Here is a 55,877-nt window from a genome sequence, read left to right on the forward strand (position 1 = left end):
CCAATCTCACCACGCAACTCTTCAATGCGGTCATGGCCATCATCGGCAACGTCAACATGCTTGCCATCATACTTGCGGGTGCGGCAATCATCCGCGAGCGGGAGCACGGCACGATGGATCATCTGCTGATCATGCCGCTCACGCCTTTCGAGATCGCGGCTGCAAAGGTGTGGGCGAATGGCCTGGTGATCACCGTCGCGGTCGGCCTGTCACTCTGGTTGGTGATAGAGACGCTGCTCGGAATTCGGATCGTCGGTTCCGTCCCGCTCTTCATGGCGGGCGTCACGATCTATTTGTTCTTCGCAACCGCCATCGGCATCTTCCTGGGCACGGTGGCTCGCTCGATGCCGCAGCTTGGGCTCCTGTTCGTCCTGGTCGCTTTGCCAATGAACATCCTGTCCGGTGGCAACACGCCACTCGACAGCATGCCGGCGTTCTTACGTACGGTAATGCAGTTGTCGCCCTCGACCCATTTCGTAAGCTTCGCGCAGGCTATCCTCTATCGAGGCGCCGGCATTGACGTGGTCTGGCCGCAGTTTGCTGTCGTCGGAATCGCCGGCGGCGTATTCTTCGCCCTCTCCATCATGCGTTTCCGCAAGATCAGCGCCGCCATGATGTGACGTCGCGATGCTGACCGCGGCGCTGTGGCTCGTGACCCTCATCGTGTTCGCTCCGATCGCCGGAGGGAAGTCGTTGGCTGTACAGCGTCTCAACGAGCCGCATGGCCAACTTGCGTGGGTTGGGCGCGGTGTATGACAAGTGCGTCAGATCCGATCAGCGCCAGCAGCGCCACGACGGCCGTTACCAGCTGCGGAACCTGAAGGGCGCCGAAGTTGCCAGAAGCGAAAGCCGGCACAGTGACTTCGGTTTCGGAGGAAGGCGGTGGTCGCAATCCGCCTGATCGCCGACCCTGCACTCGCCAATCCCGACACGCCCAACATTTTTGAAGGCCCGCCCAGACGTGCTTACGCCGTTCGTTCAATGCCTGTCCTGACGCTCCAAGGCGCCCCGAATGCTGTCACTCAGGGTGTGATTGAAGAACGGCTTTTCGACAATCGGGATCCCGGCGGCGGCTGCGCTCTCCCGCAGCATCTTACTCGGAGACGAGGTGATCAAGATCGCCGGCAGCCGAACCTGCCCGTTCCGTAGTCGCTGCAGCAGTTCGAGCCCGTTCACTGCCGGCAAGTCGTAGTCGATGACCAGGCAGCCAAAGGGCGGCAGCGTCACCTCGTTCAACACCTCTGTCGCATCGGCGTAGGTGCGGACCGAAAACCCCTCGAGCTCGAGCGAGAATTTGAGTGATCTCAGTACCGCCGGGTCGTCATCAACCACGATTACTGTCGGTTTGTCGCGCGATACGGAATCCGCAGCTTCCATCGCATTGACCTCCAAGCATCCGTTCACGATCCAGTAAGCCGTTACCAGAGACACTTCGCTTTGACCTGAGGCAAAAACAGCGAAACGGCCTGCAGATGTCGCCGATCTTGGGAAGATGGCACTGCTATGAGCGCTCGTTCAGCACGCTCGGGATCAGTGCCATACCCACGAGTTCGGACAGATTCGAAGCCTGCATCTTGGTCATCACATGTGCCCGGTAAATCTCGAGGGTCCGCGAGCTGACTTTCAAATCGTGCGCGATCGTTTTGTTCGAATATCCGGCTATAAGGCCTTCGAGCACCTGCCGTTCAATATTGGACAGATGGGCAAGCCTACCCTGAACGTCCAGACATTTGGCTTCCTGCGTCGCGTCTCGCTCATGCTGGCTGAACGCAGACCGAACCGCAGCCAATACTGCCTCGTCGTCGAAGGGCTTCTCCAGGAAATCGACCGCACCTGCCTCCAGAGCTGTCCTCGCCAGCGCGATATCGCCGTGGCCCGTAATGATGATGACCGGCAAGTCGATGCGGAAGCTTTTTACTCGCCGGAGCAGCTCAAGCCCGTCGATTTCCGGCATTCGCAGGTCGGTGACGATGCATCCCCGTTCGGCGCATTCGATGTTCGCCAAAAAGGCAACGGCCGTTTCGTAGCTGCGCACCGAGAGTTGGGCCGTGCCAAGCAGAAAAGCGAGCGACTTGCGCACTGCCTCGTCGTCGTCGACGATATGGACGACGCTGTCAGTGGGCATCGGTGGCCTCCTCCTTCGTCACCGCAGGCAATGTAAAGCGAAACGTCGTTCCGCCGCCTGGACGCGGCTTGGCTTCGATCTGCCCGCCATGCGCCTCGACAATTGTGCGAGAGATCGAAAGGCCCACTCCCATCCCGCGCGGCTTGGTGGTGGCGAATGGTTGAAACAGTCTCGCCGCCATTTCCTCCGAAATGCCCGAACCAGTATCATCGACCTGCACGACAATCATCATGTCATCTGCAGGCTTCGAGCGAACGGTCAGAGTCCGCTCACTTGATTCCTCCATGGCCTCGATGGCGTTTCGGATCAGGTTGACCAGGACCTGTTGAACTTGAACCTTGTCGGCCAGGACAAGATCGGCACGGGGGTCAAAGTCGAACGTCACGCGCAAGCCCTTGTCCTTGGTGCCGACAAGCGCAAGCGCGGATGCTTCCTCGACGAGCTTGGCAATGTGTTCGACTTGTCTTTCGCTCTCCCTGCGACCGACGAAATCGCGCATGCGCCGAATGATCTGACCGGCCCGCAGCGCCTGATCGGCCGCGCTGTCCATCGCGTCTCGAAGCATCGCCAGCCGCTCGCCGGTGCTGTCGTCGAGCAGGCGGCGTGAGCCTTTCAGATAGTTGGCTATGGCCGCCAACGGCTGGTTGAGTTCATGAGCGATCGCCGATGCCATCCCGCCCATCTCAGTTAGGCGTGACACGTGGGCGAGTTCAGACTGCAGCTCCTGAAGTCGTGCTTCGGTCTCCTGCCGCTCCGTCAGGTCACGGATGAACCCGGTGAAAAATCGCTGGCTCGCCGACCATATCTCTCCGACGGCCAGTTCGATTGGGAACGTCGAGCCATCTTTGCGTCGCGCTGCAGCCACACGGCCAATTCCGATAATGCGCTGCTCTCCGGTGTCGCGGTAGCGCTTGACGTAACCATCATGTTCCTCTCGATAAGGCGAGGGCATCAGCAGCGTCACATTGTTCCCGATCATCTCGGCCGCGGTGTAGCCGAACATCCGCTCGGCGGTCGCGCTGAAGGACTGGATGATGCCGTGCCCGTTGATCACGATCGTGGCTTCGGGAACTATGTCAATGATCGATTGGAGATGGGCCTCCCGCGTCAAGGCCAGAATGCGCGCCTGCCGCAGCCGTTCACCGATCCAGGCCGTCCCGACCCCGATCAATACAAAGACAGCGCCATTGGCGACCTCCGTCCAACCGACTGCCCTGTAATTGGCAATGAAAAAGAAAACGAGGGGAACGCTCAAGCCGGTGGCCAGAACGCCAGGACCGAAGCCGCCCGCCCCAGCCGCGAGCAGCACGGCGGGCAGGAAGAAGAGGTAAGGAGCTTGATCCTTGAGAACCGATGCCAAGACAAATCTTGCGGCGAAGGCGACCGCGACCGCCGCCAGGGCGATGGCATAGCGCAAAGCCGCTTCTCGTCCTGAGTTCGACCGATTCCGAACCGGCACGCCATTCGATCCCACGGGTGAGTTGACCGGAGAGCCTTCCTACCGCAAGCAGTCGCGACTGAACGTTGATCTGAAGCAAATTTCTCAAGCGAAGCCGATTGGTACGATAATTATCTTGTTGCGGAGAAGAAGGACTGAGATGCCCGCATGTCGTTTTCGCCGACATGCACCAACGCAAGTGCCTGCTGCTGCCCGGCCGGAACCCGTAGGAGACATACCTCGAAATTGGCTCTATGAGCGTTTTGACCGCGTACTGCGCTGTTGCGAGTCGACAGCAGAGCATTCACAGATCGGCACTATCGGGCGGGCCGATCGCTGCAGAGCTTTCCAGCCTGCGCAGGCGGCCACGCTGGTGATCGGTTCCGGTCTCATCCATTAGCCTTATCATCCAGAGTTTCCGAGACAGCCGTCGGTTAGACAGAATTCGAATAATCAAGCGTCTTGCGCAGGGCCTCGACCCTGCAAGGGACCATCCTGAAGTAGCGACCAATCCTTTCGGTCGAAAGGCCGAGGTCGACCAGTATGGCGATCGTGAGCTCGGGCCGAGGTCCCAAATCAGGGGACCTCCAATTGGAGCTCGCACACACTTTCTGACGATGTTCCCGCAACTGTCCGACCTCCGAATGCGCACTCACTGTGCATCTCCGCACTTCAATGCTTTCGCCGAACCAAGCGTCAACTCTCATATGGGTTACGAAATAGCCGCTGATCAGCCGCCATCATTGATGCGCGTCAAGGACCGGGCGATCTTCGCATCGCCTGGTCAAAAGCCGGTGACGATTGGTGGCGGCGAAAAGTTCTTGAAGCCAAGTCGCGGCTCGTCACAGCTTGGATCGAATTCGCCGAGTGGAACCGAGCGGTGGCATTGAGGCACGCTCGTATGTGAGTTGCTGGTGGTGCCAATAGAGCCAGTGGTCTGCGAGCACCCGGCAACCGTCACAAGTAAAATGATCGAGGCAACTAACTTTTTGCCCTTGAGAACCTGTTTTTCACTTGACATGGACACGCCCCTTTCCGACTTACAAAGCAATAGATTAGTCAATCATTTACCATAACCTGCTCACAAGATTCTTTGTCCCAGATCAAAACCACGGCCCGGCTTTGAAACACCGAGAGACGGCAGCGTCGCAGACGCACCGATGATCAGCGGCGGCTTGCACTTGCGGGTCATCAAGCTGATGGGTCATGACGGCGGTTGTCCCGGCCCGAGGACGAAACTTGCGTCCGAGGCAAAGCGGCACGACGCGGCCAAGCAACGGTTACCAGATCTCGGAGGAACGGCGGGCTTGGCGGCCACCGAGACGGGCACCGAAGGCTGCGGCGAAGGCACGGTGACGACAAAACATCTCGTCGAACACGCGCCGTTTGCGGACGTTTCGGGACGAGACGGCTTTCGCAGTCCTCGTTCCATGGCGACAACTATAGGGTCATCACCATGCGGCCATCGACCTTCCCGGCTCCGAGATCGTCGAAGATCGTGTTGATGTCCTCGAGCTTCGCTTTGTGAATGTGTGTCTTGACCTTGCCTTCGGATGCGAACTCAATGGCTTCGGCCAGATCCTTGCGCGTGCCGACGATGGACCCTCGGATCGTGATACGCTTCAGCACGACGTCGAAGATCGGTGTGCCAAACTCGCCGGACGGAAGACCGTTCAGGCTGATCGTGCCCTTGCGTCTGACCATCTGCAGCGCCTGTGAGAAGGCCGGCACCGAAACGGCGGTCACCAGCACGCCGTGAGCGCCGCCGCCGGTCGCCTTGACCACCTGCGCCGCCGCGTCGGGCGATTTCGCGTTGATGACAGCGTCAGCTCCAAGCTGGCGCGCCAGGGACAGTTTCTCGTCAGTCACATCGAGCGCGGCCACATGCAGACCCATTGCCTTGGCATATTGCACAGCGACGTGCCCGAGACCGCCGATCCCCGAGATGGCGATCCATTCGCCCGGCTTGGCTTCGGTCTCCTTGATGCCCTTGTAGGTGGTCACGCCAGCGCAGAGGATCGGCGCCATCTCGGCGAAATCGACATTCTTGGGAAATCGCGCCACGTACGGAGCGCTGCCGATGGCGTATTCGGCGAAGCTGCCATTCACCGTATAGCCGCTCATATGCTGGTGCTCGCACAGTGTTTCCCACCCGGTGCCGCAATATTCGCAGCAGCCGCACGCGTCGTGCAGTCAGGCGATGCCGACGGGATCACCTTCTTTAAGTCCGGTGACGCCTGGCCCCAAGGCGGCGACGATGCCGGCCCCTTCATGGCCCGGGATGAATGGAGGCGTTGGCTTGACCGGCCAATCTCCGCTCGCCGCATGAAGATCTGTGTGACAGACGCCGCTGGCAATGATCTTGACCAGGACTTCTCCCGGCCCCGGCTCGGGGATCGGCACTTCCTCGATCGTCAGCGGCTTGCCGAATGCGTGGACCACCGCGGCCTTCATTGTCTTTGCCATAATCGATCTCCTTTGAATTCGTCGATCGCACAATAGAAGCGCCGGACCGCACGGCTTTGATGCAGGTCAACGCCGTCGCCGGCGTCGCCAGATCAAGGCCGGAAGGGTTTCTGGGCTGGTCAGTCGGCGACCGAACTTTCGTGCCGCTTGTCCCACGACAACAGTCTCGGACAAGGCCCGGTGGACATCAGGCAAAGGCGGAAGAGATCGGCAGCCGGCAGATCCTTTTGCCGCAAGCGGCGAAAACCGCATTGGCGATGGCCGCTGCCGTAGGCACCGATCCCGGTTCCCCGACGCCGGTCGAGGCTACCTCCGGATCGCCCACGAAGGCGACGTCGATGGTCTCAGGGGCATCATCGAATGTGGCGATCGGATAGTCCCGCCAGGACGATGACGTGACGACGCCGTCCCTTACCTTAAGCTCCTCCAGCAGGGTCGGCGTGAACTTGCATTACAAGGAGCGCGCAGCGTGCCTTTCGTTGTCGGGTCGGGTTGCGGCGCCGATCCGCCGGAAGATGAAACGTTCCGCGCCGTTTCTCTCCGGCGCTGCCCCTGCCAGCGCGGCGTCGGTCATGTGCTTGTGGATCGGCGACTTGATGCACGCCGGATCCGTAGCCGCGGCATCACCGGCAATCGCCATCGCCTGACACCTGCAGCCGCCCCAGTCGACCTCGCGACGCTCGCAGCTTCGGCACGGCTCCTGCATCCACTCGGTGCCGCGGAAAGCATTGAATGCTGGTGAATCGGTCCAGATTTCGGCAAGCGTGCGCTCTCCGAAGCGCTCGAAGCGAAGCGAAGGAATCGTCTGCGCGGCATGACACGGCAGCACCGTGCCGTCTGGGGCCACCATGAACGCATCGCGCGCCCAGCCGCCCATGCATGGCTTGGGGTAGATGGCAAAATAGTCAGGCGGGACGAAATCGATGTTGATGACGCCGGCCAGCTGTTCCTGCGCCGCCGCGACGGTGTCGGCCTGCCGGTCGACCGCGGCGCGTTCGGGCATCAGCGCATTGCGATTGGCCAGCGCCCAGCCGGCATACTGCACGTTGGCGATCTCAAGCCGCTCCGCGCCCAGCGAAAGGGCCAGATCGATGAATTCCGGCACTTCCTCGATGTTGTGGCGATGGATCGGCGCATTGATGGTCAGCGGCAGCCCGGCCGCGCGGGCGCGGCGTGCCGTCTCCAGCTTCTCTTCATGGCTGCCGACATGATTGCCGATACGGTCGGTGGTCGCTGGGCGGGCACCCTGAAAGCTAAGTTGCAGGTGGTCGAGACCGGCTTCGGCAAAGGCCTCGATGCGGCCATCGGCAATGTTGATGCCGGCGGTGATGAGGTTGGTGTAGACACCGCGCGCCGAAAGTCCGGCGATCAATTGCTCGAGGTCGCGGCGCAGCGTCGGCTCGCCGCCGGACAGATGCACCTGCAGAACGCCGAGATCGGCGGCCTGCGAGAAGAGATCGAGCCAGGTCGGTGTGTCGAGTTCGCGATTGGCCTTCAGCAATTCAAGCGGGTTGGAGCAATAAGGGCACTGCAGCGGGCAGCGATGCGTCAGTTCCGCCAGCATGCCGATCGGAGGGAGAACGGCCTCGCTCATAGCCTCACCAGCAGCTTGTCCGACCATTCCTGCAGGAAGGCGATGACGTCGGCTGCCACGGCCTCCAGATCGGCGTCATAGTCGGAGGCAAGGTGGGCGATGATGTGGCCGACGGTGGATCGCCCATCGCAGCGGCGCAGTATGTCGAGGCTGATCTCGTTCGGCCAGAATACCTTCTCTGGCGAAAGCACGGCGAAGGCCTGCCGCACGGGGTCGTACTGTATGCGCACATGCTTCGGCAGCGACGGCGTCGACTGCAACGACACCAGGGCTCTTTCGCGCAGAACCATCATCAGACCGACTCCGGGCGAAAGGCGCCGGGGGGTATGTTTCCCGGCGCGCCATAGGCATGTTGAAGCGCGTCGAGCATGGCCCAGAGTACATCGCATTTGAACACCAGCGCATCGATCGCCCGCTGCTGGCGTTCCGCCGTATCGGCGTGGCCGAGCACATACGCGAGGGCGAAGTCGGCATCGCGCGACGCCTGCTCGGGCCGGCGGCTGAAATAGGCCAGCGTATCCTCGGTGACGTAGTCGTATTTGGCCAACATCGCCGGCACCCGTTCGCCGATGATGCGCGGCGAGAACATCTCGGTCAGCGAAGACGCGACCGCCTCGAGCAGCGTCCGGTTCGTGCAGAAGGAAAGGTAGGCGCCGACGGCGAAACGGGTCGCCGGCAGTGCCAGCCTTTCGCTCTTGACGGCTTCGGCATCGAGCCCGAGCGAGGTTGCCAGATGCAGCCAGCGCGCGATGCCGCCGCTCCAGCCGTCCTCGCCGTCGTGGTCCTCGATGCGTTTGCGCCAGGCAGCGCGAAACGCGGGATCCTCGGCACGTGCCAGGATCATGGCGTCCTTGCGCGGAATGACGGCCTGGTAGCAATAGCGGTTCAGCGCCCAGGCCTGCATTTCGCCCTTCGACAGGTCGCCACCGGTCATTCTGTGATGGAAAGGATGACGATTGTGATAGCGCTCGTCACCGACCCGCCGCAGCACGGCCTCGAGCTCGCTCTTGGACAGGCCACCTGCGGCCGCATCGCGGAAATCGCTCAAAATTCCATCTCCATCCCATCGCCGGCGACTTCCCAGCCAGCGGCCTTGACCGCCGCGTGTTCGGCGGAATTCTCGTCGAGAACCGGATTGGTGTTGTTGATATGGACGAAGATGCGGCGGCCGATCCTCAAATCGGCCAAGCCGGCAATCGAACCCGCTTGTCCGGACATCGCGATGTGCCCCATGCGCGCACCGGTTTTCTGGCCGACGCGGGCAACGATCATCTCGTCGTCCGTGTAGACGGTGCCGTCGAACAGCAGGCATTCGGCATCGCATACACGAGCGCGCAGGGAGGCATCTATGCGCGCGCAGCCGGGGATGTAGAAGACAGCGCCGCGGCTGCCGGCCCCGGTGATGCGGACTCCGATCGTGTCGCCCGTGTCGGAGCTGAAATCGGCGCTGGGATCGCCTCCTTGCTCGAGATAGAGCGCGATCTTTCCGGTCACGGGAAAGGCGTCGACGACCACACCGGTCTCGCGGCCGTCCGCATCGCGGATCGCCAGTTCCTCCGTTCGCGCCAGGAGGCGCCGCGGCACGATCGCCGGATCGAGAACATTGAAAATCGAATTCGCCGCCAGCGTCGCCAGCACCTGCGCCGTTGCATAGATTGCGAAAGGCTGTCGTTCGCGCAGGCTGAGCAGGCCGGCGATATGGTCCACGTCGGCGTTAGTCAGCACCACCGCGCGGATAGGCGTCGAACGCAGCGGCGCGTCGGTTGCGGGCTGCAATTCAGGCGTCTGCGCAATCTGCTGGCGAATGTCGGGCGACGCGTTGAAGAGAACCCAGCCTGCCCCGTCCGCCGATGCGGCAATGCATGATTGGGTTCGTGAATGCACGCCGGGCATCCCGGCGCGAGCCGCACGGCTCAGGCGATAGTTGCAGTTCCATTGCGGAAAGCCGCCTCCCGCCGCCGATCCGATGATCTTCACGCGCATGACGATGCCTGCTCCGCGGCCCATTTGACCGGCAGCAAATTCACGATGGTAAACGGCTTCGCGCCCGCGTTTCCCACGGCAAAGCCCGTCGCGAGGACCTCACGCGGCAAGGGGGTGCATGCCCCTGTTGGCAGGGACATGCACCTTTGCGGCCTACTTCCTGGGAGGAATTTCAGCAGGCAGATACCGCGAAATTTCGAAGCCCGCAGCAACCTGGCACATGGTCGGTTTCTTCCAGCTCTTCTTCTTCATGGCATTCTCCTCTTCTGCCAGCCCGAAGGGGCCGGTCATGTCGTTTGCGCCATTGCGGGCAATGCAATGGCTCGTCCATCACCTCACAAATGGACAAATGAAACAATGGGTTCTCAAACAATCAAAAGCAAATGAGCAAAGCACGATTGTCTATCTCAAAGATCGTTCCTTCTCTCCATCACCTGTCCAGCTTCACACCTATATGTCACCCTGGCGCCGCGGTGATCGCGTTGTCATGCTCGTCGATCAGCGGCACGTTGTAGTCGAGCAGGAGCTTGTTGATCTCCGCCTGGTTTTCTCGGATCACCTTGTTGAGCGTACGCTTCCATTCCTGATCGGATGGACGTACCCCCATGGTGATGCGGTAGGACATGCGCGAGCCGGTCTTTTCCTTGACCAATGGAACGATCGCAACATTCGCATTGAGTTGCTTGGCATAGTAGCCCGCCATCGGCCCCCACAAGATCGCCGCGTCGATCTTGCCGGCAAGCATGTCCTTGATTACGACCTCTCCCATCGACGGGGTGACGCGCGTGTCGACGGACAACGGGTAGATTTTAGCCGTTCGCAGGAGTTTGTTGGCGGCCATGTTGGCAGTCGGCGGCGTGCGTTCGACGACGCCAATCCTCTTGCCGGTGAGTTTCGGATCCTCGATCGTCTCGACACCTTCGAGGTCGTCGCCCTTCGGATGCACGAGAACATAGGAGGAGCGATAGTATGCATTGGTGTTCTGCACCAGCTCATCGCCCTGAGCATAGCCCATGATGACGTCGCATCGGTTGGCGGCAAGCGTGTTGCGCACGAAGCCTATGACGGTCGGAAACCATGTGTAGGCGACCGACTTCCTTCCCGTCTTGCGGGCAACCAGCTCGGCCAGCTTGTTTTCGAAACCTTGGCCGTTCTGGTCGGTGAACGGCATGTTCGAAGGATCGGCGCAGACGCGCAGCGTATCGGGATCGACCAGTTCGCCCGCTGCCCCGAGGCCCGCGCCTTGCGCCTGGGCGTTCGACGGGGACATGGCGAGCGCGCCGAGGATCAGCAAGACAACGCGTTTCGATGCGTCACCGCCGGTCATGTCATCCACCCATGCAGGATTTTTCGGCATCCTTCGCCGCTTGAGCCTTGTCTTCGTGCTTGGGCGGCCTTCCGCGGGGTGCCGCGCCATCGGCGCGGGCACGCAGATAGACGTAGAGATCGTCCAGGTAGCAATAGACGTTCTTGTTGTCGCCGAAGGCCGGCATGACGTTTTCCTTGCCGTTGGCGGTATTCTTGCGGCCCTGGGCGACGATCGAGAGAAAAGTGGGGTAGTCGATGTTTTTCAGGCTGTTCGCCAGGGCCGGCGCGTAGCTCGAACCTGTTCCGTCCTGTCCGTGGCAGACATGGCAGTCCGAGTGATAGCGGCGATAACCGCTGAACGTGTACCAATCCACGGTTCCGTTTCCGATCTTGTAGGTTGGATTTCCATCCGCGTCCAAATACTTGCCGCCTTCTTCCTTCACCGCCTTGGCTTTGTCTGCGCTGTCCTCAGCCTGCGCCGGACCTGAGCCGGCCGGAGGCAGAAGAGCCAGGGCGAGAACGGAAATTGCAATGCGAACAAACATTCAGACGCTTCCTTCTTTTGCCAAGGACAAAGGGTTGCCGCCGCGCCGCGGCGTTGATCGATGTTTCGGGTGCGCGGCAAATCGAGAGCCCGGAAATACCTCCGGGCAACCGGGCTCTCGTATTTTCAGGTCTTCGGTCCCTAAGGCCGTTTCCGGATATCAGTCCGGAAGACCGAAGACGGTCAGCTGGCCGCCCAGCGTCGTGTAGTCGGCAAGTGCTGCGTAACCACCGACTGCTCCCAGACCGGCGGTTCCAACGACCGCGGCCTGATCGCCTTGCGCGCGGCCCTGATCGACGGCGCCATGCCAGGCAGCGGCGTTGTCGGGTGACAGCAACCCGCCGGCGAGGCCGATGCCGGCCCATCCACCGACGCCGGAGAGAACGGCGATGTACTGCTTGCCGTCATGCTCGAAGGGCGTGACGTTGCCGATGATGCCGGACGGAGTCTTGAACTTGTAAAGTTCCTTGCCCTTCTCATCGACCGCCTTGATGTAGCCTTCGAGCGTTCCGTAGAAGATGACGTCACCGGCGGTCGCCAGTGCGCCCGACCACACCGAGAACTGCTCGGGCTTCGACCAGACGATCTCGCCCTTGGCAGCATCCCAGGCGATGAAGTTGCCCATATTGCCGTCACCGCCAGGCGCGGGATACATCGACACCGTGGCGCCCACATAAGGCTGGCCGGCCGTGTAGCTCACCTTATATGGCTCGTAGTCCATGCACACATGGTTGGTCGGCACATAGAACAGGCCGGTCTTCGGCGAGTAGGCGGCCGGCTGCTGGTCCTTGGTTCCAAGTGCTGCTGGGCAGATGCCCGTCGAGTTGGTGTCCTCGCCGTTCTGCTGGGTCGAATATTTCGCCACGACCTGCGGGCGGCCATATTCCTTGCTCTTGGGGTCCATGTTGACTTCCGTCGCCCAGTTCACCGCCGGATCGTACTTCTTGGCGACGAGAAGTTCGCCGGTAGCGCGATCCATGGTGTAGGCGAAGCCGTTGCGATCGAAATGCACCAGCACGTCATGCTTCTTGCCTTTGACCTCCATGCCGTCGACGAGGATCATCTCGTTGATGCCGTCAAAGTCCCATTCGTCATGCGGGGTCATCTGGTAGACCCATTTGGCCATGCCGGTGTCGGCATCGCGGGCAAAGATGGTCATCGACCAGCGATTGTCTCCGGGGCGCTGGACCGGGTTCCATGTCGAGGGATTGCCGGTGCCATAGTAGACGAGGTTCAGCTTCGGATCATAGGAATACCATCCCCAGGTCGTGCCGCCTCCGGTCTTCCACTGCTCGCCTTCCCAGGTGTTCGTGCCGGAGTCCTTCCCCACCGGCTTGCCAAGCTGGGTGGTCTTCTCGGGATCGATCAGGGTGTCTGCATCCGGACCTTCCGAATAGGCCTTCCAGGCGAGCTTGCCATCTTTCAGATTGTAGGCGGCCAACCAGCCGCGGACGCCGAATTCCGCGCCGGAGACGCCGACGAGAACCTTGTCCTTGACGACCACGGGCGCCGACGTCCCGGATTCACCCTTTCCGCCGTTCGTGTTTTCGCCGTTCTTGACCGACCACACGACCTTGCCGGTCTTGGCATCGAGCGCAACGACGGTGGTGTCGGCCTGGTTGAGAATGATCTTGCCGTCTCCGTAGGCGACGCCGCGATTGACCGTGTCGCAGCACATGATCGGAATGACGTTCGTGTCTTGCTTGGGCTCGTACTTCCAGAGGATCTTTCCGTCCTTGTTGAGATCGAGAGCGTAGACGGTGTTCGGGAAGGGCGCGTGAACATACATCACATCGCCGATGATCAGCGGTCCACCCTCATGGCCGCGCAGCACGCCGGTCGAGAAGGTCCACTTGACCTGCAGGTTCTTCACGTTCTCCTTCGTGATCTGCTTGAGCTTGGAATAGCGGGTGTTGGCGTAGTCACCCGTCTGCATCACCCAGTCTTTCGGGTTTTCGGCCATCTTCGCGAGCTCTTCGTTGGCTGACGCCGCATAGAGCGCGCCGAACGACAGTAGCGCCGAGGCCGTTACAATGTAGGTAGCTTGCGTAAGTGCGCGCATCAATATCCTCCCAGGTTAACGACGAGAATCGATTGTTAAACCCACAAGGGGCAATCCAAGCGATTCATTTGGGAAGTATTTCCGGCAGCGTGTCACGACCTAAACCAACCAGTAGAGGCACATTTCTGCCCTCCACCCATTCAGCCTAGCCTGTACCCGCCCAATTGGCCTACGAAAGACTGCCGCCGCTCCCTTGTTACGGCGACGTCCTTGAAGCCGGAAACAAGGTAAGGCTATGTCATCGCAAAATGCCAGGCAAGGAAAAACCCCTGTGGACATGTTGCATTGCGTCATCAGTTTGCTGCAATGCAATATAAAGAAGAATGGTAAAAAATAAACCCGGCAACAGGCCGCCGAACGGCTTTAGCCATGTCATGCTATATATAAAATTTTCACCTTTCCATATTCACGATATGATATGATTGAACTTTATTTCAGCATATTTTACTGAATTTGTTGGCATGGCCATCATTGGTTGCCCGGTAGTGAGCGAGGGCCGAAAAGAAGCCAAGAAGATGGGTGCGGGGGCGGATCACGAGGCTGCCCTGAACCACTGTTGTCGGTGGGCAGGGCATTCCTCCTTTGGTCCTATACGGGGGCAATGAGAGGTTGACCGGGCTCGCGGCATGTCGCCAACTTGGCGCGACGATGATGGCTCGCTGCACGGCGCTCGGGCAACAGGAGGAATTTCTCATGGTCAGATATGTTGGATTTTCGATCCTGCCGCTCCTCTTTTCATCGACAATGGTCCTTGCAAACCCAGCAGGCGCCGCGGGGGACTACCCGACGGCGACGATCGTCGACTATGTGCTCGGCTGCATGCAGACGAATGGCCAGACACGTCAGGCGCTGGAGAGTTGTTCCTGCTCGATCGATGTCATCGCCTCGATCCTGCCTTACGACCATTATGAGAGGGCCGAGACCTTCAAGAGCATGTCTCTGACGACCGGCGAGAATGCAGGCCTGTTTCGCGAAAGCGCGCCGGCGAAAGCCGCGCGTACGGAGTTGAAGCGTGCGCAGGCGGAAGCCGACGTGCGTTGCTTCTAGAGCGGTTCACCGTTTCACGGAAACGGCAACCCGCTCTGTCTCTTTGTCCTGACGCAATTCCGGACGGAAAACCGTTTCCACTTTTCCTGGAATTGCTCTAACGCTTTGCCCTTCAAGGGAATTTCGCCCCCGCTGGGCGATCAGGTCACGCCCGGAAATTGCTGGTGGAACGACCGCAGAAGGTCGCTCGTCGCCTCTGGGCCGCGGTGCTGCCGGGGCAGCGCTACGTCGAAAATGCCGAGCACATGCGCGGGCCGCGGCGCGAGCACGATGATGCGATCCGACAGCTTCAGGGCCTCGGTCAGGTTGTGCGTCACCATCAGGGCGGTTGTAGGCCGGGCCGACCATACCGCAAGAAGCAGCTGCCGGAGCTGCTCGGCGGTCCGCCCGTCGAGCGAGACGAAGGGCTCGTCAAGGAAAAGCACCGCCGGCTCGGTGGCGAAGGCCCTCGCGATTGCTGCCCTTCGCGCAAGGCCGAGCGAAAGCTCCGCCGGATAGAGCGAGCGCATACCGGCGAGACCGAGAGTGTCAAACAGCCCGTCGAGATTTTTCATTCGTAGGTCTTTCGGCAGCGCCAGCCTGACATTCTGCTCCACCGTCCGCCAGGGCAGCAGGGTGGGCTCCTGGAACACGGCGGCTATGCGGTTCGAGCTGCCTTCAGGCAGCTGGAAGGACCCGGAAAACTGCTTGTCGAGCCCAAGCAGAATACGCAGCGTCGTGGTCTTGCCGCAGCCCGATGGTCCGAGCAGGCAAGCGAATTCGCCTTGCCGGACCTCGAAGGAAAGATCTTTAAGCGCCGTGACCGAGACGCCCTGCGCGGATCTGAAGGTCTTTTCGGCGATGTCGACCCTAAGCGGGGCGACGGCGCCAACGGGTTGCATGTCGTTCAACGGGCTGCACCAGAAGAAGTTCGACGACGAGCATCACCGCCACGAAAGCCAGCGTGTAGGCCAGAATGGCAGCGACGTCGAAAAGCTGGAAATAGAGATAGATCTGGAAGCCCACACCGTTGGAGCGGCCGAGCAGTTCGACCACTAGAACGATCTTCCAGATGAGCGCGATGCCGGAACGCGAGGCGGCGGCCAGATAGGGCTGCAGTTGCGGCAGCAGGATATGGCGAACGCGGTCGAGGGGACCGAAGCGGTAGACGGTCGCCATTTCGGCGTAACTCGGGTCCAGCGCCCTGGCGCCCTCGCGCATGGTCACCACGACATTCGGGATCTTGTTCACGGCAACCGCGCCTATCGCGGCCACCTCGTTGAGGCCGAACCAGATGTAGGCGAGCACGATGATCACCAGCGCGGGAATATTGAGGAACAGGATCACCCAGGGATTGAAGAACCGGTCCGCGCCGCGGTAGCTGCCGAGGAGAATACCGATCACCGATCCGACAATCATCGCAACGACATATGCCGCGGCAACCCGGCCGAGGGTTGCGCCGAGATGGTAGAAAAGCTCGCCGCTCGCCGCCTCTCTCAGCAATACCTGCCAGACCTGTCCAGGCCCTGGAAGGGCTCGGCTCGGCCAGGCGTTCGCCGCCAGGCCCCACAGCAGGCAAAGCCCGAGCAGAGAGAATATCACTGTCAGCGCGGGCATCAGCGCCTCTGCGGGGCCGGAACGGCTGGAAATGCCAGCCGTATCGCCAGGCTTGCGATCGCCGTCGTCTCTTGCGGTCATTTCGTGGGCTCCTGCCAGAACGTGCCCGGCGCCATGTCCGGCGCGCTGCCGACCAGCTTTTCGCCGCCGATCCCGGCCAGCACACGATAGAGCCTGCCGGCGTCGGCCGCTTCCTCGGCGACCGGCCGCCTGGGGATGCCCTCGCGATAGCGGTCGCGCAGCTTTGCCAGTTCCTTGCCATCCGCGCGGACAATCGGCGCGAGGCGCAGCCATTCCTCGTCGGACCTTGCCAGCAGATCCTTGGCCTGCGCGGAAGCCTTGAGGAAGCCGCGGACGGCCTGCGGATTGTCGTTCGCCCATTTGTCGTGGAACACATAGCCGAGCGCGGACACCGGGCCCGCGGCGCCGAGCGCCTTTTCCGCATCATCGGCGCCGATCAGCCGGCGAAAGCCGTTGGCCTCGAGCCGGGCGCAAAAATGCCAGAAATTGAGCAGCGCATCGAGTTCGCCCTGAATTGCTTTTTCCGAAATCAGCGGCGGCGCGCCAAAGACGACATCGCTGATCGCTTGCAGGTCGAGGCCGTGATCGCGCCTGGCCAGCGCCTGTATCAGCAGCCAGCTCTTGTCGAGGGCCCCGCCGGCGACGCCGATCTTCTTTCCCTTGAGGTCGGCGATCGTGCGCATCGGCGATGCGTCCTTCACCATGATCGCCCCGACGGCCGTCGAATAGGGGGCCAACGTGACGTCGCCGCCGGCCGAGCGCTGGCGCGAGACCCACAGCCAATCGGTCACGATCATGTCGATCGCGCCGGCCAGTATGGCGACATTGGTCGCATCCTCGCCGGCGAAATAGATCACTTCCAGATCGATCCCGTTGGCCGCGTCGAACTTGTGCTCTTTCAGCGTACCAAGCTCCCAGCTCACCGTGCCGAATTTCAGCACGCCGATGCGAATCTTGGACACGGCGGAGGCGGCAATGGCGTGCGAGCCAAGAAACGCTGCAGTCCCGAGAGCCGTCAAACGGAGCGTTTCCCGCCGCGAAATCATGGTGTTTCCTCCCGGGATTGGCCGGTCAGATCGCCCGGTCCTTCGTCGGGAAAGCGCATTTCCAGCGCCTGATCTTGAAGGTCGGGTGATCCTGCGACCATTTCGCGATCTCGCTGGGTGCCAGGATCATGCATTGGAACAGGGAGCCACGGCTCTCGAAATAGAGATGCTCATCCCTGCAATTGCCGGGATTGGCGCTCAGGCAAACCGTCAATATGAGGTCGACCATATTCATGCTGCACCTCTTGCGCGCATAGACGCCCGCTCTGGCGAAATCCTGCCCGCCCCATTGCCTGGGAAAATATCAGCCTGGACAAACGCAGCCTGACCGGGTTCCCGAGGTGCCCATGAGAATCCGGAATGACCTGAAGCTACGCGTTCACCCTGAGGCCGTCAACAAAGGCGAAAGGACAGTCGGTGTGGACCTTCGTATGGTTGACTTCGTCAGGGCAATGGCATGCAAATCATCCGGGGCGTCTTGACGATCAATGAGGAAATGCCATGCGCGCTATCGCATTTTTCGCCGTCGTATTCTTAGCGACTTTCATCACGAACCAATCCCAAGCGCAGGATGCCGCGGCGGGTGAGAAGGTCTTCATGAAATGCAAGGTCTGCCACGTTGCGGACAAGGACCAGAACAAGGTCGGTCCGTCATTGAACGGCGTCATCGGCCGTACGGCCGGCACGCATCCGGGGTTCAGCTATTCGCAGGCCATGATTGCGGCTGGAAAGTCCGGCGTGAAATGGGACGAGCCAACGCTGACGACCTATCTCCATGATCCAAAGGCCATGGTGAAAGGCACGAAGATGGCGTTTGCCGGCCTCAAGGACGACAAGGACGTAGCCAACGTCATCGCCTATCTCAAGCAGTTCTCGAAGTAACGGCCTTGCCGGCCGCTCGATTGCGATCGGCCGGCGACTGCCTCCACAATCGGCGCAGCCGGTATTGCATGTCGCCCAAATCGCGTTTTTGGGAGAATGACATGCGACGCGCTTCAGGCAGCGGCATGCAGCCTTCGCATCGCGGAGGGCAGATCGAGCAGGCTGTCGCAGACAAGGTCTGCGCCAAGCTCTTCGACTGGGGCCTGAGTGTAGCCGCCGCGCAGCAGAACGACGGGCATGCCGGCGGCGCGCGCGGCGCCGACGTCGCTGCCGCTGTCTCCCACCATCAGCGTGTCGGCGGGTTCGACCCCAAGCTGATCGAGCGCCAGCAACAGGGCATCGGGTGCCGGTTTCAGGCATGTCACCGCGTCTCCGCCGACGATCGCGCCGAGATATTCCGTCAAGTGGAAATGCAGCAGGATTTCGCGGGCCGCCAGTTGCGGCTTGTTGGTGACGACGCCCATGGCCATTCCGTTCAGGTGGAAGTGCGTGAGCACTTCCCTGACGCCGGGCATCAGCCTTGTCAGGCCGGTCAGATGTCTGCGGTAGATCGGCGCCATGGCGCGATTGACCTCGTCGAGCGCGCCGGCGAGAAGCGTGGCTCCGGAAGCCGCGAAAGCCCGCTCGACCAACTTCCTCACGCCGCCACCGATCATTGCCCTGACCTGATCCACGCGTAGCGGCGACAGGTCGCGGCCGGCCAGCAGCTCGTTGACGGCCGCCGCTATGTCGGGCGCCGAATCGATCAACGTGCCGTCAAGATCGAACAGGATCGCCCTCGGAGACCGAAACGGCCTGCTTGCGCCGACGTTCATGCGGCCTCCTTCCATTTGATCGAGCAGCCGATCGAAGCGATCTGGTCCAGCGGTCCGTCACCTGTTCGAGCGACCTGCTTCATCGCCTCGAACAGATCGCGCCTCAGGCCGGGCGGTCCGGCGTCCCGTCGCGATGCGTCCAGCCGGCCGCGATATTGCAGGGTCAACTCGCTGTTGAGGCCGAAGAAATCCGGGGTGCACACGGCGCCATAGGCGCGCGCCACCGCCTGCTGTTCGTCGTGCAGGTAGGGGAAGGTGAAAGCATTCGCCCTGGCGAATAGCTTCATGTTGTCGAAGGAATCGTCTGGATAGGTGCCGGCATCATTGGAGTTGATCGCGACAAAGCCCACCCCTTCGGCCTTGAGGTCGTTGGCGTCACGCACGATGCGCGAAATCACCGCCTTCACATAGGGGCAGTGGTTGCAGATGAAGGCGACGACCAGCCCGTTGGGGCCGGCTTGGCCGAAGATCGAATGCGATTTGCCGTCGGTGCCGGGCAAAACGGCATCGACGGCTTGCCAGCCGAAATCGCAAACAGGTGGGATCGCCGCCATGTCATCCTCCGACCAAGCAGTTCAAGCGGCTCGCCGGATCGCTCCGTCGGCCGCCTGTCTGATTGCGCCGATATTGGCGCGATAGGCCGCCTCGGTGCCGCCCTTGAAGACTGCGGAGCCGGCGACGAGCACATTGGCGCCGGCCGCGGTGACCAGGGGAGCCGTCTCGGGCGTGACGCCGCCGTCGATCTCGATGTCGATCGGACGTTGGCCGACGAGCGCCTTGACGCGCCTGACCTTGTCGATGACCGCCGGAATGAAGGCCTGGCCGCCGAAACCCGGATTGACCGTCATCAGAAGCACCAGATCGAGCCGGTCGAGAACATATTCGATGACGCTTTCCGGTGTCGACGGATTGAGCGACACGCCGGCCTTCTTGCCGAGGTTCCTGATCGCCTGCAGCGAACGGTCGAGATGCGGCCCGGCCTCGGCATGCACCGTAATGATGTCGCACCCGGCATCGGCGAAAGCCGCAAGATAGGGATCGGCCGGTGCGATCATCAGATGACAGTCGAAGACCTTGTCCGTTCGATCGCGGATCGTCCTGATCACCGGCGGGCCGAAGGTGATGTTGGGCACGAAATGCCCGTCCATCACGTCGAGGTGGATCCAGTCGGCGCCTGCCGCCGAGACGGCCTCGACCTCGTCGCCGAGGCGCGAAAAGTCGGATGACAGAACGGAAGGGGCGATGATGGTCTTTCCGGTCATTTGCTGTCTCCTTGCCCAGGATTTAGCGCGAACACCCGGCTGGCGGTGATGTCCTCAGCCGAGATCGTCGACAGTGCCTTCGCGTCGAGCGGTCCCTTGGCGCTCTCGAACAGGCGATTGGCCTGCCTCAGCCGTGCCCGGTCGAGCGCGTTGCGGATCGAGCGGGCATTGGCGAAATGCGGCTGCGAGCGGCGGCGTGCGATGTAGTCAGCCATTGCGGCGGTTGCCTTCGTGTCGAACAGGTAATTTTGCTGGTCGAGCATTTGTTCCGCGATCCTTAGAAGCTCGTCGTCGGAATAGTCGGGAAAGTCGATGTGGTGGGCGATGCGCGAGCGGAATCCCGGATTGCTTTCGAAGAAGCGATCCATGCGCTGCGCGTAGCCGGCAAGGATCACCACGAGATCGTCACGCTGGTTCTCCATCACCTGCAGCAGGATCTCGATCGCTTCCTGACCGTAATCGCGCTCGTTCTCGGGGCGATAGAGATAGTAGGCCTCGTCGATGAACAGCACTCCGCCCATCGCCTTCTTCAGGATCTCCTTGGTCTTGGGCGCGGTGTGGCCGATATACTGGCCGACCAGGTCATCGCGCGTCACCGAGACCAGATGGCCCTTGCGGATATAGCCCAGCCGATGCAGCAGGTCGGCCATGCGCAGCGCGACGGTCGTCTTGCCGGTGCCGGGGTTGCCGGTGAAGCTCATATGCAGCGTCGGCGTCTCGTGCGCGAGGCCCATGCGGCGGCGGGCCCGCTCGACCAGCAGGAGCGCCGCCGTTTCGCGGATGCGTCTCTTGACCGGGGCGAGACCGATCAGCTCGCGGTCGAGCTCGGCAAGAACGTCCTTGACGCCGGAAGTTTCGAATTCCTCACGCAGGTCGATCGCCGCCGGGACGGCTTTTTGAGGCACTTCCGTTTCGGCCAGGGCTGGCGCCGACATGGCATTCTCCTCTCGTCGCGATGATCAGCCGTACCTCGTTCCAGCCGGCTTGTCGGCGGCGTAGGGCTTGGTGGTGTAGCGGATCATGCGGCCTGCGGCTTCCTGCCGCTCGAGCCGATAGCCGGGTTCCTCGGCCGGACGGTTGACGATGAAGGAGAGCTTCACCGATTCCCAGCCATGCGAGGAATCGAAGGCGACGATGCGGATATAGCGATCGCCATAGAGCTTGCGGCATGCGTTCAGCTCCATCATCAGCGCCGCAGCGTCGGGATTGTCGAACATCGGGTGACCCCACATCTCCCAATAGACGTTGCGCGGGTGCGGGTCGTCGGTGAACTCGAGGCTGACGGTCCATTTGTTGTCGATGCAATACTGCACCTGCGCGCGTATCTGGTCGTCGGTCAGGTCGGGCAGGAAGGAAAAGGCCCCTTGGGTGATACGCATGACGGTTCTCCTTATTCGGCTGCCGTTGCCACGGGGACGAAGTCCGGCGTGTCGGTCGAGGCATAGTTGAAGGTCACATCCTTCCAGGTCTCGAGCGCCTGTTTCAGCGGCAGACAGTTCCTGGCCGCGTTCTCGAGGATCTGCGGTCCTTCCCGCACATAGTCGCGGCCCTCGTTGCGGGCGAGGATCATGCATTCGAGGGCGACGCGATTGGCGGTGGCACCGGCGGCGATGCCCATCGGATGGCCGATTGTGCCGCCGCCGAACTGGAGCACGACGTCTTCGCCGAGCAGGTCGATGAGCTGATGCATCTGGCCGGCATGGATGCCGCCCGACGCCACCGGCATCAGCTTGTTGAGCGAGGCCCAGTGCTGGTCGAAGAAGATGCCGTTCTCCAGCTTCATCGGGTTATGGTCCTCGCGGCAGATGTCGTAGTAGCCCCTTGTCGTCGCCGGATCGCCTTCCAGCTTGCCGACGACGGTGCCGGCATGGATGTGGTCGACGCCGGCCAGCCGCATCCATTTGGCGATGACGCGGAACGACACGCCGTGGCTCTTCTGGCGCGTGTAGGTCGAATGGCCGGCGCGATGCAGGTGCAGGATCATGTCGTTCCTGCGCGCCCACTTCGCCATCGATTGGATCGCCGTGTAGCCGATCACGAGGTCGATCATGACGATGTTGGAGCCGAGTTCCTTGGCGAAGTCGGCGCGCTCGTACATGTCCTCCATGGTGGCCGCGGTGACGTTGAGATAGGTTCCCTTGATCTCGCCCGTCTCGGCCTGCGCCTTGTTGACCGCCTCCATGCAGTAGAGAAAACGCTCGCGCCAATGCATGAAGGGCTGCGAGTTGATGTTCTCGTCGTCCTTGGTGAAATCGAGCCCACCCTTCAGCGCTTCATAGACGACACGGCCGTAATTGCGGCCGGAAAGGCCGAGCTTCGGCTTGACGGTGGCGCCGAGCAGCGGGCGGCCGAACTTGTCGAGGCGCTCGCGCTCGACGACGATGCCGGTCGCCGGGCCCTGGAAGGTCTTCACATAGGCGACGGGAAAACGCATGTCTTCCAGCCGCAATGCCTTCAACGGCTTGAAACCGAAGACGTTGCCGATGATCGATGCCGAGAGATTGGCGATGGAACCCGGCTCGAACAGGTCGAGATCGTAGGCGATGTAGGCGAAATACTGTCCGGGCGCATTCGGTACGGGGTCGACCCGATAGGCCTTGGCGCGGTATTTCTCGCTCGCCGTCAGCCGGTCGGTCCAGACCACCGTCCAGGTCGCGGTCGAGGATTCTCCAGCAACCGCCGCCGCCGCCTCGATCGGATCGACGCCGTCCTGCGGTGTAATGCGGAACACCGAGATTATGTCGGTATCCTTGGGCTCGTAGTCGGGCTCCCAATAGCCCATCTTCTTGTATTCCATGACACCGGATCTGTAGCGGTCCTTGCCGGTCACGGTTTCGGATTTATTGGGCATGACGCTGGTCCTTTCCCTTGTTGGCGGACCGCCGCTCAGGCGGCTTTGGCGGTTGCGATTTGCGGGTCGAGTTTTCCCGCGGCGTAACGTTTCGCCATCTCGTCCATGGCGATGACCTTGATCTTCGAGGCGTTGCCGGCGGCGCCGAAGCGTTCGAAACGATCACGGCAAAGGTCGCGCAAGGCGTCCATGGCGGGCTTCAGGAATTTGCGCGGATCGAATTCGCGCGGATCCTGCGTAGCAATGCGGCGGAACTGTCCGGCCATGGCCATGCGGCAATCGGTGTCGATGTTGACCTTGCGCACGCCGTGGCGGATGCCGCGCTCGATCTCCTCGACCGGAACGCCGAAGGTCTGGGGCATCTCGCCGCCATACCTGTTGATGATGTCCTGCAGTTCCTGCGGCACGGAGGACGAACCGTGCATGACCAGATGCGTGTTCGGCAGCTTCTCGTGGATCGCCTCGATCACCTGCATGGCCAGGATGTCGCCGTCCGGCTTGCGCGTGAACTTGTAGGCACCGTGGGAGGTGCCGCAGGCGATCGCCAGCGCATCGACGCGGGTGGCGAGCACGAAGTCGACCGCCTGATCGGGATCGGTCAGGAGCTGGTCGTGCGACAGCGCGCCCTCCGCGCCGTGACCGTCCTCGGCCTCGCCCTGGCCGGTTTCCAACGAGCCGAGCACGCCGAGCTCGCCTTCGACGGAAGCGCCGACCCAATGCGCCATGCGTGCGACGCGTTCGGTGACGGCGACGTTATAGTCGTACGGGGCCGTGGTCTTGGCGTCCGCCATCAAAGACCCGTCCATCATCACCGAGGTGAAGCCGTGGCGGATCGCCGAAAGGCAGGTGGCTTCGTTGTTGCCGTGATCCTGATGGATGCACAGCGGAATGGCCGGATGCATCTCGGTCAGCGCCTCCATCATCTTGGCCAGCATGATGTCGTTGGCGTAGGAGCGGGCGCCGCGCGAGGCCTGGATGATCACCGGCGCGTCGCAAGCGCTCGCCGCCTCCATGATGGCGAGGCCCTGCTCCATGTTGTTGATGTTGAATGCCGGCACGCCGTAACCGTGCTCGGCGGCATGGTCGAGAAGCTGGCGAAGGGTGATGCGGGCCATTGTCGGTCCTCCTAGATGATGAGCCTCAGCGCCGCTGCGGCGACAGCTTCGGGCGTGATGTCGAAATGCCGGTAGAGGTCCGGCGCGGGAGCGCTGGCGCCGAAGCCGGTCATGCCGACAAAAGCGCCCGTGTCGCCGATCCAGCGGTCCCAGCCGAGGCGGGCGGCCGCCTCCACGGCGACGCGCGGCGCGGAGCCGAGGACGGACTTGCGGTAGTCCCCATCCTGTTCCTCGAACACTTCCCAGCACGGCATCGAGACGACCGCGGCGGCGATGCCGTGTTCGGTCTCCAGCCGCTCGGCGGCGGCAACGGCGATCTCGACCTCCGAACCGGTGGCGACCAGCGTCACGGCTCGGTGCGCGGACGGCTCGCGCAAGACGTAGGCGCCCCGGCCGGATCGGTTTTCGTCGCCGTGTGCCTGGCGCAGCATCGGCAGGTTCTGGCGCGAGAGCACCAGCACACTCGGCCGGGTCTCGCTCTTCAGCGCCAGTTCCCAGCACTCCGCCGTTTCGACGATGTCGGCCGGACGGAAGACGTTGAGGTTCGGTGTCGCCCGCAGCATCGCCAGGTGCTCGATCGGCTGATGGGTCGGGCCGTCCTCGCCGAGGCCGATGGAATCATGCGTCATCACATAGACGACACGCTGGCCCATCAGCGCCGAGAGCCGCATCGCGCCGCGCGCATAGTCGGCGAAGCACAGAAAGGTGCCGCCGTAGGGCACGAACCCGCCATGCAGCGCGATGCCGTTCATGGCCGCGGCCATGCCGTGCTCACGGATGCCGTAGTGAATGTAGCGGCCCGCGTAACCACCCGGCACGATGCGATCCATGCCTTTGGTGATCGTCAGATTCGAATGCGTGAGATCGGCGGAGCCGCCGACCGTCAGGTCGGTTGAGCCGTTGATCGCGGCAAGCGCCATTTCGGAGGCCTTGCGCGTTGCAACCTTGGTCGCCTTCTCGACATGCTCCTTACGGAAGGCGCCAAGTGCCTCGAACACGGCATCGGGCAATTTGCCGCCGATCGCGCGCTCGAAGGCTTCGCGCCGCGGCGAGGCGGCAAGCCGCTGCTCCCAGGCGCGCCGCGCCGCTTGCCCGCGCTCGGCAATCTCGCGCCATGCGGAAAGGATATCGTCCGGCATCTCGAACGGTGCGTAGGCCCAGCCGATGTTTTGCCGCGTTGCGGCAATCTCCGCATCGCCCAGCGGCGCGCCATGCGTCTTTTCGGAACCGCCCAGATTGGGCGCGCCCTTGCCGATCACCGTGCGGCAGGCGATCAGAGATGGCCGATCCGACTGCCGCGCGGTCTCGATTGCCGCGGCGACGGCCTCCATGTCGTGGCCGTCCACCGACTGGACAAGCCATCCCGCTGCTTTGAACCGGGCTGGCTGATCCATCGATGTCGACAGCGAGGTCGGTCCGTCGATGGAGATCGCGTTGTCGTCCCAGAGCACGATCAGGCGGGAGAGCTTCAGGTGACCTGCGAGGTCGATCGCCTCGTGGCTGATGCCTTCCTGCAGGCAGCCGTCGCCGGCGATCACGTAGGTGTAGTGGTCGACGAGATCGGCGCCGTGGCGGGCAGCAAGCATGCGCTCCGCCAGCGCCATGCCGACAGCGGTCGAAATGCCTTGTCCGAGCGGACCGGTCGTCGTCTCGATGCCAAGCGCGTGGCCATGCTCGGGATGTCCGGCGGTACGGCTGCCCAGTTGACGAAACTGCTGCAATTCCTCGATCGGCATGTCTTCGTAGCCGAGCAGGTAATGCAGCGCATATTGCAGCATCGAGCCGTGCCCGGCCGAAAGCACGAAGCGGTCGCGATCTGGCCAGTCCGGCGCTGTCGGGTCGATATTGATGAAGCGGCCGAACAGTACCGTCGCGACGTCGGCCATGCCCATCGGCATGCCCGGATGTCCGGAGTTGGCCTTCTGCACGCTGTCCATGGCCAACGCGCGGATGGCGTTCGCCATGTCGCGCTCGGAGACGGCGGCGGCGACGGACTTCAATGCTGCCAGGCTGGTCATGGCGTCCTCCTCACGACACACGTTTCTTGCGTTCGATCAATTGCAGGATGAGCGGCGTCAGGATCAGCTGCATGGCAAGGTCGAGCTTGTTGCCCGGCACCACTATGGAATTCGGCCGCGACATGAAGGAGTCGTGGATCATGGAAAGCAGGTAAGGGAAATCGATGCCGCGAGGATTGGCGAAGCGGATGACCAGCATCGATTCGTCTGGGGTCGGAATCCAGCGGGCGATGAACGGGTTGGAGGTGTCGACGATCGGCACGCGCTGGAAGTTGATCGCGGTCTGCGAAAATTGCGGGACGATGAAGCGGACATAGTCCGGCATGCGGCGCAGGATCACGTCCATCACCGCCTCGGTGGAATAGCCGCGTGTTGCGCGGTCGCGATGGATCTTCTGGATCCATTCGAGATTTATGACCGGCACCACGCCGATCTTGAGGTCCGCATGCCTGGCTAGGTTGATCTTGTCGGTGACGACGCAGCCGTGCAGGCCTTCATAGAAGAGCAGGTCGCTGGGAGCGAATTCGCGCCACTCGGTGAAATTTCCCGGCGGTGTGCCGGTGAGCTTCTCCTCGTCCTCGTCATGGACGTAGGTGCGGGTCCTTCCGGTCCCCCGGCGGCCATATTCCTCGAAAACCTCCTCGAGGATACCGAGCTCGTTGGCCTCGGCATGGAAGTGGGTGAAGTTCGGGTTGCCGGCCTTTTCCTGTTCGGCGACCGCCACCTTCATCGCCGCGCGGTCGTAGCGATGAAAGGCGTCGCCTTCGATGAAGGCTGCTTCGATGTTCTCGCGCCGGAAGATCAGCTCGAAGATGCGCTTGACCGAGGTCGTGCCCGCGCCCGACGACCCGGTGATGGTGATGATGGGGTGCTTCGCCGACATGATGCTGCTCAGGCCCTGAAAAGTCCGCGACGGCTGAACAGCGGCGCACGCTCGCCGATAGCGCTGGGTTCGGTGTGATAGCGGGCGATCCGCGCGACTTCCCGCGCGGATCCGAAGACCACGGGTATGCGCTGATGCAGGCTGTCGGGCTCGATTTCGAGGATGCGGGTAATCGTATCGGTCGCGGCACCGGCCGCCTGCTCGATCAAATAGGCAATCGGATTGGCCTCATAGACGAGCCGAAGCCGGCCTTGGCGGTAACCCCTGCGTTGGTCGCCGGGATACAGAAACACGCCGCCGCGCATCAATATGCGATAGCAGTCGGCGACAAGCGAGGCGATCCAGCGCATGTTGAAGTCCTTCTCCCGTGGGCCTTCGGTGCCTTCGAGGCAGTCGTCGACGTAGAGGCGCACGGCCTCGTCCCAGTGGCGGTAATTGGCGGCGTTGATGGCGAACTCCTGGGTCCGCTCCGGGATTATCCGGCTTTCGTAGGCCTGGACGAAGGTGCCCAGCCTGGTCGAATGCACGAAGACATGCGTGCCGCTGCCGAGCGACAGAACGAGTGCCAGCTGCGGGCCGTAAATAAAGAACCCGGCGCCCAGCATGCTCACGCCTGCCTGCAAAAAGGAGGCGGCCGGATTGGCGTCCGGCGCGCCAGTTGCAGGGAGGAGGGAGAAAATCGTTCCGACCGACACGTTGGTGTTGATGTTGGAGGAGCCATCCAACGGGTCGATGGCGATGGCCAGGGGGGCTTGCCTGTCGAGCAGGACCGGCTGCTCCAGCTCCTCGGAGGCATAGAGCGCGACCGGAGCGTGACGCATGGCGTCGAGGAAGATGTCGTCGGCGAAGACGTCGAGATCCGTCTGGACATCGCCGTTGGGATTGGCGCCACGGGTCCCGGCAAAAGCGGTGCCGAGCGCCCCTTGGTTGATGGCGTTGCGGACCCTGGTGGCGGCCTGCGTGAGCTGACGGATGGTGGCAACGACCGTGGAGCGGCGTTCGTCCGGCGGGTCGCCGAGATAGGAGTTCAGAAAAGCGTCGAGTGTTGGCGCCGGCATCGTAACCTCCCGGTCCGGCGGTATCTCCTCGAGGCCGGATTGAGAGATGAAACCAAACGATCCGAACTAAGTAAAATTCAATAACTTTACTTAGGCAGTAAAAAAAATTTATTATGCTGCATGAGAAACCTCACGCTCAAGCAATTCAAGACCGTTCAGGCAATCGTCAGCCACGGGAAAATCGTCAGCGCTGCCAAGGTGTTAGGCCTTTCTCCCCCAGCCGTGACGATCCAGTTGCGACAGGTGGAGGAGGAGTTCCAACTGGCCTTGTTCGACCGGACGTCGGACGGCATGCGTCCCACCGCCGCAGGGCTGGCCTTCGTCGAGGCGGCGCACGCTATCGAGGAGCGGCTTCGTCTGCTCGACGACGAGATGGACGCCATCAAGGGCGTGCGCACCGGCAGCCTGAGGCTCGGCGTCGTTTCGACCGCCAAATATTTCGCGCCGCGACTCATGGCCGGCTTCATGAAGCAGCATCCCGACATCGACATGCGGCTTGCTATCGGCAATCGCGCCGAAACGATCGATAGCCTGAAGAACCACGACATCGACATCGCGCTGATGGGCCGTCCGCCCAAGGAAGTTTCGGTGCGCGCTTCGGTCTTCGGCGATCACCCGCTGGTCATCATCGCGCCGCCGGAACACCCGCTGGCGTCGGCACGCGACATTTCCAAGGAAAGGATCGCCGAGGAGCATTTCATCATTCGCGAGCCGGGCTCGGGCACGCGCATCTCGCTGGAGATATTCCTGAGCGACGTGCCCGGCCGGATCGACGATCTCGGCGTCGAGATGGGCTCGAACGAGACGATCAAGCAGGCGGTGATGGCAGGTCTCGGCATCGCCTTCATCTCCGCCCACACCATTGCCGCGGAAACGGAAGCGGGCCGGCTCGTCATTCTCGACGTGGTCGGCATGCCGATCCGCCGGCAATGGTTTTCGGTGATGCGCACCGACCACGTGATCTCGCCGGCGATGGCGACCTTCAACGATTTCCTGATGCGCAAGGGCGCAACGTATCTGCCCCTGTTCGGCAAACTGTATCCGCACGCCGAAGCGAAGGAAGCAGCACCGAGGCAAAAATGAGAGCGCCTGGAAAGCGGCCAGAGAGTGAAGCGCCAGACATACCGGCCGAAGAAATCATGCGACAAAAAGCCGACAAGGGCGTGGAAAACGCACCGCCATCGATGGCGGTTGGTTGGCTCGCATGGTATGTTGCAGTGCGAAAGGGCAGGGGCACGCGCTTCATACTCGCAAACAAGACGGATGGGCAGCCAACCCTGCATGCAAATCGCTATGCGTCCCGGGCGTGGGGTTCGGGAATTCGAAGGGGAAGGGGCAATGCTTTATACAATCGTGATGATGGTCTGCATGACGGCGGTGCCGCAGACTTGCGAGCAACGCGAGGAAATGGCGGACGGCCTGGCCATGAATCCCGGAGTGGCCTTCATGCAGGCGCAGCCGCTGGTCGCCCATTGGCTGGAGACACATCCTGGCTATTTCGTGCAGCGCTGGCGTGTGCTGCCCGGCCGGGGAACCTGACGGACTATTTCTTCGGGGCAAGCGTTTCCGAGACAGTCTTGGACAGCTGATACAGCCGCTGCTCGATTATCGTCGGCACATCGCAGACGTAAGTCAGCGATTGCGCACGCTCGTTGAAGATTCGTGTCGCGAAATTCAGCTGGTCCGTCCGTCGCTCGACCTCGTCCTGATCGGCGTCGGGTTTTGCACGCAACGCATCGACATCGGACGCTTCCTTGCGCAATTCGGCGGCCATTTCGAGTTGCCTGTGGGCGTAGCGGGATATGCCGGAAATCACATGCGAACGCTCGGCGTCCATGTGGTCGAACATGCCCTGCTCGAGCATCGCCATTTTCGGCGCAAGTTGCCCGGCGGGCAGCGAGGCCGCGAAATCCTTGATCTTCTTCTGGGCGTCCGCAATCGGCAGCCTGCGAGCCGCCACCTCCTCGACCAAGGCGGAGACCGAAGGGTCCTCCGACCAGTCCTTCGCGGCTGCCGGGATATCCGGCCCGTTCCAGACCTGGCCGAGCGAAAGTTGCGGTACCTTGCGCTGCACGCAGGGCCAGTCCGGATCAGTATTCGCGGCGGTGGCGCCGGCGCTCGGTACGAGCGTGGCAGCCGCAACCAGGCTGCAAACAAGCCTCATCCTTTCCATCAACCGTTTCCTCCCGTGCCTTGTTTGCGGGTTATCAGGCCGCGCGAAGGGTCGTAAGCGATGATGGCACCTCCCAGGAACAGCAGCGTGCAGCCGGCCACGACGCCCAGCGACACCCAGTCGACCTGCCCGTAGAAGGCGAAGCGGATCAGTTCGACGGCGTAGGTGAAGGGGTTGGCGAGGCAGAGCTTGTAGAGAAGCGGGCTCGCTTCCTGGATGCGCCACAAAGGATAGAGCGCAGGAGAAGCGAAATAGCCGGGAAAGATGACGAAGTTCATGATGCCGGCGAAGTTTTCGAGCTGCTTGATCATCGAGGACAAAAGCATGCCGAGCGCACAAAGCATCATGCCCGACAGGAACAGGGCCGGCAGCACGAACAAATAGCCGAGCGGCGGCGCCTTCACGCCCCAGAACCAGGCAACGATCAGAAACGCGTAGACCTGTGCGATCGATACCGAAACGCCGGCGAGCATCTTCGACAGCAGCAGGTACCAGCGGGGAAATGGACTGACCAGCAGGATGCGCATATTGCCCATCTCGCGGTCGTAGACCATCGACAGTGAAGACTGCATGCCCGAGAACAGCAGGATCATGCCGCACAAGCCTGGCGTGATGTAAACCTCGTAGAGCACGTAGGTCTTGTAGGGCGGGATGATCGAAACGCCGAGCACCTGTCGGAATCCGGCGGCGAAGATGAACAGCCAGACGAGCGGTCGAACCAGCGATGAGATGAAACGCTCGCGCTGGTGCAGGAAGCGCAGGCATTCCCGTACGACGATACCTTTGAGGCAGATGAGATAGTGACGAAGGCCGAACGCGCCGGACGCCCGCGGCGGGGCGGCGGCGACCTTTTCCGGCATTGCGGAAGCGCTCATGGCGAGATCTCCGCGATGCCGGCTGCTTCGCTGCGGCTGAGCCTCGAAAAGGCGTCGCTGATCGAACCGGCGCCACTTGCCTTGACGACGTCGGCGACCTGGCCCTTGGCGACAAGGTCACCCTGACGCAGCACGACGACATGGTCGCCGTCATAGACCTCGTCGATCAGATGGGTGGCCCAAAGCACGCCGATGCCCTCGGTTTCGACCAGCTTGCGGATGGTGGCGAGAATGCCCGCGCGCGATTGGATGTCGAGACCGACTGTCGCCTCGTCAAGCAGCAGCAGGGAAGGGCGGTGGAGCAGCGCCCTGGCGATCTCGATGCGCCGCATTTGGCCGCCCGAAAGGCTGCGAGCCTTGTCATGCTGACGGCCCCGCATGTCGACCGTCTCGATCAGCGCCGCAATGCGCTGCCGGGCTTCGTGCCGTCCGATGCCGTGCAGCGAGGCGTGATAGGAAAGGTTCTGGTACACGCTCAGATCGAGATCGAGCGTGCGTGCCTGGAACACGATGCCGACACGCCTGAGCGCCTCGCCGGAAGCACGGCTGACGTCATGGCCGAAGATGCGGATCGATCCCCGGCGCGTGTCGTAAAGGTGACTGATCAACGAGAACAGAGTTGTCTTGCCGGCACCGTTGAGACCGAGTAGCGCGGTGAAGGTCGCAGGCGCGATCGAGAACGAGACGTCGTTGAGCGCCCGCTTCGGACCATAGGAATGACTGACGCCGGCGACGTCGAGCGCCGCCACCTCATCTTCCGCTTTCCTCGTCCTCGCGTGCTGCATGGATGGCTCTCTTCGGATGCTTATCTAGCGCGCTCGCCGCCTTTGGCCTTGGCGGCAGGCCCAGTCTTCCGGCTGCTTCATTGGGGCGATATGGCCACGCCCCAGGGCTGCTGGCCGACGGTGACCGACTGAACCGGCTCGTCGGTCGCCGTGTCGATGAAAGTGATGTCGTTGGAATTGCCGTTCGTGGTGATCAGTGTTTTCTGATCGGGGGTGAAGTCCAGATGCCAGACGCGCTGGCCGACGAGGATGTACTTTTCCACCTCGTAGCTTTCCGTGTTGATCACCGCGACATGGTTGGCCGGGCCGAGCGCGACATAGGCCTTCCTGCCGTCGGCGCTGATGGCGATGCCTACCGGCTGAATGGTTTCGGCCCTTAATCCCGGAATCGCGAACTTGATCTTCTTTACCACCGCGCGCTTGGCGTTATCGATGACGCTGACGGTGCCGCCGACCTCGGCGCTGACCCAGACCTGCGATCCGTCGGGCTTGAACGCAGCGAAGCGCGGGCGCGTGTCGACCAGCACGTTGTCGGTTACGTCATGACTCTCGGTGTCGATGAAATGCGCCATGCTGGTGGTCTCCGAGGTGTTGACCATGGTCTTGCCGTCTGGGCTGACGGCCATGCCTTCCGGTTCGACGCCAACCGGAATCTCGGTCTTGACTTCCTTGCCGTCGACGTCGATCGCGGTGACCAGATTGTCGTTTTCGTTGGCGACGTAGAGCGTCTTGCCGTCGGGCGAAAGCACGAACAATTCGGGATCGTCGCCGGAGGGCAGCGTGCCGACGACCTCAAGCGTCGCGGTGTCGATGATCTGGATCGTATTGTCGTCGCTGGCGCACAAATAGATGAACTTGCCGTCGTGCGATATGGTGATGCCGCGCGGCCTCTGGCCGACGTCGACGGTCTTGACCACCTGCATGGTCGCCGTGTCGACGACGGTCATCGTATTGTCCTTCTCATTGGAGACATAGGCCGTGTAGGCCGATGCGGGGCCGGCCATGATGCCGGTTGCGACAATGGCGAGTACCCAAGCTCGTCTCTGCACGAATTCCTCCCGATTGGCGCTACTTGAGAACGCATTTCGTTTCCGGTTGATCGATGCCGAGGGTGTCGAGCTCCGAGACCTGGTGGAGATAACCCTCCTGGGGAGATGTCGAAACGACCGATTTGGTATCGCCTAGCAGGATCGGCTGGCGCAGCTGGAGGTTCCATTTGCGGAAGGTCAGCTTCTGTCCCTTGAAGGCGGCGACCGAGAAATCGTCCGAGCGGATGTAATCGCTGATCTTTTTCGGATCGTCGCCATTGGTGCGCGTGGTGGCTTCGCCGACGGCCCGCACGGCCGTCCAGGCCGACATGTCCTTGGACAGCATTCGCCGGCCTGTCGTCTTCAGGAAGCGGCTCTGCATCTGGATGCCGCCCCACTGCTCACTCGCGGGGTGCCATGACGATGCCACGAGACCGGCCGTGCCTGCGACCAGCCGCGACGTCCAGGTGCGGTAGGGCACGTAGGTCCCGAACACCTCGCTTTCATCGGCCACAAGCAGCACGTCATGCTCCGGCAGGTCTTGCGTGAATACCGAAATCTGCTGCTGTATCTGCGTGGCTCCGGTATCGGTGCGGCGCGCCGTGCCGGTGTCCTTGAATTCCTTCTCCGCCACGATCTGGCCGCCGAAGCGGGCCGCCGCGCGGCGCAACGCGTCCGCATAGAGGTGGTCCTCATCATGCGAGCCATAGAGCAGCGCCCAGTTCGGCCATTTCTTGACCATGAGGTACTGCGCCAGCGCGTCGGCGAGCATGCTTCGCGTCGGCGCGATGTGGAAGACATTTATGCGGCAGTCCTCTTCGCGCAGGCTGTCGTCGGTGGCGCCGACGTTGAAGATCAGCACCCCCTTGTCGCGCGCGATGTCGGCGATCGACAGCAACTGCTTGGCCGAGAGGTCCGCGACCACATAGCGGTCGCCTTTGGCGATCAGGTCGTCGAATGCCTGGACCGCATCGGCTTCCGGCTTTATCTCGGCGACGTCGAGGCTGAATTTCTGCTTGATGAACTTGCCCGTCGTATTGTTGTCGCCGATGGCGACATTGGCGCCGGCGACCCCTTCGTCACGCGGCGGTAGGTCGAGCAGGGAAAGCGTCAGCCGCGGCGCGTAGGCCCGTAAATAGCCGATCTTGATTTCGGTTATCTGTCCTTGCGGCCTGATCGCTCCGGCCGGCTGCACGGTCGGTTGCTGGGCGAACGCACCCGGAGCTCCAGCGGTCAGGGACAGAAAGCACAAAAGGGCCGCCAAGGTGCCCGGCACCGCGCTTGTCATCGACAGAATTACCCATTCTTGCGCTTGAGCCCGATCGTTGCCGGCCCGGCGCAAAGTCAAGGTGCCCCGAGTCGAGCTTAGTGAACCCGCGGGATTTATCAACCTGGCGAGCAGAGCGTCACGGCTCTGCTTTAGTCCTATTCCCATAGCGAGGAGGTCGGGCGTGACGGCTCGCCGGAACTGCGCGGAAATTTCCGAATCGAGCCTCGGGATCGGCACCGCGTCCACAACGCAACTGCCTCGAGGCGGGTGAGGGAGGGGGACCTTGGTAGAATAGACTTATAAGGTGGATCGTTCGATTATCGCGACCTCACGGCAACCAGGAAATGGAATTTTTTGTTGCAAGGCAGGCCTCAAGCCCGCCGGGATGGGAAATTCTTCGACTGCCTTGGGAGGAATGCCTCATGAAAACGCGAGCCGCAGTTGCCGTTGGTGCGGGAAAGCCGCTGGAGATCATGGAGGTGGACCTCGAGGGGCCGCGCGAGGGCGAGGTGCTGGTCGAGGTGAAGGCGACCGGCATTTGCCACACCGACGAGTTCACGCTGTCGGGCGCCGATCCGGAAGGCATTTTTCCGGCGATCCTGGGCCATGAGGGCGCCGGCATCGTCGTCGACGTCGGCAAGGGCGTGACCTCGGTCAAGAAGGGTGACCATGTTATCCCGCTCTACACGCCCGAATGCCGGCAGTGCCCGTCGTGTTTGTCGCGCAAGACCAACCTGTGCACCGCCATCCGCGCCACGCAGGGGCAAGGATTGATGCCCGACGGCACCTCGCGCTTCTCGGTCGATGGCGAAAAGCTCTTCCACTATATGGGCTGCTCGACCTTCTCCAACTTCACCGTGCTGCCGGAGATCGCGGTTGCCAAGGTCAATCCCGACGCTCCCTTCGACAAGATCTGCTACATCGGCTGCGGGGTGACCACCGGCATCGGCGCGGTCATCAACACGGCCAAGGTCGAGCAGGGCGCGACCGCGGTGGTCTTCGGCCTCGGCGGCATCGGCTTGAACGTCATCCAGGGTCTTCGCCTTGCCGGCGCCGACATGATCATCGGCGTCGATGTAAACAACGACAAGAAGGCCTGGGGCGAGAAGTTCGGCATGACGCATTTCGTCAATCCGAAGGAGATCGACGGCGACATCGTGCCCTACCTGGTCAACATGACCAAGCGCGGCGCCGACCAGATCGGCGGCGCCGACTACACCTTCGACTGCACCGGCAACACCAAGGTGATGCGCCAGGCGCTGGAAGCCTCGCATCGCGGCTGGGGCAAGTCGGTCATCATCGGCGTCGCCGGCGCCGGCCAGGAGATTGCGACCAGGCCATTCCAGCTGGTCACCGGCCGCACCTGGATGGGCACCGCCTTCGGCGGCGCGCGCGGCCGCACCGACGTGCCGAAGATCGTCGACTGGTACATGGAAAAGAAGATCCAGATCGATCCGATGATCACCCATACGCTGAAGCTGGAAGACATCAACAAGGGCTTCGACCTCATGCATGAGGGCAAGTCGATCCGCAGTGTCGTGGTTTACTGAAGCTGCCGCTAGGCCGCGGCCCGAAACGCCCGCGCCCTTTGTGGTCAACATGGGAGGAAGTGTAAATGGCGGAAAAACTGCATCCGAAGATCGACAACGGCCTGCCGAAGGAAAGTGCGAGCTTCTCTGGCGGCACGCTGGTCTGCGCCTGCACCAGCAACCCGGTGAAGGTGAAGGTCAAGGGCCAGATCGCCCACAACCACGCCTGCGGCTGCACCAAGTGCTGGAAGCCGGAAGGCGCGATCTTCTCGGTGGTGGCGGTTGCCGGCACAAGCGACGTCACCGTCACCGAGAACGGCGACAAGCTGAAGGTGGTCGATCCGGCGGCGCTGATCCAGCGCCATGCCTGCACCGGCTGCGGCGTGCACATGTACGGCCCGGTCGAGCGCGACCATCCCTTCAAGGGCCTGTCGTTCATCCATCCCGAGCGCTTCGAGGAGGACGGCTGGTCGCCGCCTGGCTTCGCCGCCTTCGTCTCCTCGATCATCGAATCCGGCGTCGACCCGAGCCGCATGGCCGGCATCCGCGCCCAGCTGAAGTCGATCGGGCTCGAACCCTATGACTGCCTCAACCCAGGCCTGATGGACTACATCGCCACCTGGACGGCCAAGAAGTCAGGCGCCTTGGCGGCATAGTCCGCACTGCCGCGGCGGGGGGCGTGGCAGCCGCGCCGAAAACGTCTGGGCGGCCGGCGAGGCCATATTCCTCGCCGAGCGCCTCGGAGCATCTGAATCTACCGCCATCTTGGCGCTGTGATCGATCCGTGGAGATAGCCAATTCGCGATGCCGCAGGGTCGGAATTCACGAGCTGTCCACCGCGATGGAAACGCAGCGACGGCAGGCGGCCATTCTTCTCGCCGGCGAAGAACATCGCCATCGATCCGGTTCGAAGCGGACGCTCCAGGGCTTTCTACGGCTGCAGTCTGCCGGGCCGCCCGCGGCCGAGCGAGCCGTCAGCACGGGCCTGCAGGTAGGCATAGATTTCGTCCACATAGGGTGCGAAGTTGGGATCGCCGGCAAAGCCTTTCATCACCGAGCCGCCGTCGGCACGGCCGTTGAGCACGGCGCGCCGGAAGGCTTCGATGTCGGGCAGCCGGCTGACCAGGGACGGCGCGAAGGTCGACCCCACGCCGTCGGGGCCGTGGCAGCGGCCACAGCCCGCATGATAACGCCTGAAACCGTCATAGGTCCGCGCATCGGCCTTGCCGTCCACGACCCTATAGAACTTTCCGGGAGCGGCGGGATCCCGCGCCTCCGCTCCTGCGCCGGCCGTGAGGCTCAGGACAGCGGAAGCCAGGACAACCCTCTGCAGCAAGCTACCCATCTGTCCGTCATCCAACAGCGGCGGAAATCCATTCGCCGGACCGACAGGCCGAAATCACCCTACTTGGTCGCTCCTGGGCGAAACAGGAGCGAAGCTCCGTCGTGGCGCCCCTGGATCCCGTACCCTCCGCCGCAAAACGCGGCAGAACAGAACTCCGCGCCGTCGCAACGTTCTGAAGTCATGGCACAGGATCCCGAAGGTCTGCGCTACGCCGGTTCAGGATGACGATGGAATGGGCGCCCCCCAACGGTGCCGGCCAGCCCGATTCAGGGCGCGGTGGCAGACGTCCTGACCGGCTCCGCGCTGTCCAGCGTCAGGTCGTTCTCCGCGGCGTTGGCCGGAACGAAGTTCGGGTCGCTCACGAGCAGTGCCTTGCCGTCGCGCAATATTTCGAAATCGATCGACGGCTGGCCGACGGCCTGCGGCACGGAGATCATCATGCGCTGGCCCGGCGCGAGCGTGGAGACGACGCGGACCGGCTGCTGCTCGGCCCCGGAAGCCATGGTCGCGACGACCCGGTAGCCGTCCTGCTCGACCGTGTAATAGACGGCGCCGCTGAAGCTGCCGAGCTGGATGCTGTGGCCGCTGCCCGGCACCAGTTCCGATGCCGCCGCGCCACCCGTGGCGGCGAGCAGCGCAAATGCAAATGCGCCAAAACGTCTGGTCATCGCTATCTCTCCTTCGGTTCAGCGAACTCCCGGACAGGCGGCCCGCCCGGAATATCAACTGACTTGAGCCTACGCGCCGCGGCTTTCCCGCACATCGGTACGATCACCCAAATTTCGGCTGTCGCGTTCCTAATTTCGCTACAGCGCTTTCCATTTGAACCGGTCCTGTTTCTCCGACGGCAAGCCGCCTGACAACGTGGAAGTCCGCCCGCGGGAAACCCTCCGGCAAAACGATTCAATCAGGAACGAAAGGCTTCGAATCAGGGCGCGGCGACGGTGGGGAGCAGCCACGGCTCGCCGCGCAGCCGTAGCAGCACTTCCATCCGGTTGGCGGCGTTGAACTTGCCGAGCACCGATGAGACCTGGTGCTCGATGGTGCGCGGCGATCGCGACAGGGTCCGGGCGACCTCCTTGTTGCTCTTGCCCTCCGCGATCAGCGCGAGCACTTGCTGCTCGTGCTGCGTCAGGCCGAGCGGGTGCTGGCGGGCGGCCGTGTACGGACCCCGGCGCACCTTCGGCAGCCGGCCGGCGATGCCCAGGCGCTGCGCCAGCTTGCGCCCCAGCATCGCGGCGGGACGCGCCTCGATCGCCTCCAGCCTTGTCACGGCGCTCGCCAACGCCATCGCGGCATCGGCGCCCCGCACCTGCATCAGCGCAAGCGCCGCCTCGTAGGGGAGGCCGAGGCGCTCCCATTCCCTGGCCGCTGTCAACGGATCGCCGGAAAGCTCGACCGCGCGCCGCCACGGAATGCGTGTCGTCGGCGCCGGCAGCGGCTCCTCCATCCCGCATCGTCGCCACCACACAGCCAGTTCGCCGAGATCGGAAGGGCGGAAGTTGGCGAGATCCATCGCAGCCAGCGCCGCCAGCTGCTCGTGGCCGGCTGCGCGGTCCTCGGCAAGCCAGGCGGCCTCGGTCAGCGCCATACGAACCGGCACGATGCGTTGCAGCTCGCCGGTCGGCAGTCCCTCCTCCAGCGCCTGCTGCAGCAGGGCAGGGCCGCCGGGTTCGCCCAGCCGCACGCGCACCCTGCCGAGCACGGTGAGCGCCGGCAGGTGCATGACCACCGGCAGGCGTTCCAGTTTCATCACGCCTTGCGCTATGGTCTCGGCGTCGCGAAAGCGGCCCTGCTCCATGCGAAGCTGCGCCTGCCGGCCGAGCAGATACTGCGCCGGCGAATCGAGGTCATGCCGGGCGGCGAACACGATACCTTCGGAGAGCAGCCGCTCGGCGAGCGCGAAGTCCTTGGACACGACCGCATATTCGGCATAGTTGGTGTAGGCTCGCGCCGCATGGTCGTGGAACCCGTGCTCGAGCGCGAGCGCCAGGCTTTCCTCCATTCGTTCGCGACCGCCCGGACGGTCGTCGAACAAAAGCGAGGTGCCGACATTGTTCAAGGCATGGACGCGCGTTTCGACCTCGCCCAGCCGGTCGGCCAGGGTGATCGCGCGCAGGCCCCACTCGATCGCCTCGTCGAAGCGGTAGTGCAGCATATGCAGCTGCGAGCAGGTGCTGTAGGCCATCGCCAGTTCCGGCCCGGGCGGCAGGTTTTCCACCTCGCGCACCGCTTCGTTGGCAAAATGTTCCGCCTGCTCGCCTTCGCCGCGGCGCCAATGCAGCCTGGAAAGGTTGCGCAGGTTGAGGCTGATCTTGTCCGGGCGGTCGAGTTCTCGCCAGAGCGCGATGGCGCGATGCCGCGCTTCGATGATCGTGTCATAGACCTGCAGTGCCAGCCCGGCCTCGTAGGCCCAGGATTCGTAGAGCTGGGCCGCCTCGGCCGGCGGCGCCTGCGCGATGTATCTGAGCGCCGTCGCCAGATGCGAGGCGGCTTCGCTATGCGCCCCCAGCCGCGCGGCCTGCGCCGCGGCCCGCGGCGCGAGTTCGAGAACGCGCGCGCCGTTGTCGGCGGCGGCGGCGTGATGCACCCGGCGCGCAAGCTGGGCGCCAGCCTGTGCTGCCGGAAGCCTTGCCATCGCTGCCTCCGCCTTGGCATGAAGCGACCGCTGAAGGCTGGGCGACAGCCGCTCGAGCGTCGCTTGCCTGGCCAGCTCGTGGCGGAAGGTCAGGGCGCCTTGAGCGTCCCGCCGCAGCAATCCGCGAGCCACGCAGCGGTCCACGACGGCGTCGACCTCGGCGCCGAGAAGGGCGCGGATCAGCCACGGCTCCACGCTGCCCGGCTCTATGCTCATCATCTCCAGCACCTCGCGCTCGCCGGCCGTCAGGCGCGACAACCGCGACCACACGGCGTCGCGGATGGAATCGGGGACGTGCCCCGGCTCCGCCTCGCTGCTTGCCAGAAGCTCGGAGACGAAAAACGGATTGCCCCCGGTGATCTGGTAAAGATCGGCGCCGGCGCGGCCCGACTGTTCGGCGAGTGACGTGACCGCCTGGGGCGAAAGCGGCTTCAGCGCAATGCGGGTCAGCGATGCCGCCGGCAGATCGCCTCTTATATGCGTGAGCGGATGGTCGGCGACGAGCTCGTCGCTGCGCGCGCTCAGCACCAGCAAGGCGCGAAGCACGGAAATGCGACGTCCGAGATATCGGATAAGATCGAGCGTCGCATTGTCGGCCCAATGCACGTCCTCGAAAACGAGTACCGTGGTTCCTGACCGGTGCTGAAGCGCATCGAGGAGCGCGGGAAAGAGCCGTTCGGGCGCGGCTCCCTGGTCGAGCAGCGCTGCGACCTCGGGGTCGAGCGCCCGCGCCATGTCCTGCAGGGGCCCGAGCGGACGGGGCGTGAAAAGCGCCTCGCACCAGCCCCACAACACCCGACAGCCTTCGCCCGCGCGGTCGGTGAATTCCTGCAGCAGCGAAGTCTTGCCTATCCCGGCCTCGCCTTCGAGCAGCACGATGCCGCCCCGCCCCTCGGCGGCACTGGCCGCGGTTGCCAGCAAAGTTTTGAGAGGTCCCTCTCGCTCGAGCAGCATTGGCGCAACCGTTTCCAGAACATGTCGCCCAAGAATGCCCCGCGTTTGCCACATGCTTGAAAGCAAGACAGTGGAGCGCCTCACAAAAGGCGGTTCGAACGCGACGCGCTTCAAGCCGCGAGTGTACCCCAACCAGGCCGGCTTTCCATTAGCATTGCTTAAAATTAGGCCAAATCCCGGCGGGCCTGATCACTTCCGGTACGCTCATGCGGATGCGCAGGATATCGATGCCGCCATTCGGTGTCGCGGCCAAGAGGTCCGGGGGCGTTTAGCGCGACGCATTGCGGCATGCCTCACCCAAGAACCGCCTGCTGCGCGGCGGCGCCAGACCGCATCTGGTTGAGAAGGCGTAAGTCAGAAATGTTCACGAAACAAAGCCTGAGAAAACTGGACAAAGGCCCGCTTCCCCAGGACACGCCGATTGGGGATGCAGGTGCGGCGACATGGCCGGTGGGGTAGCTTGGCCGAAGGCCGGTATGGAGAGAATGGGATGCGCGCAGCGCGCATGGGCTGCAGGCTTGGCTTGCGGGCGCTCACTGCGCTGGCGTTTGTCGTCGCGCCTCTTCAACTCTCCTTAGACGGTTCTGTCGTGACCAAGGCCTATGCCGGCAAGGGCGGCAACGGCAATGGCGGTGGAAATAGCGGCAACGGCGGAAATAGCGGCGGAAACGGCAGCGGGAACGGAAATAGCGGGAACGGCGGCTCTAACGGCAACTCCGGCGGCAACAGCGGCAACGGAAACAGCGGTTCGAACGGTAACGGCAATAGCGGGAACGCCGGGGGCAACAACAACAGCGGCGGAAACAGCGGCAACAGCAAGGGCGCGACGAACAGCGCCTCCAACAGTGCCGCCAGCACCGCCGATGTCGACGATCATGTGAACGCGGCGACCGGCGACAAGGTCGAGGTCAGTGGCAACAGCATCCAGGTCACGCACCGGAACGGAATGAAGGAGAGGATCGAGAACGGCCGTTTCAGCATGGAGGACAAGTTTGGTCGCACCATCGTCGAGCGCAAGGCCACAATGGCCGATCTCAGTCGCCTGAAGAGTTTGTGAGAAGAGAGTTTGTGAGAGCGAGGTTCTATCTGGATTAGATCGCGCAATTGGTCATCTTACGACGGAATTCCCACTGTTCATCTTATTCCGACGCGGAATCGGCAGTTGTATCGGGCGAAAGCCCGATAGCAGCGAAGGGTGGCGGCAGCGGCCAACGCCTCGATCCAGACTGAACCGCTCCAATGCGCTGCCGGCGGCCGCCTTTCTCTCGCACAGCGGAATGCCGGTCTTCGACACGGTACTGACCATGTCGATGGGCAAACGCCTCGCCGATTTTTCCGTCGGCGGAGCAGCCGCACCGATGACTTATGCCCTTGCCAGTCAGACTCTCGGACAGCTCAGCCTGACGGCAGTCCTCAGCCTGGCCTTGCAGCGAGGCGCCTACTCTGATTCCTTAATGTCGGTGGGGATCGCCTGATTCGTGCGCTTGCTGCGCCGGTTCCGCATGGTGCGGCGCGGCGGGTGCCTGCCGTAGAGAGATCACAATGACCGCCAAGCCGGAAATCCTGGAGATGAGACCTAAGATCACCGTAGTCGGGGTCGGCGGCGCCGGCGGAAACGCGGTCAACAACATGATTGCCGAAGGCTTGCAAGGGGTCGAGTTCGTCGTTGCCAATACCGACGCTCAGGCGCTCACCATGTCGAAGTCGCCAAGACTGATTCAGTTGGGCGCGCATGTGACCGAGGGCCTGGGGGCCGGATCCTTGCCCCAGGTCGGCAGCGCGGCGGCAGAGGAATCCATCGATGAGATCATGGATCATCTGGCGGGAACGCATATGTGTTTCATCACCGCCGGCATGGGGGGCGGCACAGGGACCGGCGCCGCGCCCATCATTGCGCGCGCCGCGCGCGACGCCGGCATCTTGACCGTGGCCGTCGTCACCAAGCCGTTCGTGTTCGAAGGCAAGCGCAGGACGCAGGCCGCCGAGGAAGGCATAGAACGCCTTCGCGAGAGCGCCGATACGGTCATCGTCATTCCGAACCAGAACCTCTTCAGGGTCGCCGACGCCAGGACAACGTTTGCCGACGCATTTGCCATGGCGGACCGCGTTCTCTACGCGGGTGTCGGCTGCATCACCGATCTCATCGTGAAAGAAGGCCTGATCAATCTCGACTTCGCCGACGTGAAGTCAGTGATGCGGGACATGGGCCGGGCGATGATGGGAACCGGCGAGGCCTCCGGAGAGGGTCGCGCAAGGACGGCGGCGGAGGCCGCAATCGCCAATCCGCTCCTCGACGAAGCCTCCATGACCGGCGCCAGGGGCCTGCTCGTATCGATCTGCGGCGGCATGGACATGACACTGTTCGAGGTCGACGAAGCTGCGACGCGGATACGCGAAGAGGTCGATGCCGACGCCGACATTATCGTCGGTGCCATCTTCGACCAGGCGCTGGCGGGAAAGTTCCGGGTGTCGGTCGTCGCAACGGGCCTGCGGCAGAACGCGGACATGGCACAGCTCGAGCAAAGGATCGCTTGAAGCCAGAACTCTCCGCTTCAGGGGTGGCAAACCCCACTGCATCACGTTGATTTCCTTGCCTTGTCGAGGCCTTTATCGAGGTTTCCCATTCCTGTTGCTCCAAAGCGACAGGCAACACAAGCGCCGTGGCCAACAGCAGCGGCTCGCAGTCTCCGAGACTTCCAAGACGCAGCGGTAGATCTGGCTGGAGCAATTTGCGGGGCCGTTCGCCTGCCACCGAATCGAACGGAACAGTTTTGGTTCTGGCAAGTTCGATAGCAGGGAGGAACCCGATGCTCGATTTCGAAAATGCCCGGCAGCACATGGTTGCCGCCCATCTCGCGCGACGCGGTATTCGCGATCCCAGAGTGCTTGAAGCGATGCGTCAAGTTCCACGCGAGGTGTTCGTCGAGGAAGGTTTTGAGGAGTTCGCATACGAGGATTCGCCACTGCCGATCGGTCACGGCCAGACGATTTCGCAGCCCTTCATCGTTGCCCATATGGTCGAAATGGCGGAGGTCGAGGCGACGGACCGCGTGCTCGAGGTCGGCACCGGATCTGGCTATGCCGCCGCGATCATTGCCAAGGTTGCCGATCGCGTATTCACGGTCGAACGACACGGTGCCCTTGGTGAAATGGCACGACGTCGGTTGAAGCAGCTGGATATCGGCAACGTGGAGCTGCGCATCGGCGATGGAAGCAAGGGCTGGCCAGAGAAAGCGCCATTCGATGCCATAATCGTGGCGGCTGGCGGACCGGTCGTGCCCGAAGCCCTCAAGGACCAGCTCGACATTGGCGGCCGGCTGATCATTCCCGTGGGGATCAACGAGATAGAGCAGCGTTTGATCCGCGTGACCCGCGTCGGCGCCAAGAAGTTCGAGGAAGAAGATTTGGGCGGCGTGATGTTTGTGCCGCTCATCGGGGAACACGGATGGTCCGACACGGCTGAACGCTCTCCCGGTTTTTCGAAGAAGAGTTTGCCCGAACTGATTTGCCACGCCGCAGAAGACCTGCCGGAACCGGAGGATCAGGCGTTCGGCGGGTTCTTCGACAGGTTTGCGGATCGACGGATCGTCTTGCTCGGCGAGGCGACCCACGGCACGTCGGAGTTTTACCGGGCCCGCGCAGCGATTACCCGGCGGCTGATTGAACATCATGGCTTCTCGGTCATTGCCCTGGAGGCTGACTGGCCTGACGCATCAGCTGTGAATCGCTTCGTTCGCGGACTACCGGCGCGGGAAAGCGAACCCACGCCTTTCAGGCGCTTTCCGACCTGGATGTGGCGCAACCGGGAGTTTGATGCTTTCCTCCGCGATCTTCGTACGCATAATGAAGCCGCCGACCCCGATCGACAAGCCCGCATCTACGGTCTCGACATCTACAATATGAGCGGCTCGATCGCCGCTGTTCTGGCATACCTCGACGAGGTCGACCCCGAGGCGGCGGCGGTGGCCCGCGAGCGATACGGCTGCCTGACACCGTGGCAAAACGAACCCTCCACTTACGGGCGCGCAGTGCTCACTGCCGGATACCGTAACTGTGAGGACGCCGTGGCGAAGCAGTGTCGGGAGCTTCTTGAAAATCAGCTTCGCTATGCGAGCGACGGCGGTGACGAGTTTCTCGATGCCGCGCAAAACGCCAGGCTGATAGCGTCCGCGGAGCGGTACTACCGCGTCATGTACTACGGCGGCGCGGAAACATGGAATTTGCGCGATCGGCACATGTTCGAAACGCTCGAGCATCTGCTCGATGCAAGGGGCTCGGACGCCAAGGCCGTCGTTTGGGCACACAATTCGCATGTTGGTGATGCTCGCGAAACCGAGATGGGAAAGATCCGTCGGGAACTGAACATCGGTCAGCTCTGTAGGGAGAAATTCGGCAGCGAGATTGCACTGATCGGTTTTGGCACCCATGCCGGAACCGTGGCGGCTGCGAGCGACTGGGACGGCCCGATGGAGGTGAAGAAGGTCAGGCCTTCTCACGAAGAGAGCGTGGAGCGATGTTTCAACTTGGCGGGAAAGCCCCGCGCAATCGTCGATTTTCAACGGAACAGCCAGGCGACGGAGGCCCTTGCGGCGCAGCGACTCGAGCGGTTCATCGGCGTGATATACCGGCCCGAGACCGAACTGCTGAGCCATTATGCGGAGGCTTCGCTATCGCGGCAGTTTGATGCGTTTGTTTGGTTTAATGAGACGAAGGCGGTGACGCCATTGCCGTTTGAAGGCGAGGGCGGCGGTCGGGTCCCGGATACCTTCCCGTTCGGGCTGTAGTTTAGTTCAAAGCGATAAGTACCGCGATCTTCCAAGGAAAGCAGTCGTTCGACGAAAACCTTGTTGCCTTCAACGGCATCCCTTTTGCGGAACGGCGCTTACTGCTTGATCTGCTCGAACGTGCATTGACGCGGCGCCTTGTCAGGTCGCCAGCGCACCAGCCTTGTTCCGTGGCGGAAGCGGTTGCCGGTGACGTGGTCGAAGCGGACTTCCACGACCAGTTCCGGCCGCACCGGCTCCCATTCTCCGCTGCGCTCGGTGCTCCAGCGGCTCGGGCCGCCCGGTGCCTTGCCGGTGAAGCCGAACCCGCCGCGTAACTCCTCGAGTTTCTTGGTGATCGCCGCCCGGACGTCATTGCCGATCGCCGAGGTGAAGCCGACATGGTCGAGCAGGCCGCGCTCGTTGTAGAGGCCAAGCAGCAGCGAGCCGACAAGGCGCTTGCCGTTCAGGTATCGGAACCCGCCCACCACGCAGTCGGCCGTGCGCAGCCGCTTGACCTTGATCATCGCGCGCTCGCCCGGCCGGTAGGGTTCGTCCAGAGCCTTGGCGACGACCCCATCGGTCGAGCCGTGATCTGCGCCTTGCAGCCATCGTTTGGCGGTTGCGAGTCTCGTGGTGGATGGCGAGAGCCGCAAGCAGGCCTTGTCGACCTCCGTCACGAAAGCCTCAATTGCCGCCCGCCGCTCCTGCAGGGGCTCTGCGAGCAGCAACTTGCCGCCCGGTGCGACGAGCATGTCGAACAGGATCAATTGCGCCGGCGTTTCCACGCTCAGCTTTTGGATCCGGCTCTCGGCCGGGTGAAGCCGCATCTGCAGTGCGTCGAAGGAAGCGCGGCCCTCGATCTCGATCACGATCTCGCCGTCGACGACGAAATCTTCGGCATGGATGTCGCGCAGAATGGCCGTAAGTTCGGGGAAATAGCGACCGAGCGGCTTCCCGGATTTCGCCCTGAGGTCGACGGTGTCACGGCCCTTGAAGGCGAGACAGCGAAACCCATCCCATTTCGGCTCGTATTCCCACGCGCCGCGATCCTCGGGCAGCGCCTCGGCGGTCTGCGCCTCCATCGGCTGCGTGTCGAGAGGCAGCGGGAAGCTGGTTTCGGATGCAGCTACCATCGCTCCTCCCTGTTGTGGTGCGGCAGGTCTATGCCACAGAAAAGCCAGGCGAACCGGCGCGAAGCTCCCGACGTGAGGCGCAAGCTATGCCGCGGCCGCTCGACCATACCAACGCCGCTAGGCTTCACCGGCTAGCTGTGACTGTGACGTGCGCGCGTTTTGGCTGCCTTCCGGGCCGCCGCGGAGCGATCACTCGGGCCTTTGGTTCTGGCTGCCTTCTTCGCAGCGGCCGACCGCTCTTCCGCCGTCCGGCGGGATGCCGCTCTCTTGGCTTGTTGCGAGAGTGCCTTGTGTGATGCACTGCTTTTCGGCTCGTCCTCGAGAACCTCCGACACTGCGTGCGAGACCTTCGGGCGATGCTTCGGCTTGCGTTCACCCTGGCCTACTTCGTAGGCGTACTCGGCGCCCTTGCGCGTGCTCTTCTTGACCTTGCCTTTTCCGGGTGGCGGCAGGTCGACGCCCGCGCGGCGCGCCTCAGAAAGGCCAATTGCAATTGCTTGCTTGGTGGAACGCGCGCCGTGCTCGCCGCGGCGAACTTTCTTGATCTCCTCATGCACGAATTCGCCCGCTTGCGTGCTTGCCGACTTTCCTTCGCGCTTGTCCTTTCGTGCCTTATCGATGATTTTCTTGTCCGGCATCACCTTCTCCTTGCTCGGAATGGCTGAAGCGCCGTTGGTTCCTTTTGAACGCGAGTCGTTGGTGAGGGTTCCAGCTTTACGGTCGAGCGGTTTCGGCATGACGCCGACAACCGAGCCTTGGGAGGCAGAGATCGAAGCGAAAGGTGACAACGCGATGCATGTATTGGTTCGGGCTGCGGCGATAGTTCATCATACTGCTGGCACTGCTGTGTCTGGGATTGTGGTATTCGACCGGCGGATCGGGCTTTCTGCTCACTGCCGGCAGCACGCCAGCCCAGTAGCTCGCCTGGCGAGCAATCGCCGAGAGAAATGTTGTCCGCCGTCGGACGCACAGGAACTATAGGTCGCTGACCAGCATCGGGCCAAAAGAATGCCGGATGGACGAAACAATAGCTCCAGTCGCGTGTTCTATCTGCAATGGGCGCGAGGGTGATTTTCGTCAGGGAGGCGATGATGAGCGCAACCGGTCTCGATGTTTTTGACAAGACCGTACAGACCACCAACATCTGGCTGAACGAGATCATGGATGATCTCGGCCCCGACCGCCAGTTGGCGTGGCACACGCTGGGCGTGGTCTTGCGGACCCTGAGGGACAGGTTGCCTGCGGAACTGGGAGCCAACCTGGCTGCCGAACTGCCGCTTCTGGTTCGCGGTGCATATTACGACCAGTACAAGCCGTCCGACCTGCCACGCCGCGATCGGTCCGCTGAAGAGTTCCTCCACCCCGTGGGGGAAGGCCTGAAATCCGGGCGACCCGTCAACGCCGGCGATGCTGCAAGGACCGTCTTCAAGGCGCTCGCCCATCATATCGATCTCGGCCAGTCGGCCAAGGTACGCGATGCTTTGCCAAAGGACATCCAGAGGCTCTGGCCGGACAGCGTCGGCGCGTAGCTGAACGCTGTGAGGATGGCTATGCAGGATGGGGCTCGGCTGAAGGCGCAGAGGAGGTTGCGGGCCGCATGAGAAGCGTGCGCGCGTTTCCCGCTTTGGAAAAGTAGGCCATTACGCGAGGCGTGATCGAGCGACGGCTTCAAGATCGTGGCGATGGAGGACTACTGGCCGAACGCCGAAGCGTCGGCCGCCAGTGCGCCGATGCTTCGGATTTGGGATTTCGAGCAATCGAAGAAAGCGCCGAGCCTTCCGGCCCCAACTGAGGGTCAACGAAGGGAGGCTCATCTCCAGTCGACTTTGCGCAGTCAATGCGCAGTCTGCGAATGCTCGCCGCCCGGTCGCGAGATGTCGCGCAAAGCCCCTCCAGCCTCCGCGGTTTCGCCATTTGTCGCAAGGTCGCCAATGGAAACAATGCCGACGAGCCGCTTGTCTCGATTGAGGTAATTGCTCACCCCTACGCCTGGGCGAATGCCAAGGGACGCGCGTTGAGGGTTGTGGTTAGGGCGTCGAGTGGGTCGATGGCCCGTCGTCGGGCGGTTTCGAGGACGGATCGAATGTCGGCGTAGAGCTTGGCGCCCCACTCTGTTCGGAACCCGTTGGTGATCTTGCGGAATGTCACGCAAGGGCGCAGGGCGCGCTCGGAGGCGTTGTTGGTCGCCTCCAGCGCCCGATTGGTGATGAAGACGAACAGGTTTCGGCGGATTTCACCGATTGTCTTGTGCAGCTTGATGCCTTCTTCGTGGGTGGGACGCAGCCTGAGCAGCTCGCTCAGCTTCTTGACGAACTTCCTGTTATAGAAAGCCAGCTGTCGATCGCTGAGCTGATCGCGCTCGCGACCGATGCGGCAAGCGCGCTTGAGCAGCGCGATCAGGCCGGGCGCAAAACAATCGTCGCCGGCATCCATGGCATACTGAGCGTCACGGATGAGATGCGCCAGACAAAACTGGTGCTGACGTTTGGCGAAGCCCTTTTGGGCACCATAGCGGTCGGAAAGCCAGAAATCGGGGCGACGATCAGCCAGGAAGTCTTCCAGCACACGCTTGGCCCGCGTCGGATCGGCCAGGAAGACGGCGCTGTCCTTGTGATGAACCACCCAGAGCCAGAAGTTGCGCTTGCCGACCCGCAGGCCGGTTTCGTCCGAGGCCAGCGCCGGCGCGACCATGAGGTCGTTGCGAATGCGCTCGGTCTGCGCGGCGAAGGGGACTGCGGCCCGCTTGAGCATGTTGACCAGCGCCCCCTCGCTGATCTCCACCCCGAATAGATCGCACAGCGTCCGCGACAGGCGTTCGAAGGCGATGCCGTGCGTGTAGCGCAGGTAAATCACCAGGGCGCGCAGCTTTGCCCCGAACGGCGAGCCAGGCGGCATGTCCGCCGGTGCGGCAGCCTTGAAGCGCCGGCTGCAGTTCGGGCAGGCGCCGCCGTAAAGGTTGATCCGCGTCACCACCGGTTCGATCGGCGGAAGCTCGACATGATCATAGGCTTCGCACAGCCATTGCCGCGCGCCCGAGACATCCGCCCGGCAATGTGGGCAGCACGAAGCGCGCATCTCCAATGTTTGCGTCGGGTTCGAAGCCATCGCACGATGCGCCCCGGTCCGCCCTTTCCGGCGCCGCCGCCGCTTGCTTGCCGGCGGCGTTGCCGCCGAAGCCTTGCGACCTTGCGAGGGCGGAACACTCGAATTATCCGGTGTCTTTGGCGGAAGCCCGAGCCGCGCCTCCAGTTCCGCAACCCGCCGCGTCAACTGCTCGATCATCGCGGCCTGCGCCAAAATGATCTCTATCAGCTGTTCCCGGTCCAGCGAATCAAGAACCGCGCGATCCATCCGCAGCTTGAATCACGCAATGCCATTCCCGTCAAACCCACGCCGGCTTTCGAGAGGGTGAGCAATTACCGATTGAGAACGGGGAGTCGGCGCACCTGCAAGTCGCCCATGTTCTCGAGCACATGCTCGATCTCCTCGTCATCAAAGCAGTATTTGACCTCCGAACTCATGACATCGCGTACCTTGGTGTCGGGACCCTTGCCCAACGCCACTCCACGAATGGCGATATCGCGATCGGTTATCATGCCTACCACCCGATCATTGTCGCCCACAGGCATGGCTCCTGCGTCAAGCCTGTCCATCATCTGTGCTACATCGCGAATTGACTGTTCGGGATTCGCGATCTTTACGTTCCTTGTCATGCAACTGCCGATTTTCATTGTACTCTCCCATCAGTACGAAGCCCGCCGCCAGATCGATGTTTGACCAGGAACTCGCTGTCCACCGGTAGCGTTCCATCACAAACCGGGGCCGCGATTCCGGGTGCATCCGCGAGAGCAAGATATCCACCGGATCCGGCGCAGCCTCCGTCGCCGCCGCTCGGCTGAGGCAGATATCAAATCCTGCATTCGCCTCTAAAGCAGGGGAACGACCGGTCAGCCGCCGAGCCGGCGTGGAACTGTAAACTTCCTCCAAAGTTTGTGCATGTAAAGGAACCTGTACGATGTCGAAATCAGCGAAACGGGAAAGACCACACAAACCAACGCCGCCCAGCCCCAATCCAAAGGACAAGCCGCCGAGGGATACGCGTGAAAAGCCGGCGCCGAACCCAGACGGTCCTAGCGAACTACCCGATACGAGCACGCGAGAAGAGGTCAAACCAATCAGGCCTAATCTGAAGCGCTAGTGAGGTCTATCCGGTGCTGAGATCTGGGATGTGATCGGTCGCCGCTGCGCCGGGCCACGCCTCACTTGGTGCGGGGCAGAATCCCCAAAAGTTCGCCCAAGTGGAGCGGCAACTGAGGTGACGCGTGCAATTCGGCACAGCTTTCTTTCCACTTCTGGAAATATTCGCCGACGGGAATCCCGCTGCGACCGGGCCAGCGGTTGAGTGCGCCAAGCGCCTCGACGCAGTCCGGAGCCTGCTCGTATTCCGAGAGAATCGTCAGGGACATCGCTTGCGCGAACGGATTGAGGGCCGGAACCTCGATCTCGCTGCGATGATCGTGGAACCAAGCCGCGGCATCGCTGGCAAGCCCCTGGCTGCCGGCGAGCGCGCTATAGCCTCTGACGATGTTTGCGCGATAGTCGGCAATGGCGTCTCCGAAGGCGTTGTCGCCGGCGAAGGGAGGGTTTTGCTTCCAGTCCTTCGCCAGACGTCCCAGGCCATGCAGCGACAAGGCCTCCACCATCGCTTCCTCGAGCCATTGGCAGGGCAGCGCGGGCTTGGCGTCGACCTGCCAGCTGTTGGCAAGCACATGACCCAGTTCATGGCCGAACTGGTAGGCAAGCTTCGACCAGTCCCGCTCGCCGATGTCGACGATGATCCACGCCATATTGGTCCCATCCGGGTGCAGCCAGATGGCGGGCGTGCCGGATGTATGCTCCTCGATGCGCAGCCGCGTCGGCTGGCGGTCGGAGACGAGGCGAATGCCGTCAAGGCAAGCGTGCCGCATCCGCTCGACGACCTGAACGACGGCACCATGAAGCATCCGGCCCCAGTCGCCCGCAAGCTCGACGGGAGCGCGAAGCAACCCGGCCGATGGTTCAGCTTGGGCATTCACGGACATCATGGCCGCCAGACTCCTGCCCAGAATCCACCGCGGCGGGGAAACCAGACCAAGGGATGTGACGGTTAACGCCGTAAACTCTCGTCGGTTCATCGAAGCGATGTCAGCCCGTTGGCCGGACTTGTAGGCCGGAGATCAAACCCGACCGCCAGCAGGCCGAGGCCAGCGCCCCTTACTGCTGCTGGTCCATCGCTATTCGATCCGAAGGCAAGTCGTCATCCAGAATAACGAGTGGGGGCATGCACACGAAGGCCCGCATCGAAGTATATGCGCCGCACATCGCGCAATCGATGCCGGTGTCGTCAAGGACGACGGCGGTTCCAGGAAATGGGATCAGTCTGCTGCGCAGCGGGAGACATTTTTCGAGAAGTATGCGCGCGCCTTTTGGCGTGATCGTGTAGGCCTGCAGCCCAAATGAATGCTCGACCTTGATGAGCGATCTGGGGAATTTCTCGAACTGGAACGAGGTCGTTCTTTTGCTGTATCTCCGGTCGTAGAATTCCAGCTTGGCTTTCGAAAAGCCCAGATCGAGCCATATGAAGGAAGGATCAAATATATAGCCCCATTGTATGATATCCCAATCCGCCGGCGCTTGGGCCATTAAAGTGGCCGCTTCCTCTACAAATTGGAATGAAGATCGAACGTCGTCTTCGAAGATAGTTATTATCTTATTCTGCGAAACTGACTGCTTCCATAGATTGATGTGAGACAGGGCGCATCCCAACGTGCCTGGAGGGTATGCGCAATCGGCAGTTATGAGGCCTTCCTTGATGAGCTCATCCCTGTCCAGCGAAGCCCCGTCAACCGCCGATACGCGAACCGTTTCGCGCCTTAGATGCCAGTTGTTGCTCTGATATTTGTTCCAGCGCTCGACGCTGCGGTCGAGGTTTATCAGGTGAATTTGCGACGAAGCCGTCGACTCGTCAGGTTTGGGCGATGCCGGCGCGGATGCAGGGATCGTGGCGCCGGCAAGCACAGGAGTGTCGCCCGCGTTTTGCAAAAGTTCTCGTGCGCGCTCGATCCCGTCACTCACGTGGTATTCGTGGTCGCCGAAAGTGATGTAGCCGTAGACCTGCCGATTATCCATGTACTGGATGATGCCCGCCTTCCTGGCGCTGTCGGCAAAGATGACGTACTCGTATCGTGACGTGCCGTCGTCATAGGTCAGCTCGTTGAGCACGTCGGCGCGCACGAGATAGGTGCAGTGCACCAGCGGCATCTCGATGACGCCGCGTACATGGCGATTGAGCACCCAGGCATATTGATCGCACTGCCTATAGTAGCCGTTCGCGTCGATCTCGGCGTGGTAGTTCGAATAGTATTGGCCAGGCGAGATGGAGCGGAGCAGGGGAGCGACGATCGGCAGATCGAGCGCGACAAGCTCTCGCAGCGTGGCTGCGCGCACGAAATTGTCGACATCGACGACGAAATAGAAGTCGCAGCCATGCTCGAGCGTCTTCTGCAAACTTATGTTGCGGATTCGCCCGAGCACTTTGAAACGCGTCTCATTCCATTCGTGTTCGCGAAACTGCTCGACCCGATCGGCGACGTCCGAAGCGTCGATCTCGACTGCCGAATAGAGATGACCGACGCGCTCCACCCATTCGCGCAATATGTGCTCGGTCCTGTCGGTGTTGTTGTTCGTTCGGATGTAGAGGACGATCGATTCCTTCGGGTAGTCGAGCGCCTCGATGCATTCGAGGTAAAGGGGGAGTGACGGCTCCTTTTGCTTTGCCAGTATCGATATCAGAACGCGCGGCATGCCCTTCAATCGCGAGCGCAGCGAACGCTGCCGGACCAGCTTGTGCTGTTCGATCAAGGTTTCGCTGCCGAACCGTCCCAACTGCGGTGGTTCGCGCACCTGCAGCTTCTCGGCGGCAAATCGCGCATTGGCCGCCACGCGCTTCAGCATGTCCGACGGCGATTTATCGGAGATCAGCAATTTCAAGCAGGCATCGAGTGACTCGCGGTATGCGCCGGCCCAGTACGCGTTGACGGAAAACTCGTCGAGCAGCCCGTAGTCGTAGACCCAGGGCTGAACGAACAAGCCGGCTGGCGCCTTGAGGTCCAAACCGCGCCGCGCGTACTCCTGCCCTTCGGCGTTCCTGCCCTGGTCGCGGCAATAACGGCTCGCCGCATGCAGCGCCTCCCCGCGGGCCGGCACTGTCTGGGTCGCACGCTCGTAGGCGCCGACGACCTCTTCGAATGGCCGCTCGAGAGCCGCCATCATGTTGCCCGCTTCGAGGAGGCTCACATAGACCTCCTCGTTCCAGAAACCCAGATCGGCGCGCTTCAGGTAGTGTTCCAGCGCCTTCTCGCGCTCGCCGCAATCCCTGTAGCTCTGCGCGAGATAGAACGTGTAGCGCGATATCAGGAACGGGTCGGTCTCGGTTGCGAGCGCGTTCTCCAAGACAGCCGCATCGTCCTGATATTTCCTTGGGTTCTGACTGCGGGCTCCCCCACGTCCGGTCGCAATGCGGAAGCCCTCGGCGTTCAGCCGTGTGATCGGCCCGGGAGGCGCCTCGAGATATTCGTGCAGCACCCCTTTGAAGGAGAAGGGCAGTCGGTTGCGGCAAATCTGCGGGCGGTAGAAAGAGATGTCGCCATGCGACACCTCGATGTCATACAGATCGTGTTCCATCCGCGACTTGAATGCGATCGGCTCGAAGTCGCGATCGACGATCAGCACGTCATCGGCATCGATGATCATCGCATAGTCGATCCATTCCACCTCGCGCAACTGCTCGAGGGCGAAGCTGCGGTTATATGCAAAATCCCGCCATGGCTCGTCGATGACGGCACCTTGGACGTTGTGGGTGGCCAGGAAATCGCGGATTACGTCTTGCGTGCCGTCGGTGGAGCCCGTGTCGACGACGAGCACATAGTCGACCAGTGGAAGTGCGCTGGCGAGGCAGTTCAAGATGACCTTGGCCTCGTTCTTGACGATCATGCACAGGCCGATGGTGCTCATGCCAATCCCTCGGTGGAACGGCGCACGCTGCGCGTCTGTCCGTTCCCGGCAATCATGTTGAAGCAGAGTCGCTTGCCGTTCGTCATTTGCCGACTGTAGGGCTGCCTGATGGCTGCAGACCAAGGCCATATTCGCATTGCGGCGCCATCTGGAACACTGATCCCTTTAGATGAGGATCGGTCCGATTTTACACTCCATGGTGCTCGTCGCCCAGATCGTGCGACAGCCAAACGCTTTACGGCCAGTTGCATTTTCCGTCCCCACACCCGATGCGTCCGCTCCATCGTCAGCCGGCATCTTTCGCCGCGGCCAGGCTTGCTCGTCGGAACAATCTTCAGCTCCGCCGCGATTTTTTCGCGCGACGGCGGACCGACTCTAAGCCTCGGATTTTCAACGCCGTTCGGACCCGGCCAGGGGCCCGGTCACAACTTTATAGTTCATAAGTTGTAAACCAACCCATTTACAAGTTTATAAATTTCGAATTTACTAATATCTAATGCAACGGGAGGGTAGCCGCAGGCCGGGCGGGAACGCCGTGGGTTTGCGGATGTCTGCGAAGCTAGTGGAGTATCCGGGAACAAAGCCACCTCCTGCGAGGGGGCTTTGACAGCACGCGCGCGTGCCGTCGTTTCAACATCAGCCTGTCAGCCAGGCCCGACGATTCCCAATCGATGTTCCCTCGCAAGTAGTCCGGGTTCCCTCGCAGGTCGTCGCCGAGCGATCGCGACACGCGTGATGGAGTTGACAGTGGTTCGAGTGTTGCCGCCCACCTGCGGGTGCCGCGCCGATGCGGCCTTGCCCCCGCGCCTGACTCCTCCGAATCTTTCCGCCCGCAACGGTCGCCCAGCGATCGGCAGGCGCTCGGCGATGATTTCGCTCAGTGAACGACGGGGCCTTTCCCGAATTCGACAATCCTTGGCGTCCGTTACCGTGGCCCGCCCGGCCCGGTTACGAGCGCCGGGCACCGACTGAACACAAGGAACGAGACAGGACAAACAGCGGCGCAGGCCGACCGAGGAGGATGTGATGAGCTACACAGCAAGCTTTGCGGTCACGGAAGTCACGGTTCGCGGCGTCTTGCCCATCGGCGACACGACCGAGAACGCAACCTATTTCATCCTGGATACGGCAAAAAGCGCGATCGTGGGCCAGGTCATGCTCCCCAAGGCCGTCAAGCGAAGCCTCGCTGTCGCGCTCACGGTCAAAGTCCCAAGC

General features: G+C 62.3%; 52 protein-coding genes and 3 pseudogenes (2 of these 55 running past the window's edge). 13 read left to right on the plus strand and 42 right to left on the minus strand.

Going from position 1 to position 55,877, the window contains the following annotated elements; translation table 11 throughout:
* Positions 1 to 620 carry the 3' portion of an ABC transporter permease gene (locus tag QAZ22_RS15230; protein WP_278207600.1) on the plus strand. 505 nt of this gene lie to the left of the window's left edge, so only the last 620 of its 1,125 coding nucleotides appear in the window; its start codon lies beyond the left edge, outside the window; it ends in the stop codon at positions 618 to 620.
* Between the two features lie 358 nt (positions 621 to 978).
* Here the strand turns inward: QAZ22_RS15230 and QAZ22_RS15235 are convergent, their stop codons facing one another.
* From QAZ22_RS15235 to QAZ22_RS15295, 13 genes and pseudogenes are all read right to left on the minus strand, one after another.
* Complete coding sequence (locus QAZ22_RS15235) at positions 979 to 1,377, minus strand: response regulator (protein WP_278207601.1); 399 nt, start codon at positions 1,375 to 1,377, stop codon at positions 979 to 981.
* A 124-nt stretch (positions 1,378 to 1,501) separates the two neighbouring features.
* Entirely contained in the window at positions 1,502 to 2,125 is a 624-nt protein-coding gene (fixJ, locus tag QAZ22_RS15240; RefSeq protein ID WP_278207603.1) for a response regulator FixJ, read from the minus strand.
* Positions 2,115 to 3,542 carry a PAS domain S-box protein gene (locus tag QAZ22_RS15245; protein ID WP_278207604.1) on the minus strand — a complete coding sequence of 476 codons (1,428 nt, stop codon included), beginning with the start codon at positions 3,540 to 3,542 and terminating at the stop codon, positions 2,115 to 2,117. Before QAZ22_RS15245 ends, fixJ begins: the two co-directional genes overlap by 11 nt.
* 805 nt (positions 3,543 to 4,347) lie before the next feature.
* Positions 4,348 to 4,584, minus strand: a complete 237-nt coding sequence (locus QAZ22_RS15250) for a hypothetical protein (protein ID WP_278207605.1) — start codon at positions 4,582 to 4,584, stop codon at positions 4,348 to 4,350.
* A 419-nt stretch (positions 4,585 to 5,003) separates the two neighbouring features.
* A pseudogene (adhP, locus tag QAZ22_RS15255) lies at positions 5,004 to 6,029 on the minus strand (alcohol dehydrogenase AdhP).
* Between the two features lie 451 nt (positions 6,030 to 6,480).
* Complete coding sequence (gene pqqE, locus QAZ22_RS15260; RefSeq protein ID WP_278207606.1) at positions 6,481 to 7,623, minus strand: pyrroloquinoline quinone biosynthesis protein PqqE; 1,143 nt, start codon at positions 7,621 to 7,623, stop codon at positions 6,481 to 6,483.
* A complete protein-coding gene (pqqD, locus tag QAZ22_RS15265) occupies positions 7,620 to 7,916 on the minus strand; it encodes a pyrroloquinoline quinone biosynthesis peptide chaperone PqqD (RefSeq protein WP_278207608.1) in 297 nt (98 codons plus the stop codon). The genes pqqE and pqqD overlap by 4 nt, the downstream gene beginning before the upstream one ends.
* Complete coding sequence (gene pqqC / locus QAZ22_RS15270; protein ID WP_278207609.1) at positions 7,916 to 8,671, minus strand: pyrroloquinoline-quinone synthase PqqC; 756 nt, start codon at positions 8,669 to 8,671, stop codon at positions 7,916 to 7,918. Before pqqC ends, pqqD begins: the two co-directional genes overlap by 1 nt.
* Positions 8,668 to 9,606 (minus strand): pyrroloquinoline quinone biosynthesis protein PqqB, encoded by a 939-nt coding sequence (gene pqqB, locus QAZ22_RS15275; RefSeq protein ID WP_278207611.1) that lies wholly within the window; start codon positions 9,604 to 9,606, stop codon positions 8,668 to 8,670. The genes pqqC and pqqB overlap by 4 nt, the downstream gene beginning before the upstream one ends.
* A 153-nt stretch (positions 9,607 to 9,759) precedes the next feature.
* Entirely contained in the window at positions 9,760 to 9,897 is a 138-nt protein-coding gene (locus QAZ22_RS15280; RefSeq protein WP_278207612.1) for a hypothetical protein, read from the minus strand.
* 166 nt (positions 9,898 to 10,063) lie between these two features.
* The gene (locus QAZ22_RS15285) at positions 10,064 to 10,933 is read right to left on the minus strand and encodes a substrate-binding domain-containing protein (protein ID WP_278207613.1); all 870 of its coding nucleotides are present in this window, start codon (positions 10,931 to 10,933) and stop codon (positions 10,064 to 10,066) included.
* Position 10,934: 1 nt separating this feature from the next.
* Positions 10,935 to 11,459, minus strand: a complete 525-nt coding sequence (locus QAZ22_RS15290) for a c-type cytochrome, methanol metabolism-related (protein ID WP_278207614.1) — start codon at positions 11,457 to 11,459, stop codon at positions 10,935 to 10,937.
* 159 nt (positions 11,460 to 11,618) lie between these two features.
* Positions 11,619 to 13,520 (minus strand): methanol/ethanol family PQQ-dependent dehydrogenase, encoded by a 1,902-nt coding sequence (locus QAZ22_RS15295; protein WP_347566946.1) that lies wholly within the window; start codon positions 13,518 to 13,520, stop codon positions 11,619 to 11,621.
* A 693-nt stretch (positions 13,521 to 14,213) separates the two neighbouring features.
* On the opposite strand from QAZ22_RS15295, the gene QAZ22_RS15300 reads away from it, so the two are divergent.
* Positions 14,214 to 14,567 carry a hypothetical protein gene (locus QAZ22_RS15300; protein ID WP_278207616.1) on the plus strand — a complete coding sequence of 118 codons (354 nt, stop codon included), beginning with the start codon at positions 14,214 to 14,216 and terminating at the stop codon, positions 14,565 to 14,567.
* 140 nt (positions 14,568 to 14,707) lie between these two features.
* Here QAZ22_RS15300 and QAZ22_RS15305 read toward each other — a convergent pair whose 3' ends face one another.
* The 4 genes from QAZ22_RS15305 to QAZ22_RS15320 all read right to left on the minus strand — a co-directional run bounded on the left by QAZ22_RS15305 (position 14,708) and on the right by QAZ22_RS15320 (position 17,465).
* A complete protein-coding gene (locus tag QAZ22_RS15305) occupies positions 14,708 to 15,448 on the minus strand; it encodes an ATP-binding cassette domain-containing protein (protein WP_278207854.1) in 741 nt (246 codons plus the stop codon).
* A complete protein-coding gene (locus QAZ22_RS15310; protein WP_278207855.1) occupies positions 15,417 to 16,163 on the minus strand; it encodes an ABC transporter permease in 747 nt (248 codons plus the stop codon). Before QAZ22_RS15310 ends, QAZ22_RS15305 begins: the two co-directional genes overlap by 32 nt.
* Before the next feature lie 77 nt (positions 16,164 to 16,240).
* Positions 16,241 to 17,230: an ABC transporter substrate-binding protein gene (locus QAZ22_RS15315; RefSeq protein WP_278207617.1), complete on the minus strand. Its 990-nt coding sequence runs from the start codon at positions 17,228 to 17,230 to the stop codon at positions 16,241 to 16,243.
* Between the two features lie 25 nt (positions 17,231 to 17,255).
* A complete protein-coding gene (locus tag QAZ22_RS15320) occupies positions 17,256 to 17,465 on the minus strand; it encodes a hypothetical protein (RefSeq protein WP_278207618.1) in 210 nt (69 codons plus the stop codon).
* Between the two features lie 266 nt (positions 17,466 to 17,731).
* On the opposite strand from QAZ22_RS15320, the gene QAZ22_RS15325 reads away from it, so the two are divergent.
* Positions 17,732 to 18,112 (plus strand): cytochrome c family protein, encoded by a 381-nt coding sequence (locus QAZ22_RS15325; RefSeq protein WP_278077214.1) that lies wholly within the window; start codon positions 17,732 to 17,734, stop codon positions 18,110 to 18,112.
* A 113-nt stretch (positions 18,113 to 18,225) separates the two neighbouring features.
* Here the strand turns inward: QAZ22_RS15325 and gph are convergent, their stop codons facing one another.
* From gph to QAZ22_RS15375, 10 genes are read right to left on the minus strand one after another with little or no spacing between them, the layout of a single operon-like run.
* Positions 18,226 to 18,927 carry a phosphoglycolate phosphatase gene (gene gph / locus QAZ22_RS15330; protein WP_278207620.1) on the minus strand — a complete coding sequence of 234 codons (702 nt, stop codon included), beginning with the start codon at positions 18,925 to 18,927 and terminating at the stop codon, positions 18,226 to 18,228.
* Complete coding sequence (locus tag QAZ22_RS15335) at positions 18,924 to 19,481, minus strand: thioredoxin family protein (RefSeq protein ID WP_278207622.1); 558 nt, start codon at positions 19,479 to 19,481, stop codon at positions 18,924 to 18,926. The genes gph and QAZ22_RS15335 overlap by 4 nt, the downstream gene beginning before the upstream one ends.
* Positions 19,482 to 19,502: 21 nt before the next feature.
* Entirely contained in the window at positions 19,503 to 20,189 is a 687-nt protein-coding gene (gene rpe, locus QAZ22_RS15340; protein ID WP_278207623.1) for a ribulose-phosphate 3-epimerase, read from the minus strand.
* Complete coding sequence (gene cbbX / locus QAZ22_RS15345; RefSeq protein WP_278207625.1) at positions 20,186 to 21,124, minus strand: CbbX protein; 939 nt, start codon at positions 21,122 to 21,124, stop codon at positions 20,186 to 20,188. Before cbbX ends, rpe begins: the two co-directional genes overlap by 4 nt.
* A 24-nt stretch (positions 21,125 to 21,148) precedes the next feature.
* On the minus strand, positions 21,149 to 21,568 hold the full coding sequence (locus QAZ22_RS15350; RefSeq protein ID WP_278207626.1) for a ribulose bisphosphate carboxylase small subunit: 420 nt from the start codon (positions 21,566 to 21,568) through the stop codon (positions 21,149 to 21,151).
* Positions 21,569 to 21,579: 11 nt separating this feature from the next.
* Positions 21,580 to 23,040 (minus strand): form I ribulose bisphosphate carboxylase large subunit, encoded by a 1,461-nt coding sequence (locus QAZ22_RS15355; RefSeq protein ID WP_278207627.1) that lies wholly within the window; start codon positions 23,038 to 23,040, stop codon positions 21,580 to 21,582.
* A 35-nt stretch (positions 23,041 to 23,075) separates the two neighbouring features.
* Positions 23,076 to 24,155 (minus strand): class II fructose-bisphosphate aldolase, encoded by a 1,080-nt coding sequence (fba, locus tag QAZ22_RS15360; RefSeq protein ID WP_278207628.1) that lies wholly within the window; start codon positions 24,153 to 24,155, stop codon positions 23,076 to 23,078.
* A gap of 11 nt (positions 24,156 to 24,166) precedes the next feature.
* A complete protein-coding gene (gene tkt, locus QAZ22_RS15365) occupies positions 24,167 to 26,173 on the minus strand; it encodes a transketolase (protein WP_278207629.1) in 2,007 nt (668 codons plus the stop codon).
* A gap of 10 nt (positions 26,174 to 26,183) precedes the next feature.
* On the minus strand, positions 26,184 to 27,056 hold the full coding sequence (locus QAZ22_RS15370) for a phosphoribulokinase (protein ID WP_278207631.1): 873 nt from the start codon (positions 27,054 to 27,056) through the stop codon (positions 26,184 to 26,186).
* Between the two features lie 8 nt (positions 27,057 to 27,064).
* Positions 27,065 to 28,114 (minus strand): class 1 fructose-bisphosphatase, encoded by a 1,050-nt coding sequence (locus QAZ22_RS15375; protein WP_278207632.1) that lies wholly within the window; start codon positions 28,112 to 28,114, stop codon positions 27,065 to 27,067.
* A gap of 120 nt (positions 28,115 to 28,234) precedes the next feature.
* Here QAZ22_RS15375 and QAZ22_RS15380 point away from each other — a divergent pair, with 120 nt between their 5' ends.
* Complete coding sequence (locus QAZ22_RS15380) at positions 28,235 to 29,197, plus strand: LysR family transcriptional regulator (protein ID WP_278207633.1); 963 nt, start codon at positions 28,235 to 28,237, stop codon at positions 29,195 to 29,197.
* 255 nt (positions 29,198 to 29,452) lie between these two features.
* Positions 29,453 to 29,653: a hypothetical protein gene (locus QAZ22_RS15385; protein WP_125001907.1), complete on the plus strand. Its 201-nt coding sequence runs from the start codon at positions 29,453 to 29,455 to the stop codon at positions 29,651 to 29,653.
* Between the two features lie 4 nt (positions 29,654 to 29,657).
* Here QAZ22_RS15385 and QAZ22_RS15390 read toward each other — a convergent pair whose 3' ends face one another.
* From QAZ22_RS15390 to QAZ22_RS15410, 5 genes are all read right to left on the minus strand, one after another.
* Complete coding sequence (locus QAZ22_RS15390) at positions 29,658 to 30,287, minus strand: hypothetical protein (protein ID WP_278207634.1); 630 nt, start codon at positions 30,285 to 30,287, stop codon at positions 29,658 to 29,660.
* Entirely contained in the window at positions 30,287 to 31,147 is an 861-nt protein-coding gene (locus QAZ22_RS15395; protein WP_278207856.1) for an ABC transporter permease, read from the minus strand. The genes QAZ22_RS15390 and QAZ22_RS15395 overlap by 1 nt, the downstream gene beginning before the upstream one ends.
* Positions 31,148 to 31,158: 11 nt before the next feature.
* Complete coding sequence (locus tag QAZ22_RS15400; protein WP_278207635.1) at positions 31,159 to 31,947, minus strand: ATP-binding cassette domain-containing protein; 789 nt, start codon at positions 31,945 to 31,947, stop codon at positions 31,159 to 31,161.
* A 77-nt stretch (positions 31,948 to 32,024) separates the two neighbouring features.
* On the minus strand, positions 32,025 to 32,951 hold the full coding sequence (locus QAZ22_RS15405) for a PQQ-dependent catabolism-associated beta-propeller protein (RefSeq protein WP_278207857.1): 927 nt from the start codon (positions 32,949 to 32,951) through the stop codon (positions 32,025 to 32,027).
* Between the two features lie 64 nt (positions 32,952 to 33,015).
* The gene (locus QAZ22_RS15410; protein ID WP_278207636.1) at positions 33,016 to 34,263 is read right to left on the minus strand and encodes an ABC transporter substrate-binding protein; all 1,248 of its coding nucleotides are present in this window, start codon (positions 34,261 to 34,263) and stop codon (positions 33,016 to 33,018) included.
* A gap of 404 nt (positions 34,264 to 34,667) precedes the next feature.
* On the opposite strand from QAZ22_RS15410, the gene QAZ22_RS15415 reads away from it, so the two are divergent.
* Positions 34,668 to 35,795: an S-(hydroxymethyl)glutathione dehydrogenase/class III alcohol dehydrogenase gene (locus tag QAZ22_RS15415; protein WP_278207637.1), complete on the plus strand. Its 1,128-nt coding sequence runs from the start codon at positions 34,668 to 34,670 to the stop codon at positions 35,793 to 35,795.
* 65 nt (positions 35,796 to 35,860) lie between these two features.
* The gene (gfa, locus tag QAZ22_RS15420; RefSeq protein ID WP_278207638.1) at positions 35,861 to 36,430 is read left to right on the plus strand and encodes an S-(hydroxymethyl)glutathione synthase; all 570 of its coding nucleotides are present in this window, start codon (positions 35,861 to 35,863) and stop codon (positions 36,428 to 36,430) included.
* Positions 36,431 to 36,705: 275 nt separating this feature from the next.
* Here the strand turns inward: gfa and QAZ22_RS15425 are convergent, their stop codons facing one another.
* From QAZ22_RS15425 to QAZ22_RS15435, 3 genes are all read right to left on the minus strand, one after another.
* Positions 36,706 to 37,008 (minus strand): c-type cytochrome, encoded by a 303-nt coding sequence (locus QAZ22_RS15425; protein ID WP_278207639.1) that lies wholly within the window; start codon positions 37,006 to 37,008, stop codon positions 36,706 to 36,708.
* Between the two features lie 377 nt (positions 37,009 to 37,385).
* The gene (locus tag QAZ22_RS15430) at positions 37,386 to 37,787 is read right to left on the minus strand and encodes a hypothetical protein (RefSeq protein ID WP_278207641.1); all 402 of its coding nucleotides are present in this window, start codon (positions 37,785 to 37,787) and stop codon (positions 37,386 to 37,388) included.
* A gap of 260 nt (positions 37,788 to 38,047) precedes the next feature.
* Positions 38,048 to 40,711, minus strand: a complete 2,664-nt coding sequence (locus tag QAZ22_RS15435; RefSeq protein WP_278207642.1) for an AAA family ATPase — start codon at positions 40,709 to 40,711, stop codon at positions 38,048 to 38,050.
* A gap of 490 nt (positions 40,712 to 41,201) precedes the next feature.
* Between QAZ22_RS15435 and QAZ22_RS15440 the strand changes: the two genes are divergently transcribed.
* The 4 genes from QAZ22_RS15440 (at position 41,202) to QAZ22_RS15455 (ending at position 45,495) form a co-directional block, all read left to right on the plus strand.
* Complete coding sequence (locus QAZ22_RS15440) at positions 41,202 to 41,768, plus strand: hypothetical protein (protein WP_278207643.1); 567 nt, start codon at positions 41,202 to 41,204, stop codon at positions 41,766 to 41,768.
* A gap of 220 nt (positions 41,769 to 41,988) precedes the next feature.
* On the plus strand, positions 41,989 to 42,186 hold the full coding sequence (locus QAZ22_RS15445) for a hypothetical protein (RefSeq protein WP_278207644.1): 198 nt from the start codon (positions 41,989 to 41,991) through the stop codon (positions 42,184 to 42,186).
* Between the two features lie 67 nt (positions 42,187 to 42,253).
* Positions 42,254 to 43,246: a cell division protein FtsZ gene (gene ftsZ, locus QAZ22_RS15450; RefSeq protein WP_278207645.1), complete on the plus strand. Its 993-nt coding sequence runs from the start codon at positions 42,254 to 42,256 to the stop codon at positions 43,244 to 43,246.
* Between the two features lie 272 nt (positions 43,247 to 43,518).
* Positions 43,519 to 45,495, plus strand: a complete 1,977-nt coding sequence (locus QAZ22_RS15455) for a protein-L-isoaspartate(D-aspartate) O-methyltransferase (protein WP_278207647.1) — start codon at positions 43,519 to 43,521, stop codon at positions 45,493 to 45,495.
* A gap of 98 nt (positions 45,496 to 45,593) precedes the next feature.
* Here QAZ22_RS15455 and QAZ22_RS15460 read toward each other — a convergent pair whose 3' ends face one another.
* The gene (locus QAZ22_RS15460; protein ID WP_278207648.1) at positions 45,594 to 46,610 is read right to left on the minus strand and encodes an ATP-dependent DNA ligase; all 1,017 of its coding nucleotides are present in this window, start codon (positions 46,608 to 46,610) and stop codon (positions 45,594 to 45,596) included.
* Between the two features lie 131 nt (positions 46,611 to 46,741).
* Positions 46,742 to 47,347, minus strand: a complete 606-nt coding sequence (locus QAZ22_RS15465) for a DUF6496 domain-containing protein (RefSeq protein WP_278207649.1) — start codon at positions 47,345 to 47,347, stop codon at positions 46,742 to 46,744.
* A gap of 354 nt (positions 47,348 to 47,701) precedes the next feature.
* Between QAZ22_RS15465 and QAZ22_RS15470 the strand changes: the two genes are divergently transcribed.
* Entirely contained in the window at positions 47,702 to 48,139 is a 438-nt protein-coding gene (locus QAZ22_RS15470; protein WP_278207650.1) for a DUF2267 domain-containing protein, read from the plus strand.
* 305 nt (positions 48,140 to 48,444) lie between these two features.
* On the opposite strand, the pseudogene QAZ22_RS15475 reads toward QAZ22_RS15470, so the two are convergent.
* The 5 genes and pseudogenes from QAZ22_RS15475 to QAZ22_RS15495 form a co-directional block, all read right to left on the minus strand.
* Positions 48,445 to 48,579 (minus strand): annotated as a pseudogene (locus QAZ22_RS15475) (CBS domain-containing protein); the annotation flags it as partial.
* 14 nt (positions 48,580 to 48,593) lie between these two features.
* Positions 48,594 to 49,961, minus strand: a complete 1,368-nt coding sequence (locus QAZ22_RS15480) for an IS66 family transposase (RefSeq protein ID WP_278202609.1) — start codon at positions 49,959 to 49,961, stop codon at positions 48,594 to 48,596.
* Positions 49,962 to 50,029: 68 nt separating this feature from the next.
* Positions 50,030 to 50,341: pseudogene (locus tag QAZ22_RS15485) on the minus strand (CBS domain-containing protein); the annotation flags it as partial.
* A gap of 528 nt (positions 50,342 to 50,869) precedes the next feature.
* On the minus strand, positions 50,870 to 51,694 hold the full coding sequence (locus QAZ22_RS15490) for a hypothetical protein (protein WP_278207651.1): 825 nt from the start codon (positions 51,692 to 51,694) through the stop codon (positions 50,870 to 50,872).
* Positions 51,695 to 51,863: 169 nt separating this feature from the next.
* Entirely contained in the window at positions 51,864 to 54,791 is a 2,928-nt protein-coding gene (locus tag QAZ22_RS15495) for a glycosyltransferase family 25 protein (protein WP_278207652.1), read from the minus strand.
* A gap of 897 nt (positions 54,792 to 55,688) precedes the next feature.
* Between QAZ22_RS15495 and QAZ22_RS15500 the strand changes: the two genes are divergently transcribed.
* Positions 55,689 to 55,877, plus strand: the 5' portion of a protein-coding gene (locus QAZ22_RS15500; RefSeq protein WP_278207653.1) for a hypothetical protein. Its footprint extends 126 nt past the window's final position; only the first 189 of its 315 coding nucleotides appear in the window; the start codon lies at positions 55,689 to 55,691; the stop codon falls past the right edge of the window.

Source organism: Mesorhizobium sp. WSM4906 (assembly GCF_029674625.1).
Taxonomy (GTDB): domain Bacteria; phylum Pseudomonadota; class Alphaproteobacteria; order Rhizobiales; family Rhizobiaceae; genus Mesorhizobium.

What these genes read in the sequence shown, in the direction of transcription:
- QAZ22_RS15235 (WP_278207601.1), bottom strand. Translation starts at nt 1,377, where the DNA reads ATGGAAGCTGCGGATTCCGTATCGCGCGACAAACCGACAGTAATCGTG.
- fixJ (WP_278207603.1), bottom strand. Translation starts at nt 2,125, where the DNA reads ATGCCCACTGACAGCGTCGTCCATATCGTCGACGACGACGAGGCAGTG.
- QAZ22_RS15250 (WP_278207605.1), bottom strand. Translation starts at nt 4,584, where the DNA reads ATGTCAAGTGAAAAACAGGTTCTCAAGGGCAAAAAGTTAGTTGCCTCG.
- pqqE (WP_278207606.1), bottom strand. Translation starts at nt 7,623, where the DNA reads ATGAGCGAGGCCGTTCTCCCTCCGATCGGCATGCTGGCGGAACTGACG.
- pqqD (WP_278207608.1), bottom strand. Translation starts at nt 7,916, where the DNA reads ATGATGGTTCTGCGCGAAAGAGCCCTGGTGTCGTTGCAGTCGACGCCG.
- pqqB (WP_278207611.1), bottom strand. Translation starts at nt 9,606, where the DNA reads ATGCGCGTGAAGATCATCGGATCGGCGGCGGGAGGCGGCTTTCCGCAA.
- QAZ22_RS15280 (WP_278207612.1), bottom strand. Translation starts at nt 9,897, where the DNA reads ATGACCGGCCCCTTCGGGCTGGCAGAAGAGGAGAATGCCATGAAGAAG.
- QAZ22_RS15285 (WP_278207613.1), bottom strand. Translation starts at nt 10,933, where the DNA reads ATGACCGGCGGTGACGCATCGAAACGCGTTGTCTTGCTGATCCTCGGC.
- QAZ22_RS15290 (WP_278207614.1), bottom strand. Translation starts at nt 11,459, where the DNA reads ATGTTTGTTCGCATTGCAATTTCCGTTCTCGCCCTGGCTCTTCTGCCT.
- QAZ22_RS15295 (WP_347566946.1), bottom strand. Translation starts at nt 13,520, where the DNA reads ATGCGCGCACTTACGCAAGCTACCTACATTGTAACGGCCTCGGCGCTA.
- QAZ22_RS15300 (WP_278207616.1), top strand. Translation starts at nt 14,214, where the DNA reads ATGGTCAGATATGTTGGATTTTCGATCCTGCCGCTCCTCTTTTCATCG.
- QAZ22_RS15305 (WP_278207854.1), bottom strand. Translation starts at nt 15,448, where the DNA reads ATGCAACCCGTTGGCGCCGTCGCCCCGCTTAGGGTCGACATCGCCGAA.
- QAZ22_RS15310 (WP_278207855.1), bottom strand. Translation starts at nt 16,163, where the DNA reads ATGCCCGCGCTGACAGTGATATTCTCTCTGCTCGGGCTTTGCCTGCTG.
- QAZ22_RS15315 (WP_278207617.1), bottom strand. Translation starts at nt 17,230, where the DNA reads ATGATTTCGCGGCGGGAAACGCTCCGTTTGACGGCTCTCGGGACTGCA.
- QAZ22_RS15320 (WP_278207618.1), bottom strand. Translation starts at nt 17,465, where the DNA reads ATGAATATGGTCGACCTCATATTGACGGTTTGCCTGAGCGCCAATCCC.
- QAZ22_RS15325 (WP_278077214.1), top strand. Translation starts at nt 17,732, where the DNA reads ATGCGCGCTATCGCATTTTTCGCCGTCGTATTCTTAGCGACTTTCATC.
- gph (WP_278207620.1), bottom strand. Translation starts at nt 18,927, where the DNA reads ATGAACGTCGGCGCAAGCAGGCCGTTTCGGTCTCCGAGGGCGATCCTG.
- QAZ22_RS15335 (WP_278207622.1), bottom strand. Translation starts at nt 19,481, where the DNA reads ATGGCGGCGATCCCACCTGTTTGCGATTTCGGCTGGCAAGCCGTCGAT.
- rpe (WP_278207623.1), bottom strand. Translation starts at nt 20,189, where the DNA reads ATGACCGGAAAGACCATCATCGCCCCTTCCGTTCTGTCATCCGACTTT.
- cbbX (WP_278207625.1), bottom strand. Translation starts at nt 21,124, where the DNA reads ATGTCGGCGCCAGCCCTGGCCGAAACGGAAGTGCCTCAAAAAGCCGTC.
- QAZ22_RS15350 (WP_278207626.1), bottom strand. Translation starts at nt 21,568, where the DNA reads ATGCGTATCACCCAAGGGGCCTTTTCCTTCCTGCCCGACCTGACCGAC.
- QAZ22_RS15355 (WP_278207627.1), bottom strand. Translation starts at nt 23,040, where the DNA reads ATGCCCAATAAATCCGAAACCGTGACCGGCAAGGACCGCTACAGATCC.
- fba (WP_278207628.1), bottom strand. Translation starts at nt 24,155, where the DNA reads ATGGCCCGCATCACCCTTCGCCAGCTTCTCGACCATGCCGCCGAGCAC.
- tkt (WP_278207629.1), bottom strand. Translation starts at nt 26,173, where the DNA reads ATGACCAGCCTGGCAGCATTGAAGTCCGTCGCCGCCGCCGTCTCCGAG.
- QAZ22_RS15370 (WP_278207631.1), bottom strand. Translation starts at nt 27,056, where the DNA reads ATGTCGGCGAAGCACCCCATCATCACCATCACCGGGTCGTCGGGCGCG.
- QAZ22_RS15375 (WP_278207632.1), bottom strand. Translation starts at nt 28,114, where the DNA reads ATGCCGGCGCCAACACTCGACGCTTTTCTGAACTCCTATCTCGGCGAC.
- QAZ22_RS15380 (WP_278207633.1), top strand. Translation starts at nt 28,235, where the DNA reads ATGAGAAACCTCACGCTCAAGCAATTCAAGACCGTTCAGGCAATCGTC.
- QAZ22_RS15385 (WP_125001907.1), top strand. Translation starts at nt 29,453, where the DNA reads ATGCTTTATACAATCGTGATGATGGTCTGCATGACGGCGGTGCCGCAG.
- QAZ22_RS15390 (WP_278207634.1), bottom strand. Translation starts at nt 30,287, where the DNA reads ATGGAAAGGATGAGGCTTGTTTGCAGCCTGGTTGCGGCTGCCACGCTC.
- QAZ22_RS15395 (WP_278207856.1), bottom strand. Translation starts at nt 31,147, where the DNA reads ATGCCGGAAAAGGTCGCCGCCGCCCCGCCGCGGGCGTCCGGCGCGTTC.
- QAZ22_RS15400 (WP_278207635.1), bottom strand. Translation starts at nt 31,947, where the DNA reads ATGCAGCACGCGAGGACGAGGAAAGCGGAAGATGAGGTGGCGGCGCTC.
- QAZ22_RS15405 (WP_278207857.1), bottom strand. Translation starts at nt 32,951, where the DNA reads ATGGCCGGCCCCGCATCGGCCTACACGGCCTATGTCTCCAATGAGAAG.
- QAZ22_RS15410 (WP_278207636.1), bottom strand. Translation starts at nt 34,263, where the DNA reads ATGACAAGCGCGGTGCCGGGCACCTTGGCGGCCCTTTTGTGCTTTCTG.
- QAZ22_RS15415 (WP_278207637.1), top strand. Translation starts at nt 34,668, where the DNA reads ATGAAAACGCGAGCCGCAGTTGCCGTTGGTGCGGGAAAGCCGCTGGAG.
- gfa (WP_278207638.1), top strand. Translation starts at nt 35,861, where the DNA reads ATGGCGGAAAAACTGCATCCGAAGATCGACAACGGCCTGCCGAAGGAA.
- QAZ22_RS15430 (WP_278207641.1), bottom strand. Translation starts at nt 37,787, where the DNA reads ATGACCAGACGTTTTGGCGCATTTGCATTTGCGCTGCTCGCCGCCACG.
- QAZ22_RS15435 (WP_278207642.1), bottom strand. Translation starts at nt 40,711, where the DNA reads ATGCTGCTCGAGCGAGAGGGACCTCTCAAAACTTTGCTGGCAACCGCG.
- QAZ22_RS15440 (WP_278207643.1), top strand. Translation starts at nt 41,202, where the DNA reads ATGCGCGCAGCGCGCATGGGCTGCAGGCTTGGCTTGCGGGCGCTCACT.
- QAZ22_RS15445 (WP_278207644.1), top strand. Translation starts at nt 41,989, where the DNA reads ATGCCGGTCTTCGACACGGTACTGACCATGTCGATGGGCAAACGCCTC.
- ftsZ (WP_278207645.1), top strand. Translation starts at nt 42,254, where the DNA reads ATGACCGCCAAGCCGGAAATCCTGGAGATGAGACCTAAGATCACCGTA.
- QAZ22_RS15455 (WP_278207647.1), top strand. Translation starts at nt 43,519, where the DNA reads ATGCTCGATTTCGAAAATGCCCGGCAGCACATGGTTGCCGCCCATCTC.
- QAZ22_RS15460 (WP_278207648.1), bottom strand. Translation starts at nt 46,610, where the DNA reads ATGGTAGCTGCATCCGAAACCAGCTTCCCGCTGCCTCTCGACACGCAG.
- QAZ22_RS15465 (WP_278207649.1), bottom strand. Translation starts at nt 47,347, where the DNA reads ATGCCGAAACCGCTCGACCGTAAAGCTGGAACCCTCACCAACGACTCG.
- QAZ22_RS15470 (WP_278207650.1), top strand. Translation starts at nt 47,702, where the DNA reads ATGAGCGCAACCGGTCTCGATGTTTTTGACAAGACCGTACAGACCACC.
- QAZ22_RS15480 (WP_278202609.1), bottom strand. Translation starts at nt 49,961, where the DNA reads ATGGATCGCGCGGTTCTTGATTCGCTGGACCGGGAACAGCTGATAGAG.
- QAZ22_RS15490 (WP_278207651.1), bottom strand. Translation starts at nt 51,694, where the DNA reads ATGATGTCCGTGAATGCCCAAGCTGAACCATCGGCCGGGTTGCTTCGC.
- QAZ22_RS15495 (WP_278207652.1), bottom strand. Translation starts at nt 54,791, where the DNA reads ATGGCCTTGGTCTGCAGCCATCAGGCAGCCCTACAGTCGGCAAATGAC.